The sequence below is a fragment of the Planococcus koreensis genome (assembly GCF_004761975.1).
GTDB classification, from domain to species: Bacteria; Bacillota; Bacilli; order Bacillales_A; family Planococcaceae; genus Planococcus; species Planococcus koreensis.
Window position 1 is genome coordinate 1 of sequence record NZ_RQII01000019.1, and the last position, 57,671, is coordinate 57,671.

General features: G+C 48.7%; 53 protein-coding genes and 1 pseudogene (1 of these 54 running past the window's edge). 33 read left to right on the top strand and 21 right to left on the bottom strand.

Going from position 1 to position 57,671, the window contains the following annotated elements:
* Nucleotides 1-545, top strand: a 545-nt coding sequence (locus EGV91_RS04105) for a LuxR C-terminal-related transcriptional regulator (protein ID WP_135500936.1), incomplete at its 5' end; no start/stop codon positions are given.
* A 39-nt stretch (nt 546-584) separates the two neighbouring features.
* Here EGV91_RS04105 and rsgA read toward each other — a convergent pair.
* Nucleotides 585-1,640: a ribosome small subunit-dependent GTPase A gene (gene rsgA / locus EGV91_RS04110; RefSeq protein WP_135500938.1), complete on the bottom strand. Its 1,056-nt coding sequence runs from the start codon at nt 1,638-1,640 to the stop codon at nt 585-587.
* Between the two features lie 358 nt (nt 1,641-1,998).
* On the opposite strand from rsgA, the gene EGV91_RS04115 reads away from it, so the two are divergent.
* On the top strand, nt 1,999-3,306 hold the full coding sequence (locus EGV91_RS04115) for a DUF2254 domain-containing protein (RefSeq protein ID WP_135500940.1): 1,308 nt from the start codon (nt 1,999-2,001) through the stop codon (nt 3,304-3,306).
* A 77-nt stretch (nt 3,307-3,383) separates the two neighbouring features.
* On the opposite strand, the gene EGV91_RS04120 is transcribed toward EGV91_RS04115, so the two are convergent.
* Nucleotides 3,384-4,265 (bottom strand): cation diffusion facilitator family transporter, encoded by an 882-nt coding sequence (locus EGV91_RS04120; protein WP_135500942.1) that lies wholly within the window; start codon nt 4,263-4,265, stop codon nt 3,384-3,386.
* Nucleotides 4,266-4,584: 319 nt separating this feature from the next.
* Between EGV91_RS04120 and chrA the strand changes: the two genes are divergently transcribed.
* The 3 genes from chrA to kynB are packed head-to-tail and all read left to right on the top strand — an operon-like array spanning nt 4,585 to nt 7,641.
* Complete coding sequence (gene chrA, locus EGV91_RS04125) at nt 4,585-5,754, top strand: chromate efflux transporter (protein ID WP_175580266.1); 1,170 nt, start codon at nt 4,585-4,587, stop codon at nt 5,752-5,754.
* 12 nt (nt 5,755-5,766) lie between these two features.
* Complete coding sequence (gene kynU, locus EGV91_RS04130; RefSeq protein ID WP_135500946.1) at nt 5,767-7,020, top strand: kynureninase; 1,254 nt, start codon at nt 5,767-5,769, stop codon at nt 7,018-7,020.
* On the top strand, nt 7,021-7,641 hold the full coding sequence (gene kynB, locus EGV91_RS04135) for an arylformamidase (RefSeq protein ID WP_135500948.1): 621 nt from the start codon (nt 7,021-7,023) through the stop codon (nt 7,639-7,641).
* A 150-nt stretch (nt 7,642-7,791) separates the two neighbouring features.
* Here the strand turns inward: kynB and EGV91_RS04140 are convergent, their stop codons facing one another.
* Both EGV91_RS04140 and EGV91_RS04145 read right to left on the bottom strand, forming a co-directional pair.
* Nucleotides 7,792-8,226: a phosphatase gene (locus EGV91_RS04140; protein WP_135500950.1), complete on the bottom strand. Its 435-nt coding sequence runs from the start codon at nt 8,224-8,226 to the stop codon at nt 7,792-7,794.
* 179 nt (nt 8,227-8,405) lie between these two features.
* Complete coding sequence (locus tag EGV91_RS04145; protein ID WP_135500953.1) at nt 8,406-8,942, bottom strand: universal stress protein; 537 nt, start codon at nt 8,940-8,942, stop codon at nt 8,406-8,408.
* 577 nt (nt 8,943-9,519) lie between these two features.
* On the opposite strand from EGV91_RS04145, the gene EGV91_RS04150 reads away from it, so the two are divergent.
* Complete coding sequence (locus EGV91_RS04150) at nt 9,520-11,256, top strand: ABC transporter ATP-binding protein (protein WP_135500955.1); 1,737 nt, start codon at nt 9,520-9,522, stop codon at nt 11,254-11,256.
* 2 nt (nt 11,257-11,258) lie between these two features.
* Nucleotides 11,259-13,016, top strand: a complete 1,758-nt coding sequence (locus tag EGV91_RS04155) for an ABC transporter ATP-binding protein (RefSeq protein WP_135500957.1) — start codon at nt 11,259-11,261, stop codon at nt 13,014-13,016.
* A gap of 108 nt (nt 13,017-13,124) precedes the next feature.
* Here EGV91_RS04155 and EGV91_RS04160 read toward each other — a convergent pair whose 3' ends face one another.
* Nucleotides 13,125-13,328 (bottom strand): YheE family protein, encoded by a 204-nt coding sequence (locus EGV91_RS04160; protein ID WP_135500959.1) that lies wholly within the window; start codon nt 13,326-13,328, stop codon nt 13,125-13,127.
* 73 nt (nt 13,329-13,401) lie between these two features.
* Here EGV91_RS04160 and EGV91_RS04165 point away from each other — a divergent pair, with 73 nt between their 5' ends.
* The 3 genes from EGV91_RS04165 to EGV91_RS04175 all read left to right on the top strand — a co-directional run bounded on the left by EGV91_RS04165 (nt 13,402) and on the right by EGV91_RS04175 (nt 15,819).
* On the top strand, nt 13,402-14,556 hold the full coding sequence (locus EGV91_RS04165) for a DUF445 domain-containing protein (RefSeq protein WP_338325015.1): 1,155 nt from the start codon (nt 13,402-13,404) through the stop codon (nt 14,554-14,556).
* 16 nt (nt 14,557-14,572) lie between these two features.
* Nucleotides 14,573-14,920 (top strand): YlbF family regulator, encoded by a 348-nt coding sequence (locus EGV91_RS04170; protein ID WP_135501188.1) that lies wholly within the window; start codon nt 14,573-14,575, stop codon nt 14,918-14,920.
* 119 nt (nt 14,921-15,039) lie between these two features.
* Nucleotides 15,040-15,819 (top strand): enoyl-CoA hydratase, encoded by a 780-nt coding sequence (locus EGV91_RS04175; protein ID WP_135500962.1) that lies wholly within the window; start codon nt 15,040-15,042, stop codon nt 15,817-15,819.
* 79 nt (nt 15,820-15,898) lie between these two features.
* Here the strand turns inward: EGV91_RS04175 and EGV91_RS04180 are convergent, their stop codons facing one another.
* Complete coding sequence (locus tag EGV91_RS04180; protein WP_135500964.1) at nt 15,899-16,084, bottom strand: YhzD family protein; 186 nt, start codon at nt 16,082-16,084, stop codon at nt 15,899-15,901.
* A gap of 123 nt (nt 16,085-16,207) precedes the next feature.
* On the opposite strand from EGV91_RS04180, the gene EGV91_RS04185 reads away from it, so the two are divergent.
* From EGV91_RS04185 to yhaM, 5 genes are all read left to right on the top strand, one after another.
* Entirely contained in the window at nt 16,208-17,107 is a 900-nt protein-coding gene (locus tag EGV91_RS04185) for an ABC transporter ATP-binding protein (protein ID WP_135500966.1), read from the top strand.
* Complete coding sequence (locus tag EGV91_RS04190; protein ID WP_135500968.1) at nt 17,100-18,350, top strand: ABC transporter permease; 1,251 nt, start codon at nt 17,100-17,102, stop codon at nt 18,348-18,350. The genes EGV91_RS04185 and EGV91_RS04190 overlap by 8 nt, the downstream gene beginning before the upstream one ends.
* 115 nt (nt 18,351-18,465) lie before the next feature.
* Nucleotides 18,466-19,683 (top strand): metallophosphoesterase family protein, encoded by a 1,218-nt coding sequence (locus EGV91_RS04195; RefSeq protein WP_135500970.1) that lies wholly within the window; start codon nt 18,466-18,468, stop codon nt 19,681-19,683.
* A 4-nt stretch (nt 19,684-19,687) separates the two neighbouring features.
* Nucleotides 19,688-22,519 carry an ATP-binding protein gene (locus tag EGV91_RS04200; protein WP_135500972.1) on the top strand — a complete coding sequence of 944 codons (2,832 nt, stop codon included), beginning with the start codon at nt 19,688-19,690 and terminating at the stop codon, nt 22,517-22,519.
* Nucleotides 22,516-23,457 (top strand): 3'-5' exoribonuclease YhaM, encoded by a 942-nt coding sequence (gene yhaM, locus EGV91_RS04205; RefSeq protein ID WP_135500974.1) that lies wholly within the window; start codon nt 22,516-22,518, stop codon nt 23,455-23,457. The genes EGV91_RS04200 and yhaM overlap by 4 nt, the downstream gene beginning before the upstream one ends.
* Before the next feature lie 93 nt (nt 23,458-23,550).
* Here the strand turns inward: yhaM and EGV91_RS04210 are convergent, their stop codons facing one another.
* The 7 genes from EGV91_RS04210 to EGV91_RS04240 form a co-directional block, all read right to left on the bottom strand.
* A complete protein-coding gene (locus tag EGV91_RS04210) occupies nt 23,551-24,444 on the bottom strand; it encodes a peptidylprolyl isomerase (RefSeq protein WP_135500976.1) in 894 nt (297 codons plus the stop codon).
* Nucleotides 24,445-24,558: 114 nt separating this feature from the next.
* Nucleotides 24,559-24,744: a hypothetical protein gene (locus tag EGV91_RS04215; protein WP_135500978.1), complete on the bottom strand. Its 186-nt coding sequence runs from the start codon at nt 24,742-24,744 to the stop codon at nt 24,559-24,561.
* Between the two features lie 58 nt (nt 24,745-24,802).
* A complete protein-coding gene (locus EGV91_RS04220) occupies nt 24,803-25,348 on the bottom strand; it encodes a DUF3267 domain-containing protein (protein ID WP_135500980.1) in 546 nt (181 codons plus the stop codon).
* A 92-nt stretch (nt 25,349-25,440) separates the two neighbouring features.
* Entirely contained in the window at nt 25,441-26,013 is a 573-nt protein-coding gene (locus EGV91_RS04225; RefSeq protein WP_135500982.1) for an HTH-type transcriptional regulator Hpr, read from the bottom strand.
* Nucleotides 26,014-26,147: 134 nt separating this feature from the next.
* A complete protein-coding gene (locus tag EGV91_RS04230) occupies nt 26,148-26,549 on the bottom strand; it encodes a YtxH domain-containing protein (protein WP_135500984.1) in 402 nt (133 codons plus the stop codon).
* 126 nt (nt 26,550-26,675) lie between these two features.
* Entirely contained in the window at nt 26,676-27,206 is a 531-nt protein-coding gene (locus EGV91_RS04235) for a tryptophan transporter (protein ID WP_135500986.1), read from the bottom strand.
* A gap of 121 nt (nt 27,207-27,327) precedes the next feature.
* Complete coding sequence (locus EGV91_RS04240) at nt 27,328-27,744, bottom strand: HIT family protein (protein WP_135500988.1); 417 nt, start codon at nt 27,742-27,744, stop codon at nt 27,328-27,330.
* 179 nt (nt 27,745-27,923) lie between these two features.
* On the opposite strand from EGV91_RS04240, the pseudogene EGV91_RS04245 reads away from it, so the two are divergent.
* Nucleotides 27,924-28,672 (top strand): annotated as a pseudogene (locus EGV91_RS04245) (ABC transporter ATP-binding protein).
* Nucleotides 28,656-29,858, top strand: coding sequence for an ABC transporter permease (locus EGV91_RS04250; protein ID WP_135500990.1), 1,203 nt, complete (start codon nt 28,656-28,658; stop codon nt 29,856-29,858). Before EGV91_RS04245 ends, EGV91_RS04250 begins: the two are co-directional and overlap by 17 nt.
* 38 nt (nt 29,859-29,896) lie before the next feature.
* Here the strand turns inward: EGV91_RS04250 and EGV91_RS04255 are convergent, their stop codons facing one another.
* The 3 genes from EGV91_RS04255 to EGV91_RS04265 form a co-directional block, all read right to left on the bottom strand.
* The gene (locus EGV91_RS04255) at nt 29,897-31,063 is read right to left on the bottom strand and encodes a M20 metallopeptidase family protein (protein ID WP_135500992.1); all 1,167 of its coding nucleotides are present in this window, start codon (nt 31,061-31,063) and stop codon (nt 29,897-29,899) included.
* A 76-nt stretch (nt 31,064-31,139) separates the two neighbouring features.
* Entirely contained in the window at nt 31,140-32,132 is a 993-nt protein-coding gene (locus tag EGV91_RS04260; protein ID WP_135500994.1) for a sodium:calcium antiporter, read from the bottom strand.
* Between the two features lie 62 nt (nt 32,133-32,194).
* On the bottom strand, nt 32,195-32,704 hold the full coding sequence (locus tag EGV91_RS04265) for an antibiotic biosynthesis monooxygenase family protein (RefSeq protein ID WP_135500996.1): 510 nt from the start codon (nt 32,702-32,704) through the stop codon (nt 32,195-32,197).
* Nucleotides 32,705-32,909: 205 nt separating this feature from the next.
* Between EGV91_RS04265 and hemE the strand changes: the two genes are divergently transcribed.
* From hemE to EGV91_RS04285, 4 genes are read left to right on the top strand one after another with little or no spacing between them, the layout of a single operon-like run.
* On the top strand, nt 32,910-33,956 hold the full coding sequence (gene hemE / locus EGV91_RS04270) for a uroporphyrinogen decarboxylase (RefSeq protein WP_135500998.1): 1,047 nt from the start codon (nt 32,910-32,912) through the stop codon (nt 33,954-33,956).
* Nucleotides 33,957-33,985: 29 nt separating this feature from the next.
* Nucleotides 33,986-34,912 carry a ferrochelatase gene (hemH, locus tag EGV91_RS04275; protein WP_135501000.1) on the top strand — a complete coding sequence of 309 codons (927 nt, stop codon included), beginning with the start codon at nt 33,986-33,988 and terminating at the stop codon, nt 34,910-34,912.
* A 36-nt stretch (nt 34,913-34,948) separates the two neighbouring features.
* Complete coding sequence (gene hemY, locus EGV91_RS04280; protein WP_135501002.1) at nt 34,949-36,388, top strand: protoporphyrinogen oxidase; 1,440 nt, start codon at nt 34,949-34,951, stop codon at nt 36,386-36,388.
* Nucleotides 36,385-36,852 carry a FixH family protein gene (locus tag EGV91_RS04285; RefSeq protein ID WP_135501003.1) on the top strand — a complete coding sequence of 156 codons (468 nt, stop codon included), beginning with the start codon at nt 36,385-36,387 and terminating at the stop codon, nt 36,850-36,852. Before hemY ends, EGV91_RS04285 begins: the two co-directional genes overlap by 4 nt.
* A 96-nt stretch (nt 36,853-36,948) precedes the next feature.
* Here EGV91_RS04285 and yhfH read toward each other — a convergent pair whose 3' ends face one another.
* Complete coding sequence (gene yhfH, locus EGV91_RS04290) at nt 36,949-37,074, bottom strand: protein YhfH (RefSeq protein ID WP_135501005.1); 126 nt, start codon at nt 37,072-37,074, stop codon at nt 36,949-36,951.
* A 142-nt stretch (nt 37,075-37,216) separates the two neighbouring features.
* On the opposite strand from yhfH, the gene EGV91_RS04295 reads away from it, so the two are divergent.
* The 7 genes from EGV91_RS04295 to EGV91_RS04325 all read left to right on the top strand — a co-directional run bounded on the left by EGV91_RS04295 (nt 37,217) and on the right by EGV91_RS04325 (nt 46,470).
* Nucleotides 37,217-38,209 carry a lipoate--protein ligase gene (locus EGV91_RS04295; RefSeq protein ID WP_135501007.1) on the top strand — a complete coding sequence of 331 codons (993 nt, stop codon included), beginning with the start codon at nt 37,217-37,219 and terminating at the stop codon, nt 38,207-38,209.
* Nucleotides 38,210-38,281: 72 nt separating this feature from the next.
* Nucleotides 38,282-38,986, top strand: a complete 705-nt coding sequence (locus EGV91_RS04300) for a response regulator transcription factor (protein ID WP_135501009.1) — start codon at nt 38,282-38,284, stop codon at nt 38,984-38,986.
* A complete protein-coding gene (locus tag EGV91_RS04305; RefSeq protein ID WP_135501011.1) occupies nt 38,986-40,074 on the top strand; it encodes a sensor histidine kinase in 1,089 nt (362 codons plus the stop codon). Before EGV91_RS04300 ends, EGV91_RS04305 begins: the two co-directional genes overlap by 1 nt.
* A complete protein-coding gene (locus EGV91_RS04310; RefSeq protein ID WP_135501013.1) occupies nt 39,992-40,765 on the top strand; it encodes an ABC transporter ATP-binding protein in 774 nt (257 codons plus the stop codon). The genes EGV91_RS04305 and EGV91_RS04310 overlap by 83 nt, the downstream gene beginning before the upstream one ends.
* Nucleotides 40,737-42,674, top strand: coding sequence for an FtsX-like permease family protein (locus EGV91_RS04315; RefSeq protein WP_135501015.1), 1,938 nt, complete (start codon nt 40,737-40,739; stop codon nt 42,672-42,674). The genes EGV91_RS04310 and EGV91_RS04315 overlap by 29 nt, the downstream gene beginning before the upstream one ends.
* Nucleotides 42,675-42,773: 99 nt before the next feature.
* Nucleotides 42,774-44,327, top strand: a complete 1,554-nt coding sequence (locus tag EGV91_RS04320) for a fatty acid--CoA ligase family protein (RefSeq protein WP_135501017.1) — start codon at nt 42,774-42,776, stop codon at nt 44,325-44,327.
* A 154-nt stretch (nt 44,328-44,481) separates the two neighbouring features.
* Nucleotides 44,482-46,470 (top strand): S9 family peptidase, encoded by a 1,989-nt coding sequence (locus EGV91_RS04325; RefSeq protein WP_135501019.1) that lies wholly within the window; start codon nt 44,482-44,484, stop codon nt 46,468-46,470.
* Nucleotides 46,471-46,561: 91 nt separating this feature from the next.
* Here EGV91_RS04325 and EGV91_RS04330 read toward each other — a convergent pair whose 3' ends face one another.
* From EGV91_RS04330 to EGV91_RS04340, 3 genes are all read right to left on the bottom strand, one after another.
* Nucleotides 46,562-46,882 (bottom strand): DUF5658 family protein, encoded by a 321-nt coding sequence (locus tag EGV91_RS04330; RefSeq protein ID WP_135501021.1) that lies wholly within the window; start codon nt 46,880-46,882, stop codon nt 46,562-46,564.
* Nucleotides 46,883-47,758: 876 nt separating this feature from the next.
* Nucleotides 47,759-48,307 carry a flavodoxin family protein gene (locus EGV91_RS04335; RefSeq protein ID WP_135501023.1) on the bottom strand — a complete coding sequence of 183 codons (549 nt, stop codon included), beginning with the start codon at nt 48,305-48,307 and terminating at the stop codon, nt 47,759-47,761.
* A 73-nt stretch (nt 48,308-48,380) separates the two neighbouring features.
* Entirely contained in the window at nt 48,381-49,157 is a 777-nt protein-coding gene (locus EGV91_RS04340; protein ID WP_135501025.1) for an enoyl-CoA hydratase-related protein, read from the bottom strand.
* Between the two features lie 104 nt (nt 49,158-49,261).
* Here EGV91_RS04340 and EGV91_RS04345 point away from each other — a divergent pair, with 104 nt between their 5' ends.
* Complete coding sequence (locus tag EGV91_RS04345) at nt 49,262-50,878, top strand: ABC1 kinase family protein (protein WP_135501027.1); 1,617 nt, start codon at nt 49,262-49,264, stop codon at nt 50,876-50,878.
* Nucleotides 50,879-51,485: 607 nt separating this feature from the next.
* Nucleotides 51,486-51,851 carry a YhjD family protein gene (locus EGV91_RS04350; RefSeq protein WP_135501029.1) on the top strand — a complete coding sequence of 122 codons (366 nt, stop codon included), beginning with the start codon at nt 51,486-51,488 and terminating at the stop codon, nt 51,849-51,851.
* A gap of 46 nt (nt 51,852-51,897) precedes the next feature.
* On the opposite strand, the gene EGV91_RS04355 is transcribed toward EGV91_RS04350, so the two are convergent.
* Nucleotides 51,898-52,452, bottom strand: coding sequence for a competence protein ComK (locus EGV91_RS04355; protein ID WP_135501031.1), 555 nt, complete (start codon nt 52,450-52,452; stop codon nt 51,898-51,900).
* Nucleotides 52,453-52,629: 177 nt separating this feature from the next.
* Between EGV91_RS04355 and EGV91_RS04360 the strand changes: the two genes are divergently transcribed.
* The 3 genes from EGV91_RS04360 to uvrA all read left to right on the top strand — a co-directional run.
* Nucleotides 52,630-52,869 carry an IDEAL domain-containing protein gene (locus EGV91_RS04360; protein WP_135501033.1) on the top strand — a complete coding sequence of 80 codons (240 nt, stop codon included), beginning with the start codon at nt 52,630-52,632 and terminating at the stop codon, nt 52,867-52,869.
* A 227-nt stretch (nt 52,870-53,096) separates the two neighbouring features.
* Nucleotides 53,097-55,079, top strand: a complete 1,983-nt coding sequence (gene uvrB / locus EGV91_RS04365; RefSeq protein ID WP_135501035.1) for an excinuclease ABC subunit UvrB — start codon at nt 53,097-53,099, stop codon at nt 55,077-55,079.
* Nucleotides 55,080-55,085: 6 nt separating this feature from the next.
* Nucleotides 55,086-57,671, top strand: partial view of an excinuclease ABC subunit UvrA gene (uvrA, locus tag EGV91_RS04370; protein ID WP_135501037.1) — the 5' portion only. It continues 297 nt past the right edge of the window; 2,586 of the gene's 2,883 nt are visible here — the first part of the coding sequence; it begins with the start codon at nt 55,086-55,088; its stop codon lies beyond the right edge, outside the window.

Sequence of the window (57,671 nt, forward strand, 5' to 3'; positions counted from 1 at the left end):
AGGCGGTGAATGGCCGGGAAGCGGTGGACATGGCAGACAGGCTGCGGCCGGATATCGTGCTGATGGATCTCGTCATGCCAGAGATGGATGGCATTCAGGCAACCCAAAAAATTAAAGAACAGCATCCGGAGATGATTGTCCTGATGCTGACGAGTTTTTCGGATCGTGACCACGTCGTGCCGGCCATGGAAGCAGGGGCAGCCGGCTACCAATTGAAAGACATCGAACCCGATGAATTGGTGGAATCGATCCGGAGCTTGATGCGCGGCGAAAATACGCTGCACCCGAAAGCGACGACCGAGTTGTTGAAAGGGCCCACTGAACCGGCGCCGCATACACTGAACCTTTTGACGCCGCGGGAAAAAGAAGTGCTGGCGGAGTTGACCAAGGGCAAGAGCAACCGGGAAATCGCATCGGCGTTATTTGTCACGGAAAAGACAGTGAAAACACACATATCGAACATATTCAACAAGCTGGAAGTGCAGGATCGTACGCAGGCGGCGCTTTACGCAGTCAAGCACGGACTCACCGGATCAGGGAATTAAATAGAAAAAGAAGCAAGCCGAATGACGGCTTGCTTCTTTTTAACGTTTTTTGACCGGGCGTTTGCGGTTGTCTTTCGTGATTTGTTTCCATTTGCCGCGCTCCACTTTTTGGGCGGCCGCATCGCTTTTGCGTTCGATATGCGCAAGTTCGCGTTTCAGCTTGATGTAGCTGCGGTAGCGGTCATGCTGCAATTCGCCGCTCAGCAAGGCTTCCTGCACGCGGCAGCCGGGTTCATTGCCATGCTGGCAATCGCGGAAGCGGCATTCTTCAGCGAAATGCTCGACATCGGCGAAGCCGCTTTCGACGCCTTCTTCGTAATCGCCGAGCTGAAATTCCCGCATTCCGGGGGTGTCGATCAGCAAGCCGCCAAGCGGCAGGCGAACCAGCTCGCGGTGGGTCGTCGTATGGCGTCCTTTGCTGTCATCTTCACGGATATCCTGCACGGCCATCAATTCACTGCCGGATAAGGCGTTGATCAGCGATGATTTGCCGACGCCGGAAGAGCCGAGCAGGGCGCCGGTATGGTTTGGCAACAGCAATTTCTGCAATTCGCCGATGCCTTCGCCGGTGACGCTCGATACCGCAATCGTGGGAATGCCGAATGCCACTGATTCCAATTCGCGCATATATGGTTCCACGTCTGTGCATTGGTCTTTTTTAGTCAGTACGATGACCGGATTAGCGCCGGAATCCCAGGCGGCGATCAAATAGCGTTCCAAACGCCGGACGTTGAAATCATGGTTCAATGACATGACGAGAAACACATAATCGACATTGACGGCAATCAATTGGATGTCCGAAGTTTCGCCAGCCGCTTTTCTGGAGAACTGCGATGAACGAGGGAGGACATTGTGGATGATCCCTTTTTCCTCGCCGGGCATCTGTTCGACCATAACCCAGTCGCCGACTGCCGGGAATTCGCTGTGCGCGTGTTCATGGCGGTATTTGCCGGATAATGTGCTGAGCCATTCGCCGCGTTCCGTCACCACGCGGTAGATGTTTTTGTGTTCAAGCGTGACACGTCCGGGAATCCCGGAAGGCCCTGTTTTTTCTTGCCATGCTGTATTCCAGCCATATTGTTCGATTAAATTCAATGTAATTTCCTCCTATTATGCAAAATAAAAAACCATGGATGCGAGCAAATCGCAGTCCATGGTCCCCGGGCATAATGGAAGAAGCGTATCGTCAGCGATACACAGAGTGGGGTACTATAGACTGGATTTGCGTATTTACAATGATCATCGCCATAATACCTCACCTCTTTCTTCAAGTTACTTTAAAGATACTGTATCCTTAAAACCAGGTCAAGGACTTTTGTGCAAAAGTTATTGTAAATCAGATTATTAAAAATACCTGCAGCAATCCCGTTTTGCAACGGGGCAGTCTCTGTTTGCCTTCAACCTGTTGAGGGGAAAGCATTAATAGACGATTATTGGAAAGCGAGGAGAAAAGATGAAGTCCACTATATATTTATTCAAAGAAAAATTTTGGTTGACGCCCGCGATTTTCAGCATCTTAGCGATTGCGTTATCGGTCGGCTTTTTTTATGTGGACTTGCTGCTTGTCGAACGGTTCAAAGAATTTATCCCGTCAATTTTGCTGACGAAAGTCGATTTGGCAAAAACGATCATGGGGACTTTGGCAGGTGCACTGCTGACGATGAGCACTTTTACATTTTCAACAATCCTGGTTGTTTTAACGATGTATTCCGCCCAGTTTTCACCGAGGGCATTGAAAAACTTCGTCCACGATCCGGTGACTTGGCGGGTGCTGGGCATTTTCCTTGGCGGCTTTATTTACAACACCCTTTCCTTATTGTTTATGAGGGATGACTTGTATACACATGATGTATTGTCGACGTTTGTCGGAATTGTCATCGCTTTTTTCTGCCTTGGCACGTTCGCCTACTTTATCCATTACATAGCCACGACGGTGCAGGTGAGCAAATTAATCGAAGTGCTTATCAAAGATGCGGAAGATGTGATTTCCTATTACGAGGAGTTCGAGGAAAAATGCGCTGTTTCAGAAATTTCGGATGGCTTGAATCCTATCGGGATCATTGAAACCGTCAACGCTGAAACGAGCGGCTACCTGCAATTCATGTCTTTTGAGAAGCTGCTTGGGCACGCGGATAAAAATGGATTTGAGGTAGACGTCCTTGTCTGCATCGGCGATTACATTTATGAAGGCAAACCGTTGATGAACATCTACAGAAAAGAAGGGCAGGACTATGATGTCAGCGGCTATTATTCCATCGGAGGCGAACGGTCGGCTGAACAAGATTTGCCGTACGCATTGCAGAAGCTGGTGGAAATTGCTCTGCGTGCAATTTCTCCCGGCATCAACGATCCGAATACCGCCAATGACATAATCGTCCGCATCGGCAGGCTGCTTGGGAAAACCGCTCACATCCCGCACGGGGAATTGGCGTTGGCCAATAAAGAAGGGCAGCATATCGTGAAATGTACGCTGCCGGAATTTTCCGGCGTGTTGTATAAAGTTTATTATCAAATGGCCTATTATGGAAAAGAGGATATTTCAGTGATGCATTCCATGGCCGATTCGCTTAAAATAGTCGCTGAGCTGGCCCCTTCCGAGCATCACCAAGCAATTTGGGATATCCAGATATACATTCTGGAATCGCTCGAAGGGCAGCAATTGAAATCGATGGACCAGGACTTCCTGCAGAAGAAAGTCGATGAGCTGGCAGTGGCCACTGGCCAGCGTTCCATCCAGATCGGTGCTTTGGCAGGGGAATGATCTTGCTTGGGCGGCTTCACTAAACAAAAAAAGGACGGCGAAAAGATTTCTTTTCGCCGTCCTTTTTTGAAATTTTTTCAGTCATCCTCATCTTCGTAAACCGGCTCGATATGAACATGGATTACGCAATGGGGCTTAACTTTATGGATTTTTCTTTCGACTTCTTCTGTGATCCAGTGGCTTTGAACGACGTTCAGAGATGGATTGACCGCAATCGTCAAATCGATGAACATGACGTTGCCGTGGTTACGCCCTTTGAAATCGCGAAGTTCTCGGACGCCGGGCACTTTCCGGACAAGCACGGACATTGTTTCCACTTCATCTTCATTAAAGCCGTCGGTCAACGTCCACACAGCTTCTTTGAAAATATCCACAGCTGTTTTGATGATGATCAAGCCAACGATGAAGGCGGTGATGACGTCGAGTATCGGCGCGCCAAAAACCGCACCGATAATGCCGATGCCCGCTCCGATGCTGACTAGGGCATCCGACCGGTTGTCGTAGGCGGCAGCCCGGACTGCTGAGCTTTTGATTTCTTTGCTGAGCTTGATGTTAAAGCGATAAACGAAGTACATGACGATAGCACTGAAAAAAGCGACTCCCGCTGTGAATAGGGAAGGTGTAGCTTCCACCGGGATGAAGAAGTTTTGGACGGCACCCAGCAGCACTTGCAACCCGATGACCGCCATGATGAAAGATGCCAGCAACGAAGCGATCGTCTCCGCCCGCAGGTGTCCGTAATGATGATTTTCATCGGGCGGCTTTTGGGAAATACGCAGCCCGATCAGTACAGCAACCGAAGCGATAATATCCGTCAAATTATTCAGCCCATCCGCTTTTAAAGCTTCAGATGAACCGGCATAGCCGAAGCCGAGTTTGATGGCGCTGAGAAAAACATAGGCGCCGATGCTGATCCAGGCGCCTTTTTCCCCTTTGCGTAAGTTTGTATAGAGTTCCATAAAGTTTCCTGCCTCCAAGTCTCCTGAACAAAGTGAAACGACCCTCGAATGAGAGCCGTTTCAATAGAACATATGATAGTCAGTCCACCTAGGCAGAAAGCCGGATGAACGGTTAGAAGTGCTGTGAAATTATATTTTTAGCTTTATTAGTATAGCAGGAAATGCACAGGAACGCCAATCGGGAAAAGGTGCCGAGTTTACTTTAACCAGATGGTACATGACAACATATAAGCAATCAGTTATGCTTTAATTGAAGAAAAAATACAGGCAAAGCTGAAATTCGTTTTTCAGCAAAGCCGGCGCATTAAAGGAGACGATTATGGCAAAGAAGAATTACATGGAAATTTTGAAAGCTTCCACAAAACTGGGGCTCACTTCATTCGGCGGGCCGACTGCCCATCTCGGGTATTTCCGGGAAGAATATGTAGTCAAACGGAAATGGCTGGATGACAAAGCATACGCTGATCTTGTGGCGTTATGCCAATTCCTGCCTGGACCGGCAAGTTCACAGGTCGGCATTTCAGTAGGAATGCTGAGAGGCGGAATCTTCGGCGGCTTCCTGTCTTGGTTCGGCTTCACGATGCCGTCAGTCATCTTATTGGTGTTGTTCGCAATGCTAGTATCCAATGCGTCGTTCGACAGCGGCTGGATCCACGGTTTGAAAATTGTCGCCGTCGCGGTAGTCGCCCACGCATTGATGGGAATGGGGAAATCGTTGGCGCCGGACTTGCCAAGAATTGCGCTTGCTGTCGCGGCCGCAGCGGCTATTCTGCTTGTGCCTACTGCATGGGCGCAAATAGCGGTCATCGTTTTAGCAGGGATTTTTGGCTATTATATGTACCGCAAAGAAAAGGCGCCGGAAGCGGTGAAGCTGGCACTTACGTTTGGCAGAAAAACAGGGATTGCGGCTTGGACGATTTTCGCCGCGTTGCTGGTCGGGCTTCCGTTGCTGAGGCCGTTCTTTGAATCTGCGCTCTATGCGATTTTCGATATTTATTACCGGGTCGGATCGATTGTGTTTGGTGGAGGCCATGTCGTTCTGCCAATGCTTGAGCGGGAAGTGGTGCCAGGATGGATGGGTCCGGATGTTTTCATCTCGGGTTATGGAGCTGCACAAGCAGTCCCGGGACCGCTGTTCACATTGGCTGGCTATCTTGGCCAGATCATGTCAGGTGGATGGGGAGCGGTCATTGCGGTCATTGCGATGTTCTTGCCCTCCTTCCTGCTGGTCATCGGCACGCTGCCATTTTGGAGTGTCATCCGCACGAAGTCAGGCGTTCAGGCCGCTTTAAAAGGAGTGAATGCGGGTGTTGTCGGCATTCTGCTCGCCGCTTTGTATGATCCGGTCTTTACATCGGGTATTCGTGGGCCGGTTGATTTTGCCATTGCGATTACTGCGTTTGCAATGTTAGTCTATTTTAAACTGGCACCATGGGTTGTTGTGTTGGTCACGGCGATTCTTGGCGCTATGTCTTACGCATTTCTATAAGGGGGAAGAATCATGGCGGCTGAAAAACAGCTTGATGAAATGGATTCGCTTGCGCGTTTTAAAAAAGAATTTTACCAAACTGAAAACCAGATATACATGGACGGCAATTCGTTAGGATTGATGTCGAAACGTGCGGAAGCTAAATTGCTGGAGGTCGTGGAAAGCTGGAAAATCCACGGCATTGACGGCTGGACAGAAGGGAAAGACCCATGGTTTACGATGGCGGAAAACCTGAGTGCCCGCATTGCTCCTTTGGTCGGGGCGAAACCGCATGAAGTGATGGTGACAGGATCGATTACGTCCAATATTCATCAGATGCTGTCCACTATTTTTCAGCCAAGCGGAGACCGCTTTGCAATCATGGTTGATGAGCTGAATTTTCCGTCAGATATTTACGCGGTGGAAAGCCATCTGCGCCTGCGCGGACTAGATCCGGCAACAGCCATGAAAAAAGTGCGGAGCCGCGACGGCTTCACATTGGAATTGCAGGACATTATTGATGAATTGACTGATGAAGTGGCAATCATCATGCTGCCGTCGGTCCTTTACCGCAGCGGACAATTGCTGCCGATCCGGGAAATTGCGGAAGCCGCACATGAAAAAGGGATTTTGGTCGGATTTGATTTGGCCCATTCCATCGGGGCTTTGCCGCACGAACTGCATGATTGCGGTGTGGACTTTGCGGTTTGGTGCCATTATAAATACATGAATTCAGGACCTGGCGGAACGGGCGGATTGTACATCCATGAACGCCACCACGACTTGCTGCCAGGCAACGCCGGCTGGTTCGGATCAGACAAAGCGAAGCAATTCGATATGGACCATTCGTTTTCGAAAGCGGAAGGGGCCGGCGCTTATCAAATCGGCACGCCGAATATTTTCAGCATGGCGCCATTGCTTGGGAGCATTGAAATTTTCGAAGAAGCAGGCATTGAGGCCGTGCGTGAAAAATCACTTCAACTGACAAGCATGCTGCGCGAGTTGATCGCCCAGAAAATTCCGGCGCTGAAAGACGTGACGCCTGTTGAAGACGCTGGGCGCGGCGGCCATATCGCGTTGGCTCATGAAGAAGCGGCGCGCATCTGCAAAGCCTTGAAAGAGGCTGGCGTTGTACCCGATTTCCGTGCGCCGAACATTATCCGCTTGGCTCCGGTAGCGCTTTATACGTCTTACAGCGATGTTGAAAAAGTGGTGGAGCGTTTGAAGGCCATCATGGACAATGAAGTCTACAAAAACTTCAGCAACGACAGAAACGTGGTGGCGTAAGTGGCAAAGAAGATTATTGATATTTCCATGGCATTGGATGCGCAGACGCCGGAATGGCCGGGAGACGTGCCATTCAAGTTCCGCCTGTCAGTGACACAAGAACAAAGCGGATCGGTGAATATTGGTGAATTGTCCACGAGCACGCATATGGGCACGCACATTGATGCGCCTTTCCATTACGATGACAATGGTTTAAAAGTGGAAGAATTGCCGCTGGATATCTATTTGACAAAAGCTCAAGTGGTCGATGTAGCGGACGTTGCGAAAGTATTGGTGAAAAATCTGCCTGAAATAGAAGAAGGGGTGGAAGCTGTGCTGCTGCATACAGCGGCATGGCAAGACCGAACAGAATTCCCCGCTTCCTGGCCGGAATTCGACACATCGATTGCCGAATGGATGGTCCGCAAAGGGATCCGCCTCCTTGGCGTCGATGTCCCTTCGGTGGATCCGCAGACCAGCAAAGACTTGCCGATGCACCAGGCGATGAACCGCAATGGGCGCTTTATCCTCGAGGGTATCGTACTGAAAGATGTCCCAGCAGGCGTTTACCAATTGGCAGCATTGCCGCTGAAAATCACAGGTGCGGATGGCAGCCCGGTACGTGCTGTTCTATACACATGAAAAAAAGAGGCTGTCCAATAAGTCGAATATCAGACTTATTGAACAGCCCCTCTTTTCTAACGTAGAGTGAGGGAATATTATTGCTCCTGCATCACTGCGCTAGCTTCGTCGCAAAAGAGGTGCCCCAAATTACTTTTGGGGCACCTCTTTTTACATGTAATTAGACCGGAAATATGGTTCAAGATTTTTTATATTGATGGCAATTTCATCACAAATTTCTTGATAAAGAGCCCATTGTTCATGTTCGTCGGAACTGCGCAGCTCAGGGTTGCGAATATCCCATACTAGTAATTTTTGTAGAGGCAAATCCGCCGGTATATCGGCACCTTCCAAATCGCTGTCGTGCAAAGCGATAATCAGATCGGCTTCGCCAACTTCTTTGGAGTTGTAAGAGCGAGGCTCGACTTTCGGTATTTCAAATACGACTTCTTTCATCACTTGAAAAGGTGTTTCAGTGAATTGCGGCTGGCCCCACGCCGCGCTCCGAATGTCCCAGTCAGGAAGTTCCAGGCGATTCGCCCAGATTTCAGCCATGAGACCGCGGTGCTGGTGTGAGTCCAGAAAATATACGGTATGTTTTGACATAGCTGCTTCCCTTCTTCCTTTACCAATTTTATTGATTTTACTTCTTAGTAATGTTTACCCACCATATATTGCGCTAAACTGATAAATTTATGACAATATAATGTATAAAATATTGTCTTAAAGCGAAAAAAACCACAAAATGAGAGTAAATACCTAACTCGCACTTTGTGGAATCGTAATTATTTGATAACTAGCACCGAACATGGTGAATCTTTCAATAAACGTTTGCTGACTGAACCGATGAAAAATTTCTGAAGTCCGGATTTTCCGCTGTTGCCGACCACCAGCAGATCGACATTCTGTTCATCGATGTAAGCGGGAATCATTTTGCTGGCGCTGCCTTCAAGTGCCAACACATTTGCTTTGACGCCTTTGGCATCCAACTGCTGCTGAATGGCAGTATGCATATGCTTGGAGTATTCTGTAGCTGAATCTTCGTAATCATCAGGGCGTTTCAAATCACTTGGCGCACGGTAATCGTTTTCGCCAATTTCAGGAGGCATATACTGGGCATATGTGCTGTCCACGTTGGCCGAAACCACTCTTGGAGAAACATCGCCGATTCGCGCCGCCCGGAAATTTTCATGATATTCTTCGTTGACGTAAATGACATTCAACTTGGCATCTGGCATCGCTTCCATCAGTTTAAGCGCTTGTTCAAGTGCCATTTTGCTTCCTTCTGAACCATCGTAAGCAACCGCAATGTTGTGAAACATCCTTACCATCTCCGATCAAATGATTTTATTAGTACTAAATTACCCTAAGAGCACTCAATGAAACATTCCGCTTTGTTGTAAAATAGAATTTATTCGAAAAACGTTGACAATTCAAAAATGGCAGTGGTACTCTTGAATTACCAAATCAAAGGAAAAGGAGGTTATGGCAATGAAAAAGTCAATTCGCGTATTTTCAGCTAATTTCATATCGTTGCCAGGCCTCCTTGTTATTAGTCTTTGAATTTATTTCGTGACTAGAATTAGTTAGGGCAGGTCTGCGGACTTGCCTTTTTTCGTGCACGCGCACCTTGAAAATGGGTGCGCGTTTTTTTATAGTCAACGACTGGAAAAATTTTGAATTTACGAGGATGGTTTGGTCAGCCTTAGGCTGTGCAAATAAATAACGCCGTTTTGCCATTCCAGACGGCTAGTGAAAATTCGCTTTGGAACATCGGCAAAACAAATAAAATGAGAAGGGGAGAATGAAGATGAGAAAGCTTCAAACACGGAAAATCATGATCAAGGAATCGCTTGAAGGCGACTAGCGGAAGACAGAAAAAGAAAGTGGGAGTAAACGATGTTTAGTGTTTTATGGAAATTAAGATGGTTTTTTAAAGAAAATTGGATTCGTTACAGCATTGCCGTAGGGCTCCTGATGATCGCCAACGTACTGGAAATCATTCCGCCTTGGCTGATCGGGCTGGCAATCGACGCAATTGCACAGGAAGAAATGACTTCGCTTTTGCTGTGGCAATATGTCGGCGTATTAGCAGCATCAATGGTGCTCGCCTATATAACGAATTTTGTTTGGCAATACCAGTTGTTTGGCGGAGCTTACGTTATCGAACGCCAACTCCGTTCGAGCCTGATGGGCCATTTCATGAAGATGACGCCTACGTTCTATGAGAAAAATCGGACGGGCGACTTGATGGCTCGTGCAACAAATGATTTGCGTGCAATCTCGGAAACCGCCGGCTTCGGCATTTTGACGCTTGTCGATTCGACGCTGTATATGGCTACGATCATTGTCGCAATGGGAATGCTTGTGTCATGGGAGTTGACGTTCTTGGCGTTGATTCCGCTGCCGATCCTGGCGATTATCGTACAAGTGCTGGGCAAGAAAATCCATGCCCGCTACACGGCGGCGCAAGATGCGTTCGGCGATATGAATGACAGCGTCCTCGAATCGATCGGCGGTGTCCGGGTTATCCGTGCGTATGTGCAGGAACGGAAATCTGAAAAAGGTTTTTCCGATATGACTTCTGATGTCTACGAAAAATACATGGCTGTTGAACGGATTGATGCCTTATTCGCTCCGGTTACGAAAGTCCTGACGACGATCAGCTATATGATCGGTCTGGGCTATGGTGCGTTCCTTGTTGCAGAAGGGACCATGACGCTGGGCGACTTGGTCGCGTTCAATGTCTACCTCGGGATGATCGTCTGGCCGATGTTCGCCATCGGGGAAATGATCAATATCCTGCAGCGCGGCAATGCTTCGCTTGACCGGGTGGATGAAACACTCGGCCATAAAGAGGATGTAGCCGAAGCGCTGCATCCGAAAACGCTGGAGACGCCAAGCCGAATCAATTTCAAAGATTTCAGCTTTACGTATCCGCAGTCGAGTTCGATCAATTTGCAAGGCATCAATTTGTCGTTGAACAGCGGACAGACGCTCGGCATTGTCGGCAAAACGGGCAGTGGGAAGACGACGTTCGTCAAACAATTGCTGCGCGAATATCCGGCGGGCGAAGGGGCGGTCCTTATGGACGGCATCGATCTGGCAGATCTGCCGAAAGACCAGCTGCGCAGCTGGATCGGCTATGTCCCGCAGGACCACGTGCTGTTTTCCCGTTCGGTGCGCGACAATATCCTGTTCGGGAAACGGGATGCCACGGATGAAGACATCCAGGAAGCGATCCGCGTCGCCCATTTCGAGTCGGATCTGGCGAAGCTGCCAAACGGCTTGGAGACAATGGTCGGGGAAAAAGGGGTTGCGTTGTCCGGCGGCCAGAAACAGCGCATTTCGATTGCGCGTGCGTTGATCAAAAAGCCGGAAATTCTCATTCTGGACGATTCGCTTTCCGCAGTCGATGCGAAGACGGAAGCGAAAATCATCGAAAATATCCAAAACGAGCGTTCCGGCAAAACGACAATCATCACGACGCACCGGCTTTCTGCCGTGCAGCATGCCGATTGGATCGTGGTGCTTGATGAAGGAAAAATCATTGAAGAAGGAACTCATGAGGATCTGTTGAAAGCGGGCGGTTGGTTCCACGAACAATTTCTTCGCCAACAGATCGAGGAGGTGTAATCATGGGGACAGGAAAAAGATTAGTCCATTACGCCCTGAATTTTAAAGGGATGTTGATATGGGGGCTTGTGCTCCTGGCGATTGCGGTAGCGGCAGATCTCGCTGCTCCGCTGATCGCCAAAGAAATAATAGATGAGCACATCGCGCCTATGCAGGGCGGTGCTGTGAATTTCGAACCAATTGCGTATTTATTGGTGATTTTCCTGGCATTCGGCATCGTAGCGGCAATATTCCGCTACCTTCAGTTCATCTTCCTGCAAAAAGGGGCGAACAGCATCATCAAAAAAATGCGCAACGACGTTTATGGCCATGTCCAGACATTGCCAATTCGTTATTTCGACAATTTGCCAGCCGGCAAAGTCGTGTCGCGCATCACCAACGATACAGAAGCAATCCGCGAATTATTCTTTACGGTATTCTCTCAATTCGCAACGAGCTTTATGTATATGGCAGGAATCTATGCGGCGTTGTTCTACCTCGATTGGAAACTCGCGGCGATCATGCTGGTGCTCATTCCAATGCTTTACGGCTGGATGCTCATCTACCGCAAATTCGCGGCTCGATACAATCATGTTGTCCGCGAAAAATTGAGCGATATGAATGCCATGATCAACGAGTCGATTCAAGGAATGACGATCATCCAGGCTTTCCGCAATGAAAAGAACATGAAAGCCGAATTCGAAGAAATGAACAATACCCATTACCAGTTCCAGCAGAAGCTGCTCGTACTTGAGGCAGCGGCTTCGCATAATATGGTGGGCGTCTTGCGCGCATTGATATTCATCTTGTTCATCGCATATTTCGGAAGCGGCGCGATCAGCGGGGAAGGCATGGTGACAGTCGGTGTCCTGTACGCATTCATCGATTACATCATCCGCTTATTCAATCCGATCAGCGGCATCGTCAACCAGTTTTCACGCCTGGAACAAGCACTTGTTGCAGCAGAACGGGTCTTCCGTCTGCTCGACTTGCAGGGAGAACCGGTCAGCGACGCGAAAGTGGCACGCTATAGAGGCAATGTCCGCTTTGAGGATGTCTGGTTTGCGTATGACGCAGAAGAATATGTCTTGAAGAACATTGATTTTGAAGCGAAGCAAGGGGAGACGGTGGCGCTTGTCGGCCATACCGGTTCCGGCAAAAGCTCGATCATGAACTTGCTGCTGCGGTTCTACGATGTCTCCAAAGGCCAGATTACGATCGATGGCATCAACATCAACGACATGACACGCCAATCGGTCCGCGAGCACATGGGAATCGTACTCCAGGATCCGTATTTGTTTACAGGCACGATTGAATCGAATGTGTCGCTTGGCGACGAACGCATCACGCGCAAAATGGTGGAAGACGCACTTGAAGCGGTTGGCGGCGAACGCGTCCTCAAGCATTTGCCGAACGGCATTGACGAGCCGGTTGTCGAAAAAGGCAGCACTTTGTCATCCGGACAGCGCCAATTGGTGTCTTTCGCCCGGGCCTTGGCTTTCGATCCGGCAATCTTGATTTTAGATGAAGCCACATCGAACATCGATACAGAAACTGAAGAAATCATTCAGCACGCGATGAACGTGTTGAAGAAAGGGCGCACGACGTTCATCATCGCCCATCGGCTGTCGACGATTAAAAATGCCGACCGCATTCTGGTCCTCGACCACGGTGAAATCGCCGAAATGGGCTCTCACGAAGAATTGATGAAACTTGGCGGCCAGTATCATCAGATGTACAAAATCCAATCGGGAATGTCTCCTGCCCAGCAAGTCGGGTAGAAGGGGCATTCCCCTTTTTTCGTTGAATTGCTATTGCTGTTAAAAAACGGCGGCGTTACCTATAATGAAAAAGCGGGAAGAAAAAAACGCCGGAACTTTTCCGGCGTTTCAATCGTATACATGGAATAGCATCAGTTCATGGATCATCGTTTTCACGGACTCCTCGTCCTGCGGCGGATCCGTCAGCCAAGCGATTTTTCCGTCAGGATGGTATTCGCCCGCGATGCGTTCACTTTTATAGAAGAAGGAAATGTTCCAGCCAGGAAGCTGGGCATTTTCGAACATTGGCTTGAATTTAAAATGCTGAAGCATAGATATCCCCCTTTGCGTCTCTTCTATAGTATAAAGGGATGGAATCAGATTGACAAAGAAGAAAAAGAAAAGAGTGAAGAGATTGAACATAATATTAACGCTGGTCTTCATGGCCATCATCGGGGCTTTAATCGGGGGTGTCACGAACTTTATCGCCATCAAAATGCTTTTCCGCCCGTATAAAGCGATATACATCGGCTCGTGGCGGGTGCCGCTGACGCCAGGGCTGATCCCGAAAAGGCGCGATGAATTATCCACTCAATTAGGGCGTACGATTGTCGATCACTTGTTGACGCCGGAAACGTTCAAAAAACGGTTTTTAAATGAAGAAATGCAGATTCGGACAGAAGGATGGATCCAGCGGCAGCTTAAAACCCACGCTTTCCAATCTTCCCGTTCATTGAAAGATTGGCTGGAAGTCGCAAATCAGCAAGACATCGATGTGAAAATCGAGTCGAAACTGGATGAATTGGTGGACCGCCAAGCGGATTCGGTCCGGTCGTATATCGAAGGAAAAACGATTCGTGAGCTGATGCCTGAAAATTGGAAAGCGGAAGCCGAAGTGAAAATTATCCACGGCGTCAAATACGGCATCGATCGGGCAACCGATTATTTTGTGTCGTTCCAAGGACGCCAGACCATAAAAACGTTCTTTGAGGAATTTCTGGCTTCCCGGGGGCGCTTTGGCAATATGCTGCAATCGCTGCTCGGTGAATCACGGCCGATTGTCGACCGCATCCAGCCCGAAATTGTGAAATTCCTGAACTCTCCGAAGACCTTTGAACTGGTGACTTCGCTGGCTCACGGCGAATGGGAGAAGCTTCAAGACAAAAAAGCAGAGGACCTGCTGAAAGAATTCGATTTCAGCCCGACACTCGATTCAGTAAAGCAATATGTACGTGAAACAGCCAATATCAACGGGCGTCTGGGTGCAACGCTTGCACAGACTTGGCCAACCGGGTTAGAATGGACAGGGAAACACCTCACACCGCTTGTTGCTGAATTTATTTTTCAGCAAGGGGAAGTGAGATTGGAAGAAGCCTTGCGCAAAATCAACATCGAGAGCATGGTGAAAGAGCAAGTCGATTCATTTGAACTCAGCCGGTTGGAAGAGCTTGTACTGGGCATTTCACGGCGCGAGTTGAAAATGATCACGGTTCTGGGTGCATTCCTTGGTGGACTGATCGGTTTAGTCCAGGGGCTTGTGGCCATAGGGCTGAATATTTAAGCAGAGGAGAATGATGATGACAGTTAACATCTATGACGATATCAACAAATTGGAAAGCACGTTCCGCAGCACAGAGGAATACGTAAAATTGCAGCAAGCGGTTGAAGCCGTATCTTCAGATAGCGAATCGAACGAATTGTTCAAGAGCTTCCGCGACTTGCAGATCACACTTCAGCAAAAGCAGGCTCAAGGCGAAGAAATCACAGAGCAGGAAATGATGGACGCACAAGCTACAGCAGTGGCTGCACAGGAAAACCCGAAAATCTTGGCAATGCTTGAAGCAGAAATGGGCCTTAGCCAGATTATCGACGAAGTTAACCGCGTTTTGATCAAACCAGTTCAATCCCTATACGAATCCATGTAATTTCTTTCAACTGGCGGCAATTTCCACGAACATCGCCATAAAAAAAGGGATTTCACAAGAAGACACCGAATACGTAAAGATGAATCACAATTCATTTTTGCGAAAGGGTGTCTTTTTGTATGTTTGAAACAATAGAATTGACGAAACAAGGGCGTACCGGTTATTTAAAACTGAACCGGCCACAAGCAATGAATGCGATGAACGGAACGATGATGAAAGAACTTGCGGAATGCTTTGAATCCCTTCATCACGACACTGAGCTTCAAGTATTGGTGATCCACGGCGAAGGCAAGGCATTTTCAGCCGGCGGCGATATCAAGGAAATGATGGATCCGGAAAATCCGATGGATATCGACAGTGTCATGGTGGACGTCAGCCGTTTGGCGAAAGCGCTTTATACGCTGCCGCAGGTTACCATTGCCGCTATCCACGGCGCTTCAGCCGGCCTTGCTTTTAGCATCGCTTTGGCATGCGACCACATCATTGCTGAAGAAAACAGCAAACTGGCGATGAACTTCATCGGCATCGGGCTGGTGCCGGACGGCGGCGGACATTTCTTTATGAAAGAGCGTGTCGGTTCACCGAAAGCTCAGCAAATGATCTGGGCTGGCCAAATCCTGAAAGCGCATGATGCGTTGGCGAAAGGTATCATTGATGAAGTGACCGCTGAAGGCCGCTCGATGGAATACGCCAATGCTTACGTTGAGCAAACATTGGCTTCACCTGTTAAAGCGAAACTGGCAACAAAACATATCCTGCACCAATTGAAAGTCGGAGAACTGGAAAAAGTGCTCGAGCTGGAAGCAGCTGCCCAGTCGGCAATGCGCAAGAGCACCGACCATCTCGAAGGCATCCAGGCATTCGTCGAAAAACGGAAACCGGAGTTCCAAGGGAAATAAGCGGAATGAATTTCTTTAAATAACTTCTCAACAAAAGACAAAAGGTGCAACGGGGAAAGCCCCGTTGCACCTTTTGGTCTTAAGAATGGAACAATAATAATTTGCCTGCTGGAGAAGCAAGGCGATGCGTTTTTTCCAGAAGTGATTTCTCTTCCAGAAGCGCTTGGCCTTGTTCTTTTGCCTGGCTGTCGTTTTCAGCAGTGAATGTTTCCTCGGTAATCAATTCACCGTTTTTTTCATAGGCGGTCAATTTATAAGTTCGCATGAATCGACAACTCCTTCTGAATGGTTGTTCATTTTTCAGTATATCGGTTTTTACGGAAAATGTCCCTGTTTTTGAAACATTTCAACAAGAGCTTCGTATAGAAAAGAGAAGGGGGAATGAGCGATGGGTTTAAAAGTGGAGAATGCCACAAAGAAATTCGGGGATTTTACAGCGGTGGACAATTTGTCGCTAGTGGTTGAAAGAGGGCAAATGTACGGATTCCTTGGCGCGAACGGCGCAGGGAAGACGACCACTTTCCGAATGATTTTAGGGCTGCTGAACCAGACGCACGGAACGGTGACGTGGAACGGCAAGCCGATTACATACGCGAACAGCCCTGAAATCGGTTATTTGCCGGAAGAGCGGGGGCTGTATCCGAAAATGCGGGTGGAAGAACAGCTTGTTTATTTGGCACAGCTGCGCAAGATGCCCGTCGCGGAAGCAAAACGCGAAGTACATAAATGGCTTGAGCGCTTTGAAGTGCCGCATTACGCATCGAAAAAAGTGGAAGAGCTGTCAAAGGGCAATCAGCAAAAAATTCAATTGATAGCTTCGTTGATCCATAAACCGTCGCTGCTGATACTGGATGAACCTTTTTCCGGTTTGGACCCGGTCAATGTCGGCATGTTGAAGTCCGCGATCCTGGATTTTCAAAAGCAAGGGGCGACAATCGTGTTCTCCAGCCACCGTATGGACCATGTAGAGGAATTATGCGATGACATGAGCATACTCGATCGTGGGAAAGTCATCCTCAGCGGATCGATCCGCGATGCAAAACGTTCATTCGGCAAGCATAACGTCCGCATTAAAATGGATCAGGATTTAACAGGCTTGAAAGAAATTGCCGGGGTGGAGGCATTCACAAAGACGCATGACGGGGCAGTGTTCAGAATCGGCAACGAATCGATAGCGCAAACGCTGCTTGCTGCATCAATGAAGCTTGGAGACCTGCGCCATTTTTCCATTGAGGAACCGACTTTGGAAGAAATTTTCGTGGCGAAAGTAGGGAAAGCACATGCATAGTTTCTGGATTATCTTCAAACAAGCTTTTTTGACAAAGGCAAGGACGAAATCGTTCATTGCGACCACAGTGATCGTTGCAGCTTCATTTTTCCTGGTAGCGAATTTATCAAATATCATTGCTCTTTTTGATGGCGGCAGTGAAGACGCGGATGTGCTCCATGTTTTAGATGAATCAGGGCAATTAACGCCTCTGCTACAGGAGCAATTGGCAGCTGTCGACAGTCCCGTGCAGGCGATGCCGACCGAAATGTCGGAGACGGAATTGAGAGAAGGCATCTCGGAAGGGACCATTGAAGCGTATATCGAACTCACGCAAGCGCAAGGTTTGGCCGCTCGCTACGTAACCGAATCAGCTAATGGCATGGGCAGCGGAGCGGATGTAGAACAGGCTGTGCAATCGATGCAGACCGTTTTGGCTGCCGATGAAATCGGCCTTAGCCAGGCGGAAGTCAGCCAATTGTTTTCACCGGCATCATTTGAGCGTGAAGCCGTCGCCGTTTCTTCCAAGTCGGAAGAAGAATTGAACCAGGCGCGCGGGCTCGTTTATGTCCTGATTTTGCTTATTTATGTCGCAGTCATCTATTACCCGAACATGATTGCCATGGAAGTGGCGAACGAGAAATCATCCCGTGTCATGGAAATCCTGATTTCGAGCGTCTCGCCGGTCAAGCATATGTTTGCGAAAATCGCGGGCATCGGCATGCTTGGCATCTTGCAAATGCTCATTTTCGGAACGGCCGGCTATTTTGCCATCAAATCTGCCGGCACGGATCTGGCAGGCGGCATTACAGGCGTCTTCGGCTTTTCAGACTTGAAAATCAGCACATTCCTGTTCGCGTTCCTGTTTTTCCTGCTTGGCTATTTTTTATATGCCGTGCTTGCGGCATTGCTTGGCTCACTTGTCAGTCGGACGGAAGACGTGCAGCAATTGATGCTGCCGATGATGTTTCTGGTCATCATTGCTTCTTTCATCGCTTTTTCCGGCATCGCGATGCCGGAAGCGACGTACGTCACGGTGGCATCGTACATCCCGTTTTTTGCGCCGCTTGTCATGTTCCTGCGAGTCGGAATGCTTGATATCCCATTATGGGAGCCGTTGCTGTCGATCGCCATTATGCTTGTGACAATCGGCGTATTGGGCACGATCGGCGCACGCGTTTACAGAGGCGGCGTCCTTATGTACGGCCCGTCGCAATCGTTGAAAGACATCCGCAAAGCGATTCGTTTAGGGGACAATAAATAACGTGGCGCAGTCCGTGTGCCGACCGCCAGCCGATCTTTTCGGCTGGCGGTTTTTTTTTTATTCGCCAACATGGTAAAATAAGAACAAATATTCGGTTTTCGAAGGAGCTTGATTTATGAAAGGGATTCGTTTCATCCACGCGGCAGATTTGCATCTTGGCAGCCCATTCACCGGGGTGAAAGGGCTGCAGAAAGAACAATGGCAAAAGCTGAAGGACAGTACGCTGGAGGCATTTGACCGGCTGATCTCTTATGCGCTCGGGCAGCAGCCCGATTTCGTGCTGATTGCAGGTGATATCTATGACGGGGAAGACCGGAGCCTGCGTGCGCAGCACCGTTTCCAGCAAGGCATGGAAAGGCTCAGCAAAGCGGGAATTCCTGTCATCTTATGCCATGGCAACCACGATCACTTGAGCGGCAGCTGGACGCGTTTCGAATTGCCGGATAATGTCCATTCGTTCGGTGCGGAAGTATCGCAAATCAAATTGAATATCCGCGGCATCGAAGTTGCTGTTGCGGGATTCAGCTATGGTGAACGCCACATTAAAGAGTCAATGGTAAACGCGTATCCTGCTGCAAGCGGAGGGGATGCATTCCATATCGGCATGCTTCATGGCAGCCTCGAAGGCGAGAAAGCACATGCCGTCTACGCACCTTTTACGAAACAGCAGCTCCTTGAGAAAAATTACGATTACTGGGCGCTCGGCCATATCCATTTGCGGCAGCAGCTCCACGATGATCCGCCGATCGTCTACCCTGGCAACATTCAAGGGCGGCACCGGGGAGAAGCTGGCGCAAAAGGCTTTTATGATGTCGAGCTGTCGAAAACTGCGGCACAGCTGACATTTGTCCAAACCTCGGTTCTGCAATTTGACGAACTCATCGTGGACTGCAGCGGTGTGATGCACATGAACGAGCTGTTGGATGCCTGTGCCAACGGTGCACGGGATTTCGCGGAACGCTTCGGGCCGGGTGCGGTAAAACTGAAATTCGTAAATTTGGATGCGGAGGCGCGGGAACTGGTTCTTGGCATTCCGGAAGAAGAGCTGCTCGAAGCCGTGCGGGAATCGCTGGAAACAATGGATGCATTCATGCTGGTGCAAGGGATATCGGCTGAAAAAGAAAGTGTGGAAGCAGAACTGTCGCCGCTTGCTGAAGAAATCATTTCCATGATGGATTCCTGGCAATTGCAGGACTGGAAGGAAGTATTGAAGGATTTATACCGCCATCCGAAAGGCAGCCGCTATTTGGAGCCGCTTGGAGAATCAGCAACAGGCGATATCAAGGCAGCCGCCGCTGAAAAAATTCGCCGCGGCATTGGAATCGGAGGATGAACGGATGAAAATCGAAAAATTGGTCATCTACGGTTTCGGCAAACACCAGGATCGCGAAATCATTTTGGACCCCGAACTGTCAATCATCTACGGCACGAACGAAGCGGGCAAAACCACCATCCAGCAATTCATCATCCAGACCTTATTCGGCTATCCATCCAAAAATCAAAACCTGCGGCGCTATGAACCGAAAAACGGCGGCAAATATGGCGGGCAATTGCATATTGTGGATCCGGATTTCGGGCGGGTAATTATTGAACGTGTGAAAGGGAAATCGGCTGGAGATGTAACGCTTTATTTCGAAGATGGCAGCGGCGGTTCTGAAACTGACCTGAAAATGATTTTACGGGATTACGACAGGGCTTCTTTTGAGTCTGTATTCTCGTTTTCCATACATGAGCTGCAAGGGCTTGAAAATATGAATGAAGAAGAATTGAGCCGGACATTGCTGGCATCCGGAACGACTGGCATGGACGCCATCGCCCGGATGGAGAGCCGCCTGGAAAAAGAAATGGCCGTTGTCTTCAAAAAAAGCGGACGCAACCCCGAAATCAACTTGAGGGTCGATGAACTCAAATTACTTGATAATGATTTGAAAGAGTACCGCCGCCGAATCGAATTATATGAACCTTATGTTGCACGGGTTCGTGAAATCGAGAGCCGGCTGGATGAGATGGGCGATGAAGAAGCTGAACTTGATGGAGCATTGAAAGCTGCTGAACGCTGGCTGCAGGCTAGGCCGCTTCTGGAAAAGCGGCAAGCGCTGGAGTTGGAGGCAAGCACATTGCAGGCAACCGCTTTTCCTCCGGATGGCCGCCGCCGGATGGACAGGCTGTCAGACAGGCTGTCGGAAGCAACAGCCAAAATCGGCTCTTTGGAACAACAATACAACCGGACGGCTGATCAGCCCGAAACGCCGAAACGAATAGAAGAATTGGAAGGCCTTTTGGCAAAGGAATCCGGATGGCACCGCCTGAGTTCGGAACTATCCAATAAACAGCAGGAAATAGGCAAAATTGCAGATGAACAAGGACGTTTGCTTTCATTGGTTGGAATGGATTTGGAGCAGGCGCTGCGGGCGGATGTTTCGCTAAACAATGAGGAGCGGCTCTTGTCCTTTGTTGAACAAGCGGATCAAGAAGAAGAAGAGCAGCGGTATCATAGCCGGAAAGTTGCGGAAGAGAAAACGAAGTTGGAAGAAGCGTCGAAGGAATTGAAATTCTTTCTGTCTGGCGAACCATCTGAAAAAGAGCGCAAGGAAGCAGAAGAGTGGCTGGCTGCTGCGCCGAAATTAGCCGAGGCAAAAGCAGCGGGGCAGCTTCAAGGATCCAGCAACCCAAAGAATCTGATGTATATATTGATGGGACTCGGGGTTTTAGGTTTCCTGATCGGAATTTTCCAAGAAAATTATCCATTAGCCGTTATTTCTGTTCTGGCAGCTATTGCAGGGGCTTGGATGGCCTTTAAAGGCAGAAAGACCGAAACACTCCCAGCGGAATATCAACAGGTTCTAGCGGCTTACGGCGGCAGGGAAACGGAGCTTAATGCGTTAATCGACAAATTAGCGCAATACGACAGAAAATTGGACAGCTTACTGGACAATTTGGAAGCAACGAAGCGCCAAATTGCAACTTTGGCACAAGCACCACAAGGGCAAGGGGCAAAAGAGGCATACCGGGAGTTTCTTCAGGAGCTGGGCATCAATCCTGAAACCGGAAGAAAAACGGTCGTGGAATTATTCGGCGCGCTGCGTGAAATACAAGCATTGCAAACGGCTTCGGAACGGCTTAGCAGAGACATTGCAAAACATACCGCCGAAGCTGAGGAATGGCTTGCTGAAGCGTCTGCCGCCTGCAACAGAGTTTTGGCGCAGGATGGCCTGTACGAAGCAATCCGCGCGGAATTTTCCGCACGCAAAGACCATAACGCAAGTGTGGCGAAATCGCTGGCGCAAAAGAGGGAGCTTCAGGCAGAACTGGCACAAGCCCAATCCCTCGCTTTGCAGATTGAGCAGGAGCAAGGCGCCCTGTTGCAGGATGCCGGAGCTTTGAACTTGGAGCAATTTTACAGCCTTTGCGACGGCTGGGAACGCCTTCAGGAAATCGGCAAGCAGCAGGCATTTCTGGCAGCGCAATTGGATAGCCTAGGCGATGTCGATGAGATGAATGGCGACAGCACAGCAGACGGCGGCATTGAAAGCTTAGAAGATAAGCTTGGAGCACTGAAAAAAGAGCGTCATGCATTGCTGGCCGAAAAAGCTGATAAGCTGCAGGCGGCAAAAACGCTGTTGTCAGATGGTGAGTATGAAGAAAAACTTCAGCAATTCGAAGAAAAGAAAGAGGAGCTCGCTGAGCTTGCGATGCGCTGGTCGATAGACAAAGCCATAACTGCCGCAATCCGGAGGACGATGGACGAATTGAAGGATAAAAAACTGCCGGCGGTCATCGGAGCAGCACAAGCCTATTTCAGCAAACTGACGGGCAATGCTTACAGCAACCTGGAAATGAATCCAGATGGTTTTTTTGAAGCGGTCAGGGAAGACGGCATGCGTTTTCATATAGCTGAGCTTAGCCAAGCGACAAAAGAGCAGGCCTATATTTCTTTGCGCTTGTCGCTGGCCGTTTCGATGCGAGAAAGCCATGCGTTTCCCGTGATCATGGATGACCCGTTTGTTCATTTTGATCGCCGGCGGCTTCAGCACATGATAAACTTAATAACGGAGTTGCAGCTAAACCATCAATTCATTTATTTTACTTGCCACGAGACGATGAAAGAAAGTTGGCCGAAAGCATCGATTATTGATGTGGCTGATATTGGAAGGAGTGTCCATTCATGACAAAAGGAATTACACAGCGTGCTGTCGGAGAGACAATCGATGAATTTTTGCTGATCAAACAATCGGTGAAGGGCGTCACCACTACCGGCAATCCGTTTATGTCGCTCGTCCTGCAAGATAAGAGCGGCGATATAGAAGCAAAGCTTTGGGACACAAAAGATGAACATGAGAAGGTCTTCGCTGCGGAGACGATTGTCCGCGTTGGTGGAGAAATCCATAATTACCGCGGCAAAAATCAATTGCGCATCAAGAGCATCCGGCCTGCGAAGCCGGAAGAGAACCAGTCGATTGCAGATCTTATGCCGTCTTCGTCGAAAACAACGGAAGAGCTATTGGAGGATGTGATGCAGTATCTTTTCAAGATGGAGAATCCCCATATTCAGCGGATCACCCGCCATATCTTGAAGAAATACCAGCAGCAATTCCTGACATTCCCGGCAGCAACACGGAACCATCACGATTACGTGTCAGGGCTGGCGGACCATGTCGTCTCGATGCTGAAGCTGGGAGATGCCATTGCAGGGATCTACCCAAGCTTAAACAAGGATCTGCTGTATTCAGGCATCATCCTCCACGACATCGGGAAAGTTTTCGAATTGTCAGGGCCGATTGCAACAACGTATACCTTGAAAGGGAATTTGCTTGGCCATATTTCAATCATGGTGACGGAAATCGAGAAAGCTGCGGAAGAGCTCGATATTGACAGCGAAGAAGTTTTGCTGCTGCAGCATATGGTATTGTCACACCATGGCAAAGAAGAGTGGGGAAGCCCGAAAAAGCCGATGATCAAAGAAGCGGAAATGCTCCATTATATCGATAACATCGATGCGAAAATGATGATGCTTGACCGCGCGCTTGAAAAAACGAAGCAAGGTGAATTTACCGAGCGGCTGTTTCCGCTGGATAACCGTTCTTTCTACAAGCCGACAATCGATTAGGGAAGAGCAGGCCAATTAAATAATCGCATACAAAAAAGGCGGCGCTTAAATTCACAAAGAATTTAGCACCGCCTTTTTTAATGGCTGTTTCAATTATTGAGCTGGTTGAGCTGGTTGAGCTTCAGCGTTAATGATTTCATCCAAAGCGGATTTTAAATCTTCATCTTTGATCTCGACTTTAGCGTCTTCAAGCATTTTGCCGATTTTCGGCACTAAAGCAGCTTGGTCGGCTTTAGCCATCGCCAATTCTGTGCGAATTTGCTCTTTTTGTTCGTCCAATGCAGGCTGGTCTTCGACTTCACGCTTGTCCGTAACTTGGATAATGTGGAAGCCGTGCTGAGATTGAACAGGTTCGCTGATTTCATCTACTTCCAATGCGTAAGCAGCTTCTTCGAACTCAGGCACCATCGCGCCTGTGCCGAACCAGTCCAATGATCCGCCATTGGCTGCAGAGCCAGTGTCCGTTGAATACTCTTCAGCAAGTGCCGCGAAATCTCCGCCGCCGTCCAATTCAGTTTTGACTTTGTTTGCTGTTTCTTCATCGGCAACCAGGATGTGGCGTGCATTCAATTCAGTTGCTTGGCGGTCATATTGCTGTTGAATTTCTTCATCAGTAACTTCGACGCCGTCAGTCAACGCTTTTTCCTGAAGCAGGTTCAAGCGCAAAACTTTTTTATAGCTTTCTTCTGTCTGATTGTTTTGTGTCAGGAATTGCTCGAAGTTTTCGCCCATCTCTTCTTTAGATGATTCGAATTCCGCGTCTACTTCTTCGTCCGTCACTTCGTATTTTTCAGAAAGGACTTTTTCAATCATCAAGATCTGGATTGCCTGTTCGCCGACAGAAGTTTTCATCTCTTCATACAGTTCTTCTTTTGAGATGTCGCCAACTTCAGATTCAACGATTACTTCACTGTCAGCACCGTCGCTGCAAGCACTCAAAGCAAGTACTGATGCCGCTAAGGACAAGGTTAAAATGGATTTTTTCATAATAGATTCGCTCCCAACTTTCTATCTAGATGCAGTAGTTACTATAACATAAACGTTTAAAAAATCAAAAAGTTTCCTAAAAAAAAAGTCCACATGCCCAAGGGGCAAATAGACTTATGGAGTGAATTCTACGCCTACATACAAAGATACAAGCAAAATTGTTACCAATATATTAATGGTCCGGAAAATCTTCTGGTGATTTTCTTCCGGAATTTCTCTTGAAGTGACGAGTGCCAATGTCATTCGGTTGATCTGGAACAAGTAAAGCACAGAGAACATAACTACAAAAGCGATAATCATGGATTTCCTCCCCTCGACTTAGCTTCTAGTATATCAAAGAAGGGCGAAAAATACAGGATTAGACCACCGCTTCAGGTACAAGAATCTCAAAACCGTTATCCGTTTCTTCAATCAACGCATCTTTTGGCGAGTGCGCTAAGTTGCGGATGTAAATCAAATCAGTGAGGCACAAGCCGCAATGATAAGCCAAAAGCATCGCAAAATAATGGCTGTAAGCTGGCATCATCATACTTGAAATGATAATCGCTGTATTGATTGCAAGGAATGGTGAAAGCAAGGTCAAGATGAATCGGATCTTTGCAACCGGCTCTGTAATATGAAGCGAAATCATCGGAACAACCTTAAGCTGTTTTTTGATGATGACACGGATGCTTCTCCGGCAGCCGATAAGCGGCAGAAAATGGAACAGCTTATGGAGCGGATAGATTGCGAGTATTGCGCCTATGAATAGCAAAAAGTTTTTATCGGACAAAGGATTGGAATACAGGATATTCAGCACGATATAGAAAGTCATAAAGACGCCAAGGGCGATAAGTGCTGACATCAGATAAAGCCGATCGAGGCCGTATTGTTTTTTAACGTTAATGGATTTCCAGCAATGCATGGATGCATCTCCTAAAAGGTGTTTTGTCATGTGAGTCGATACATACAATACAACGATTTTGGAGGAAATGCAATAGTATTGGGCATTAAATTTTAGAGAGCGTTTTCAGTTTTTCCTTTCGACTCGAGAATGTGATTTTCTTCACTGAATTTACTTTCAATGTTCTTGAAAGACGCTTCGAAGATTTCCATGAAGTCGTTTCCGTAGATATTGCGGATTACGGCCATGACGTCCATGAATTCAGGGAATTTGCCGTATAATTCTCTAAGCGGCAGGGAGCCGTCAATTACAGTATGTGGAGTGTCATGGTATTTCTCGATCATTTCTTGGATCAAGTCCGCGCCTTTGTCGGTTAATTCCACATATGTATTGCGCTTATCTGTATCCCGCTTTGAAAAAGACAGCAATCCGCGTTCTTCCAGCTTTTTCGAAAAATTGAAAGCAGTGGAGACATGCATAACGCCGAATTTGGCCACATCGGAAATAGATGCGCCTTTTAAATGGTACGATATCCAAAGAATATGGTGTTCGTTAATATTCAAATCATAAGGTTTGATCCATAGCTGCCAATCCTTTTCGACAGCCTTCCACAAAGCTTTTGACAATTGGCCAATCCGCTGGCTGAACATCATGGCTTCTTTCAAAGTGTAATCTCTTTCACTCATTTAAGCACCAACCTTTCCTGTGAAAATGTTTTCTCTTATTATAGCAATAAAACAAACAGGAATGTAGTGTGAATAATAAAAAAATTTAGGAAATCGTAAAATAAATAAAAGGGACTGCCCATGGGCAGTCCCTTTTATTTATTGTCCGAATCGTCGTCTGAATCAGCATGATCATCCTTTTTATCTTTGCTGATGGAATTTTGCAAGGCTTCTATAGCATTTTGGATTGCCAATATTTCAAGCTGTAAATGTTCTTTGGCTGGGCCTGTGCTTTCTTTCCACGTTTCCAGTGAAGCTTTCAGGCCGTCAGTCGCCTCCGGTACAGCGGTTTTGCTTTGTTCTTTCAAATGATTGACCGATTCTTTTAAGTTATTCACTTTTTCTTTTACATCCGTCAATTTTTCTTTCCAATCGGAAGAGCTTGTCTTCATGGAACTTCTAAGTTCTTGTCCGGATTGAGGTGTTGAAAATAATGTCGCTGCTGCTCCAGCTGCAAGGCCAGTTGCCAGCCCTAAAAAAAATGTCGATGCTTTCATAGATAAAGCGCCCCTTTCGTCCTATAACGTTCTTTTCCTTTATTTCACTTAATTAAAACATAATAATGAATAGCTATTCAACGAAAAAAAGCTTTTCGATGGATTTGCCATCAAAAAGCTTTAGAATCATGCTGATTGCGTCACTGCTGTTTCAAACTTGGAACGTTTGACAAGAGTGATGATGATTGGGTAAATGAACGCAAAAGCAATAGCGTTCATTAACGCTGCCGGCAAAACAACGGTCATGAATAACGGACCGAACGGAATTTCCACGCCGATGATGAAAATCGCAGCGGACAGGAAGACCGCGCCTGACAACATTGTGCCCATCGCTGATAATGCGACAGCAGCAGGAAGTTTGACCAAAAATTTCTTTAGAACAAGAACGGCTGCAAAGAACACGAATGCCGTTACGAACTTATCGATAATATTCGGGAAGAAGCCTCCCGGAAAAGTGGAAAACAGGCCAGAAATCACACCCGTTGTCACGGCCAGTAAAAATACATTTTTAGATTGTGGGAACAATAAGATCCCGATAAACATCATCGTCAGCATAAAGTCAGGTTTCATCCCGCCGTTAAATCCCGGGATCATGACGTACAATGCTGCACCTACACTGACCAATAAAGCCATTAACACTAAATTCTTCGTATTCACTTCTCATCTCTCCTCAGCTCAAAGCTATTTTTGTTTTTCCCGGACATGCCCTCATGGCTGCCGGCGAAAAAACTTATTCTGATTCTATCCTGTATAAACCATTAAATCAAGCATGCAGCTTTTATTTTACTGTTATTTGCCCGGCAAGTTCCTGCAGTCGTTCTGTTGTGAACTCTTTTTCTTTCGTCATCCATTTGGCTCCAAAGCCGTCGCCAGCACCATAGCGGGGAATGAAATGCAGATGGAAATGGCCGACGCTCTGCCCGGCTTTTGCACCGTTATTGTTTAACAGGTTCATGCCTTCCGGTTCAAATGCTTCATTCAGAGCAGCAGCGATTTTCGGAGCGGCACTGAAAAGATTGGCTGCTTCATCGGCAGACAAGTCGTAGACGAATTCCCGGTGTGTTTTCGGCACCAGCAAAGTATGGCCTTTCGAAAGCGGCATGACGTCCATGAAAGCATAGCAATACTCGTCTTCATAAATTTTAATGCTTGGGATGTCGCCAGCAATGATCTTGCAGAAAATACAATTTGTCATCGTCATCTTCCTTTCCATTTTTTCCAGTTTATCATATTTTGATTTTTGGAAAAGCGAGCGTAAGAATCAAATATAGATTTCTTGCAGTACACAAAAAAATACGCCGCTGAGGCTCGACACGAAAAAAGAAATCCCGCGGCGGTTTTGATACAATGGAAAAAGAGAAAGAGGTGTTGAAAGTGGCCATTTTAGAAGTTCAGTCACTGACAGGGGGATATACACGAAAACCTGTTTTGCAAGACGTGACATTTTCAATTGAAAAGGGGAGCTGATCGGCTTGATCGGGCTGAACGGCGCCGGCAAAAGTACGACGATCAAGCACATCATCGGCCTTATGCAGCCGCAATCCGGCGAGATCCGGTTGAACGGCAAGACGTTTGCAGAGGATATGGATGCGTACCGCTCGGCATTTTCTTATATTCCGGAAACGCCTATATTATATGAAGAATTGACGCTGCGTGAACATCTGGAATTGACCGCAATGGCTTATAATATTGAGCCAGCTGCATTTGAAAAACGTTCTGCGGAATTATTGAAGGAATTTCGAATGGAAAAGCGGCTGAAGTGGTTTCCTTCGCAATTTTCCAAGGGCATGCGGCAAAAGGTTATGATCATGAGCGCGTTCCTGGTGAAGCCTTCGCTGTACATCATCGATGAACCGTTCGTCGGGCTTGATCCGCTCGGCATCAAATCGCTGCTGGACCAGATGGAATCGCAAAAGAAAAAAGGGGCATCGGTGCTGATGTCGACCCATATTCTGTCGACAGCGGAACGGTATTGTGACCGCATCATCCTGCTCCATAACGGCCGCGTCCGGGCGATGGGCACAATGAATGATTTGCGCCGTACATTCGGCATGCCGGATGCTTCACTGGATGATTTATACATTGCGATGACTGAGGATGCTGCAAATGAAGAACTTGCATGAAGTGTGGTCGAAGCGCCTCCAGAAATATACAATAGAAGTCCAGAATTACATGAAATACATCGTTACTGGCCATATCGCAGTCGTCATGCTGTTCGCAATCGGCGCCGCTGGCTATGCTTACAGCGAATGGGTGCAGGACATTCCGGAAGGCTTTCCAGGAGCTTGGCTGCTGGCTTTCGTATTCGCCGTGCTGTTGGCCTATAGTCCGCCTTCTACGCTGCTGAAAGAAGCGGATATGGTGTATTTCTTACCGCTTGAAAGCAAATTGGACAGTTATTTGAAGCCGGCTTTGAAATGGTCGTTCCTATCGCAGATCTATCTGCCCGTCATTGCTTTTATCGTTTCACTGCCGATGGTCAATGCGCTTTACGGCTTGCCGTCGGCGCTGCTTATCGGATTGCCAATCATGCTCCTTCTTTTGAAGTGGTGGAGCATCAATACGGAATTTTCGCTGCGCAAGGCAAATGCAGGGCGTAACGCCTGGCTGGACAGGCTGGTCCGTTTTTCCCTGGTTTTGTTCTTCGTCTATTTCTATGTGATCGGCCAAATGCTCATTGCCATCTTTTTGTTGTTCGGCATAATACTATACGGACGCTGGGCAAAGCAGCAGGCAAGCGGCAAGCCGTTTCCCTACGAGCATTTCATCGCGCTCGAAGAAAACCGCATGCTGCGCTTTTACCAGTTTGCCAATCTCTTCACGGATGTGCCGCATTTGAAAGGCAAGATCAAAGAGCGGCGCTGGCTGGACTGGCTTTACGGCTTCATCAAATCTGGACCGGAAAATGCCCATTATTATTTGGTGTGGCGGACGTTCATCCGTTCGGATGAATTGTTTTACCTGTGGGTCCGGCTGACCGCCATTTCAATGGCGGGAGCTTGGCTGATTCCGTTTCCGGTTGCGGCCGGTATTTTTTCAGCCGCGCTGGCATTTGCTTCAGCCATCCAGATTTGGCAAGGCTTGAACCAAACCCATTATTTCCGGATGGACAACTTGTTCCCGCTGAGCAAGTTCAGCCGTGTGCAAGCGGTTCGAAAACTTGTCTTTAGAGTTCAAGCAGTGCAGGCGCTTTTGGTCGCTGCAACGGTAGCCGTGTCGGGCCAAGTGCTCTTCGCTGCGATCATGCTGGCCATTGTCTTCGGTGTTTCGGCCGTGACCTTGCTGTCGGTGAAAACCAAAAAAAGATAAAACAATCCCCGCATCTTACTGATGCGGGGATTGTTTTATTATGGCTGGTAATTGATTGCCGCTGCAGCTAAGGTCTTCGCTGCAATGAGCATGGCTTCTTCTTTGAAATCGAATTTCGGATGGTGGTGCGGGAACACTTCGCCATCCGGCATTGCGCCAGTGAAGAAGAACGTGCCAGGCACTTTTTGCAGGTAATAGGAGAAATCTTCGCCGCCCATTTGCGCGGGTGCGTCATAGACTTCAGTGACGCCAGGCACAGTCGCCGCAACGTCTTTCAAGTACATCGTTTCTTCCAGGTGGTTGATGACTGCCGGATAGCCGCGCATGAAATTGAATTCTGCGGTGCTGTCTGTTGCAATGCTCGTGCCTTCAACCACACGCTGCATTTCACGCTCCATCAGCTGGCGGGTTTCTTCCGTGAATGTCCGCACCGTACCTGATAATTCTGCATGGTCGGCAATGATATTGTACGGGTTTTGCGCCACAAATGAAGTGACGGACAGCACAGCGGATTCGAGCGGGTCAACGCGCCGCGCAACCAGCTGCTGCAAATTCGTGACCAGCTGCGAGCCGATGACGACGGCGTCTTTCGTTTCATGAGGGTTTGCGCCGTGCCCTCCGCTTCCCTGAATTTTAATCTTGAAAGCGTCCGCTGCTGCCATGAATGGCCCGACGCGGTAATCGATTCTGCCAAGCGGGGAAGTGGACCATAAATGGGTTCCAAAAATGACATCGACGCCGTCCAAGACGCCGGCTTCAATCATCGCTTGGGCTCCGCCCGGCGCTAATTCCTCCGCGTGTTGATGAATCAGCACATACGTGCCGCTCAGTTCATGGCGCATCATATGAAGGATCTTCCCGAGTACGAGCAATGTGGCAGTATGGCCATCATGTCCGCAAGCGTGCATGACGCCAGGCACTGTCGATTTATAGGGAACATTTTTCTGGTCGTCGATCGGCAATGCGTCAAAATCTGCGCGCAAAGCGACAGTTTTTCCGGGGCGTTCGCCATGGATTGTCGCCACAACGCCGTTCCCGCCGACACCATGTTTTACATCAACACCAAGCTGTTCATAATAATGGCGGATATAATGTGCTGTTTTCGTTTCTTCGAAAGAAGGTTCCGGATGCATGTGAAGATGCCTGCGGATGTCCACCATTTCTTCGTAGGCTGTGTCCAATTCTGCATAGATCTTTTCTAACATTCAATTAGCTCCCTTCATTTATCAAAATAATGATAATTAAATGATAGCATAAAAAAAGAGCCCAAAGGCTCTTTTGTCAATAAGTGAAGTTCAGGTAAGACGCGACAAAGTAGATGGCAATGATTGCCAGTGAAGGCAAGGCGTATACCAAAGGCGATATCGTCTTTTTCTGGACCAAAGAAATCAGGACGAGGATGCTCATGAAAAAGACGCCAATCGCGATGATCATGTGCGAACCGGAAACAGCTGACAAAATTGGGCCGGCGGTAAAGACCGGATCCGACAATGCCAAAATGATCATGTTAAAGACATTGCTGCCTAAAATTGCGCCGACTGCCATATTGACGTTGCCGAGGCGCAAAGCGACGAAAACAGCAATAGCTTCAGGAAGGGAAGTCGTAGCAGCAATCAGGAAACTGCCGATAAAACTGGAGCCGATCCCTGTGATGATGGCAATTTGATCGCCAAGAATGGACAATGCCGTACCTGCACCAAGAATGATGAGCGCAGCAACAACAAAGCGGAAAATGGCCGCTTTTGCTGAAAGCCCGGCCGTCGGATTCACCGGCTGCACATCCGGCAGCTCGACGTTGGCTGACGGTTCGGCCTTTGGCAATTTGTTGATGATGACCATACCCGCGATATAGCTGATCCCGATGATCAAGGCGTCGATGCCGATGCCAAATAGGGAAGCGTCAATCCGCAGCCACAACGCTGCGATGACGAGTGTCGTCAGGAAAAGGCCTAAAATGGCGGTATAGAAATGTTCGCGTTCCGCGATCGCCAGCATGCGTCTGCGGCGAAGCAGGAAATCGAAAACTGCTAAGATGAACAAATTGAACAAATTCGAGCCGATCATATTTCCGACCGCAATGTCCGCATTGCCGATGGCGGCTGCTGAGAAACTTGTGGAAACTTCCGGCAGCGATGTCGCGCCGGCAAGCAGCAATGTACCGACCATCATGCCGCCCATCGCCGTTTTATCGCTGATGACGTCTGCGTATTGCGATAATTTAATCGCAGCGAACACCGTCACAGCTGCGGCCAGGATAAAGTAAATGAAAACCAATGCAATGCCCCCAATCGAAACGCTTAGCTTCTATATATAAAAGCTAAGCGTTCATCATCTATTTATGCTTCTTCAGGTTTTGCTTTATAAGTCGTAACGTAAGAAGCTCCAGAGAAAATATTCGGCCGTTTTTCAGCGGGAGCGCCTTCCGGTTTCGCATGTGCTTTCGAGAATGCCTGGGATTCTTTCCACTTTTCAAAGAAAGCAGGGGATTCCCATTCAGTCAATACAACGTACGTATCTGAATCCAGCGGGCGCAGTACGCGGAACGCAACATAGCCCGGTTCGTTTTCGATGGCGCCGGCGCGGTTTTTGAAACGGTGCTCGAAAATCGGCCGTCCTTCATCAGTCACCGGAATATTATTGAAGACAAAAAAACCTTTTTCTTGGAATGTTCCTGTGCCATCTACCACTTCATAGCGGCGCGGCGTCTGGAAAAGCGATTTGCCCTCCGTCTCGTGCAGCAGCAATGTCGTGTTTTCGCCCTGCATCAACACCATCGTCTCGTCAGCATGTTTTGCACGCATCGATTTCATAAAGTCATACGTACCTGTCGTCATGAATAAATTCATCTGAATTCCTCCTTTAACTTATATCTACATTATACAGCGTTCCCTCAACAAAATGCTGTAAAACCAAAATGGCAATCCGGTGAAAGCATAAGCGTCTAATTTATGACATTTGCATAAGTAATCTATACAATAGGATACGGAGCGTCTATAGTATATACGGATATAGGATGCAAAGGACGAAAAGAACCGAAGGGATGAAAATTACATGACACAATTTAACGATACTTTTTTGAAGGCGGCGCGCGGCGAAAAAACCGATCATGTGCCAGTCTGGTACATGCGCCAAGCAGGGCGTTCGCAGCCAGAATACCGCAAAATCAAAGAGAAATACTCGTTGGAAGAAATCACACACCAGCCGGAATTATGCGCTTACGTCACGAAGCTGCCGGTTGACCAATACAATGTGGATGCAGCTGTTTTGTACAAAGACATCGTAACGCCATTGCCAGCGATTGGTGTGGACGTTGAGATCAAATCAGGCATTGGCCCGGTGATCGATAACCCGATCCGCACGATGGCAGACATCGAACGTTTAGGCGAAATCAACCCGGAGCAGGACGTGCCGTATGTTCTTGAAACCATCCGCATCTTGACGCAAGAGCAATTGAATGTGCCGTTGATCGGCTTTTCCGGTGCGCCGTTCACGCTTGCAAGTTACATGATCGAAGGCGGGCCGTCCCGCAATTACAACAAAACCAAAGCGATGATGGTGTCCCAGCCGCAAATGTGGTTCGCCTTGATGGACAAGCTGGCGGATACGATCATCCCTTACGTAAAAGCACAAATCAAAGCAGGCGTAAAAGCGATCCAGATTTTCGATTCATGGGTCGGCGCATTGAATGTAGAAGATTACCGCATTTTCATCAAGCCGGTTATGGACCGCATTTTTGCAGAACTTCGCACTGAAGGCGTTCCGTTGATTATCTTCGGCGTCGGCGCAAGCCACTTAGCGAAAGAATGGCATGACCTGCCGGTTGATGTGGTCGGACTGGATTGGCGGTTGCCGATTACAGAAGCACGCGAAATGGGTTTGACAAAAACCTTGCAGGGCAATTTCGATCCTTCTTATTTGCTGGCGGACTGGCCAGTTATCGAAAAACGCGCAAAAGCGATTTTGGATATGGGCATGCAGCAAGACGGCTACATCTTCAATCTGGGACATGGTGTATTCCCGGAAGTGCAGCCTGATACATTGAAAAGATTGACTTCATTGGTACACGAATACAGTGCTGCCCACAAAGCAGGCAACTGAAACACAAAATTCTTATGAGGTGATTGACGATGAAAAAGACAATGGGATTATTGGTGATGGCGTATGGAACGCCATACGAAGAAAGCGATATTGAACGCTATTACACGCATATTCGCCGCGGACGCAAGCCGAGCGAAGAAAGCTTGGAAGATCTGAAAGACCGTTACAAAGCAATCGGCGGCTTGTCGCCTTTGGCAAAAATCACGCAGGACCAAGCCAATGCGCTATGTGCCCGTTTGAATGAAGCCCAGGACGATATCGAATTTAAAATGTACCTTGGTTTGAAGCATATTGAACCGTTTGTTGAAGACGGCGTAGAAGCGATGCACCGCGATGGCATCAAAGAAGCGATTTCGATTGTATTGGCTCCGCATTTCTCGACGTTCTCTGTTAAGTCATACAATGGCCGCGCAGCAGAAGCTGCTGAAAAAGCCGGCATCCAATTGACTTCAGTTGAAAGCTGGTACAAAGAACCGAAGTTCATCCAATACTGGAGCGAAAAAGTCAGCGCAGCGTTTGCGGAGATGTCCGAAGAAGAACGCGCTAAATCTTGCCTGATTGTTTCTGCGCATTCATTGCCGGAAAAAATCATTGCAAACGGCGATCCTTACCCGGATCAATTGAAAGAAACAGCCGATTTGATCGCCCAAGCAGCAGGCGTGGAGCATTACGAAGTTGGTTGGCAAAGTGCCGGACAAACTCCGGAGCCATGGATCGGACCAGACGTCCAGGACTTGACGCGCGAATTATATGATGTAAAAGGATATCGCTCGTTCGTTTACACGCCGGTTGGCTTTGTTGCCGATCACCTGGAAGTGCTATTCGACAACGACTACGAATGTAAAGTCGTCTGCGACGAACTCGGAGCGGCTTACAGACGCCCGGAAATGCCGAACGTACAGCCATTGTTCATCGATGCAATGGTTGACACGGTCATGAAGAAATTGGCTGAGTAATCAGCCCTGTTAAAACGAAGGAAAGGGGGAGAGAACGTGGCCGAAGGAGCGCGTAAAGTAGCAGTTGTAGGCGGAGGGATTGCTGGTCTGTCTGCAGCTTACTATTTGCAAAAACAAGCAAGAGCTGAAGGGGTTTTACTGGATATTACGTTGATAGAAGCTGCGCACCGATTGGGCGGCAAAATCCAGACACTTCGCAAAGATGGGTTTGTGATTGAGCGCGGACCGGACTCGTTCCTCTCCCGAAAAGAGAACATGTTGGAGTTGGCCGAAGAATTGGGCATTGGCGGGCAATTGTTGGAAAGTTCATCAGGCCGCGGATGTGTCATGGTGGAAGACCGCCTGCATCCGATTCCAGATGGCTCAGTGATGGGAGTGCCGACCGAAATCGGACCTTTCCTTGTGTCGGATCTTTATTCCTGGAGCGGCAAAATCCGTGCAGCGGGGGATTTGGTGCTGCCCAAATCGGACACATCAAAAGACCAGCCGCTTGGCCGGTTTGTCCGCAGGCGCTTCGGCAACGAAGTGGTGGACAATCTGATTGAACCGCTATTCACGGCAATTTATGGCGGCGATATCGATAAGCTGAGCCTCCATGCGACTTTTCCGGCATTCAGTGACATCGAACAGCGGTACGGCAGCGTCATCTGCGGCATGAAAAAAAGCGGCGAGTTCGATGCCGAAGAGTTCAGCGCCAACGGGCTTGGCTCATCGCAGAACTTCAAGCAAGGCATGGGAACGATCATTGAGGCCCTTGAAAGCCATTTGGGCACTTGCACCGTTTTGAAAGGCGTAAAAGTGGAAAAGCTTGAAAAGCAGAACGGGCAGACTCTTTTGTCCTTGAATAACGATTCAGCCATTGTAGTGGATGAAGTGATTCTGGCGTTGCCGCATACGCGCATTTCCCCGCTGTTCGAGCGATATGGCTTGTTGAAGCAGCTGAAAGAAATGCCGGCTGCTTCAGTTGCCACTGTGTCAATGGCGTTTGCTGTAGAACCCCATAATTGCCTTACTGAAAATGCCGCAGGCTTTGTTGTCGCGCGCAACAGCGACGTTGCCATTACATCTTGCGCTGCGGCTCATTCGAAATGGCCTGGCCATGCGCCGGAAGGCAAAATGCTGTTCAAGGCCTTTATCGGCAAAGTCGGCGACGAAACGGTCGTTGATCTATCCGATAATGAGATCGAGAAAACGGTATTGGCCGATTTGCGGAAATCGTTGAATCTGAAAGGCGACCCTGAATTCACTGTTGTGTCGCGCTGGAAAGAAGCACTTCCCCAATTTCTCGTTGGCCATCATGAACGCATTGAACAAGCGAAGCAAGAACTGAACACCGCTTTTCCTGCCATTCAGATGATCGGCAGTTCGTTTGAAGGCTTCGGACTTCCCGGCTGCATCGAACAAGGCAAGCTGGCGGCGCAGCAAGTAATCGCCCGCTGCCCGTTAAAGCATTTTAAAGCGGAGGAAGCCATATGAAAAAACTGTTTATGATTGTTTTGCTTTCGGCGCTGCTTGCAGCGTGCGGCACGGATGATGCCAATTCCAGCGACACTGATTTCGTTGTCGAAGAGATAGTGGTTGAAATTCAAACGCCTGAACAAGTGGAAGCCGGACAAAAAGTTCCTCTTCTTGCGAAAGTCACCCAAGGCGGCGAAGCGGTTGAAGACGCAGATGAAGTGGTTTTCGAAGTTTGGCAGTCCGGCAGCCGCGACGACAGCGAAATGCTTGAAGCCAAGCATGTCGGCGATGGTGTTTATCAAGCTGAAACCAAGCTCGAAGAAGGTTTGTATTTCACCTATGCCCACACTACAGCCCGCCAGCTTCATGTCATGCCGAAGCACGAGATCACCGCTGGCAATCCGGATCCGGCATCAATCGTTCCGGATGACAGCGATGAAGCGGACAGCATGGAGAATATGGAAAAACATTCAGGGCATTGACCCTTTCAACAGCCGCTGGCACCTTGCCGGCGGCTGTTTATTTTTGCACAAAAAAAGAGCGATCGAGAAATTCTCGATCGCTCTTTTCAAACCGTTTTATAAATTATTGCAGGAATCGCATTTGCTGCCGTAGCATTCGTGCTGCTCATCAATTTTTTCTCCACAAGTTGTACATTGTTTAGGGGGCAGATTCTTGAAAAATTCGACTACGTTTTCAATCATTATCTCCAGCTCCTTTTGTTATAGTACTGTTGTTGTTAAATGAATTGTATTATAACAGTTTAGATACGTCAACCCTAAACAGTGAATTATTTTCAAAAATCCGTTAAAATAGAAGAAGCATAGCATTTAAAGGAGAGAAATCATGTATTTCGTAGACAATAAAGGCATTACAGATCCCCGAATCAACTTAGCGATTGAAGAATATTTATTGAAAACAATGGATGTTGAACAAGATCCGTTCTTGCTGTTCTATATCAACGAGCCATCCATCATCATCGGTAAAAACCAGAACACTGCAGAAGAAATCAATACCGATTATGTCGATTCCAATGGCATCCATGTCGTGCGCCGGCTTTCAGGCGGCGGGGCAGTGTACCATGACCACGGCAATTTGAATTATAGCTTCATCACGGTTGATGACGGCGAAAGCTTCCGCAATTTCCGCAAATTCACTGAGCCGGTGGTACAGGCGCTGCAAGGATTGGGCGTCAATGCGGAATTATCGGGACGCAACGATTTGATGGCGGAAGGCCGCAAGATTTCCGGCAATGCGCAGTTTTCCACAAAAGGCAGAATGTACAGCCACGGCACGCTGCTGTTTGATACAGAGGTGGAAGCAGTCGTTTCCGCGTTGAAAGTCAGCAAAGAGAAAATCGAGTCGAAAGGCATCAAATCCATCCGCAGCCGCGTTGCGAATATTTCCGAGTTCCTGGAAACGCCGATGTCCGTAACGGAATTCCGTTCAGCGATTCTGCATTCGATTTTTGATGGCGAAGAAAATGTCCGCTATTACGAATTGACGGAGCAGGATTGGGTCGGCATCCATGAAATTTCGAAAGCACGCTACGGCAACTGGGATTGGAATTACGGCAAATCGCCGAAGTTCAACATCAAGCATTCCCATCGCTTTCCGGTCGGCGGCATCGACGTCCGGCTGCAAGTCGAGAACGGAGTTGTGCAGGACGCCAGCATTTTTGGCGATTTTTTCGGTGTCGGCGATGTTTCGGAGATCGAAAACGCAATCACGGGCATCAAATACGAGCGCGCTTCGCTTGATGAAGCCATCAATGGTTTTGATATTCCAAAATACCTTGGGGGCATCACAAAAGAAGAGTTCCTGAAATTAATTTATTAAGAATTGATGAAGAGCCTGCTATTGAGCAGGCTCTTTTGTTAAAATTGAAAGAAAACGAAAGGGGGAATCATTATGGCAGCACAACGGATTTTTATAGTGGAAGACGATTTGAAAATCGCGGCATTGCTGGCGGAAACGCTGCGCAAATACCATTACGAAGTGGAAACTGCGCAGGATTTCGATCGGATTCTTGAAGAATTCGAAGCTTTTGATCCCCATATGGTCTTGCTGGATATCAACTTGCCTTCCTATGACGGCTATTATTGGTGCAGGCAGCTGCGCCAGCAGTCTACTTGCCCAATCCTGTTCATATCGGCGAGGTCTGGGGAAATGGATCAGGTTTTTGCACTTGAAAATGGCGGCGATGATTTCATCACGAAACCTTTTCATTACGAAATCGTCCTTGCAAAAATAAAGAGCCATTTGCGGAGAGCTTACGGCGAATACGCTCCGAAACAGGAAGAACGTTCGGTAAAAGCCGGACGCATCGTTTTGTTTCTTGAGCGCATGGAGCTTCATGTCAAAAACGATATCATTCCGCTGCAGAAAAAAGAATGCACCATCATGGAGCTGCTGCTCGCGCAATATCCAAAAGTGGTGACGCGCGAACAGCTGCTGGAAGAATTATGGGATGACCAGGCGTTTGTCGATGAAAATACCTTAAACGTCAATATGACCCGCGTACGGAAAAAATTGGCGGATTATGGCGTCAAGTCAATGATCGAAACCGTCCGTGGATCGGGCTACCGTTTGCTGATCGACGAGGAGGAATTGTAATGCTGCGGCTGTTCTTTAAAGAGCATGCGGCGTTTATCGTCTTCCAAGCCGCTTTGGTCGCGTTCATCATGGCGCTTTATTGGCTCGACGGATTCCGCAACGTCGATACGGCGATTTACTCATTCGTGATCAGCACGCTGCTCGTGGCCGTTTTCCTGGCAACCCGCTTTTCGAAACGCTACCGCTTTTACCAAAAGATTTTAGCGGTGCCAGACCGGATGGAACACGCGCTGCAGCGCGACGGGAAATCGCCGGAGCAGCTGCAAAGCGAGAAATACATGCAGGAAATCTACCGCCTTTACCAAAACGAGGCGCAGGCGCTTTATGCTTCGCAAAAACGCCATCTGCAATTCATGAACCAATGGGTGCACCAGATGAAAACGCCGTTGTCGGTGATGCAATTATTGCTGCAAGAGCCGGAGGAATTGGACAAGAACAGCGTCCGTGAAGAAGTGGACCGGCTAAAGGCCGGGCTGGATACGGTATTGATGAATGCACGCCTCGATACATTCGAGGAAGATATGCAGATTGAGCAAGTGCAGCTGCGCAGCATCGTTGCCGAAATCGTCAATGAAAACAAGCGGCTGTTCATTTCGAAACGGGTCTACCCGGAAATTGATGTCGACGACAAGTACATCGTGGCGACCGACCGCAAATGGATGAAGTTCATCTTGGGCCAGCTGCTGACGAACGCCTTGAAATACACGTTCGAAAAGGACAAAAAAGTGTATATCAAAGCGGATTGCGTCGATGAAAGCGCGTTGTTGACGATACGCGATGAAGGGATCGGAATTCCCGCGTCGGATTTGCCGCGCGTCACGAAAGCCTTTTTTACAGGCGAAAATGGGCGCAAGACAGGTGAATCGACGGGCATGGGTTTGTATTTGGCAAACGAAGTATGCAAAAAACTAGGGCATCAGCTGATGATCGATTCATCCATCGGCGAAGGAACGGCGGTGTCCATATTATTCCGCAACCAGGATTCCGCAACAGGGGGAAATGACAATGCCGTTATTGAAAATCGAAGAAGTGACGAAAGTGTACGAAGGGAAAGTGACGCACCGCGCGCTCAATCAACTGAGCTTTGAAGTGGAAAAAGGTGAGTTTCTGGCCGTCATGGGACCTTCGGGGAGCGGCAAGACGACGCTGCTGAACTTGATTTCGACAATTGATACGCTGACTGCGGGGGAAATCCTCATCGACGGGGTCGATCCGCACGGTTTGGACAAAAATGAGCTTGCGCTTTTCAGGCGCCATAAACTGGGCTTTATCTTCCAGGATTTCAATTTGCTGCAGATGCTGACCGTCGAAGAGAATATGGTGCTGCCGCTGACGCTCGACTATGTGCCGACCGATGAAATGGCTCGGCGCGTCTTGGAGTTGGCGCGGAAACTCGGCCTTGAATCGCTTCTCCACAAGCGCCCGAACGAAATTTCCGGCGGCGAAGCGCAGCGGACCGCCATCGGCAGGGCGCTCATCCATCATCCTTCGCTTATTCTGGCCGATGAACCGACCGGCAACCTCGATTCGAAAGCGTCGCGTGACGTGCTGGAATTATTGAAAAGCGTCAGCGAAGAAAGCGGTGCGACCATCGTTATGGTCACCCACGATCCGATCGCGGCGAGTTATTGCGACCGCGTGCTGTTCATCAAAGATGGCGAGTTTTTCAATGAAATCTACAGCGACGAGCGCCGCCAAACATTCTATCAGAAAATCCTTAATGTCTTATCCTTGCTGGGAGGGAACGTGAATGACCTTTCGGCAGCTCGCCTACCGTAATGTATTCCGCAACCGCCGAAGCTACGCTGCGTTTTTCTTAGCAAGCGTCTTTTCGGTCATGGTGTTTTTCGTCTATTCCATGTTCATCTTCCATCCGCTGTTCGCAGAAGATGGCCTGCAGCAGCTCGCGGTGCGCGGCATGTTCATCGCGGAAGTGGTGCTTTACATCTTTACGCTGTTTTTCCTGTTTTATTCGATGAGCGCATTTTTGCAGGCGCGTTCAAAAGAGTTCGGTATCCTGATGCACCTGGGAATGACAAAAAAGCAGCTCAATAAATTGATCTTTTTTGAAACGATGATTCTCGGCACGGTTTCAACCGTTGCGGGAATCGCATTGGGCTTCGCATTTTCCAAGTTCTTCTTTATGATTGGCCGTGAAATCATGGAACTTGAAGCGCTGCCTCTTTATGTGTCGTGGAAGCCGTTCGCTTTGACGATCGGTGCATTTGCCAGCCTGTTCATCATCATTTCTTTCGTCAGTGTCGCTTTTGTGCGCACGAAAGGCATATTGGATCTGCTGCAGGGCTATTGGAAAACGGAGGAAATCACGCAAAGTTCCAAATGGCTGTCAGCGCTTGGTTTTGTTTTGCTGGCCATCGCCTACGCTCTTGCTGCGATGGTATCGGACAGCACAGTCTACACGATGGCGTTCATCATCCCGCCGATTGCGACGCTCGGAACCTATCTTTTCTTCACGCATTCCATCCATTCGCTGCTGCAGCTTTATAAGCGCCGGCGAGGCGTGTATTGGCATAAGACCCGGCTGGTGGCGATTGCTGAAGCCTCGGTTAAGCTGAAAGACAGTGCCCAGATGTTCTTTATCGTGACAATCGTTTCGACCGTCGCTTTCCTGACTGTTGGAACGCTTGCTTCGTTCATGTCTTATACAGGCGATTTCCGCGAATCAAATCCGCTCGGCCTCATCTACATTTCATTTAATGGCAATAGCGAGGAGAGGGAGCACGTCGACCGGCTCATTTCCCAATTGGAAGGCAAAGAGTTGGAGTACGATATGGTGCCGCTGATTGTGAAGCGCCAAACTTCGACGCTGTCAGGCAATGATGTCGATATCGTTCGGACATCCGATTTTAACCGCTTGGCGTTGACGCTCGGTTTTAATCCAGTCTATCCACAGAGTGGAGAAGGGATTTTCATCCCTTATTCGCAAGAATCGCTGGAGGAATTGGGCGAAGTCAGCGTGGAAACAAGGCTGATGGAAAGCGACATCGATTTATCAATTGATGAAGTTTATCCCCATGTCATGTTTCCGGTCAATACTGTGAACTTTAACAGCATTGTCGTCAACGACTCTGATTATGCCGCAATCGATGAACCGCTGGCCGGTTTCGGCGACGGGGAATCGACGTTCACGTATTATGCGTTTGATATCCCGGACTGGGAGGAAACGGTCAGCGTGGGCAAAGAATTGACCGGCATCATGCAGCAAGCAGTTGTGCAGGAGGATTTCCGTGATTTGAATTTCTTCTTCGTCAATCCAGGGGAAGATTACCGCCTGTTTAAATCGTCATTCGCCATCCTGCTGTTCATCGGCGTGATGGTAGCTGCAGTCTTCTTGCTGGCTGCGGGCAGTTTCATTTATTTTAAATTGTACACTGGGCTGGAGCGGGACCGCAGGCAGTATTCGCTGTTGGTGAGGCTTGGTATGACGGAAAAAGAGCTGGGTAAAATCGTCAACCGGCAGCTTATGCCGCAATTTTTCCTGCCGTGGGGTGTTGCGCTGCTGCATAGCACGTTCGCCTTCATTTCGCTGCAGGTGGTATGGGATGAATTTGCGGAATTGTCGATTCTCGGTGAAATGGTGTTTGTGCTGAGCGGTTTCACGATTGCCCAAATTCTCTATTTTTTCTTGATCCGCTGGCGTTATATCGAACATCTTCGAGCATCGTAAATTTTACGATGCTTGTTGTATTGTCTGAAGATTTCTTTTATAATGAAAACAGCGTCAATAATGAATGAGGATTCATTCAACATGAAAGAGGGATGGGAAATGAATTTAGTGAAGAGCGTCCATGAAATCTCACTGCAAAATCCGGGTAAAACCGCGTATCACTTTATGGGGAAAGATACATCGTACCAAGAATTTGACGGGTCGGTCGCGAAATTCGCAGGCGCGCTCCAATCGCTTGGGATCCGAAAAGGGGACCATGTAGGATTCTTGCTGAGCAATACACCGCATTTCATGATTGCCTTATACGCAACGATGCGCGTAGGCGCTACAGCTGTGCCGATCAACCCTATCTACACGCCAGATGAAATCGCTTACATCGTGAAAGACAGTGATGCCAAGGCAGTCATTGCACTTGATGCATTGTTGCCGCTGGTTGAAAAAGCGCATGGAGCGCTGCCGTCGGTTGAAGCGTATATCATCTGCGAAACCGACCCATCCGCGGCCGAGAAAATGGCTCAATTGCCGGATGCGATCAAACCGAAAGTACATTCGTTCACCCAGCTCTTGATGGCCTCTCCGGCATTCGAAGGTTCCGCCGAGTTGCAAGGCGATGATGTAGCCGTCATCCTTTATACATCCGGCACGACTGGGAAACCGAAAGGCGCAATGCTGACGCACGAAAACCTTTACTCGAATGCGCGTGATATCGGCGATTACCTGCAAATGAATACTGACGACCGCATCGTTGCGACATTGCCGGTATTCCATGTTTTTGCGTTAACGGTTGTCGTCAACGCACCGCTATTGATCGGCGCCACCATTATCCTGGTGCCGCGCTTCAATCCCGCGGAAGTATTCGAAACGATCAAATCGCAGCGCGCGACTGTATTTGCCGGCGTGCCGACTATGTACAATTTCATGTACCAATACCCGCAAGCGAAAACCGAAGACTTTGCGACGGTGCGCTTAGCGATTTCCGGCGGTTCTGCCTTGCCGGTAGCGCTGCTGCATAATTTCGAGGACAAATTCCAAGTGCGCGTGTCCGAAGGCTACGGCTTGTCGGAAGCTTCACCAGTCACGTGTTTCAATCCGATTGACCGCGACCGCAAAGCAGGCTCGATCGGCACATCGATCGTCAACGTCGAAAACAAAGTGGTCAATGAACTTGGCGAAGAAGTGCCTGTAGGAGAAGTGGGGGAATTGATCGTCCGCGGCCCGAACGTTATGAAAGGCTATTACAAGCTGCCGGAAGAAACGGCTGCCGCGCTGCGCGATGGCTGGCTTTACACTGGTGATCTAGCAAAAGTGGACGAAGAAGGTTATTTTTATATTGTCGACCGCAAAAAAGACATGATTATTGTCGGCGGCTTTAACGTCTATCCGCGCGAAGTTGAAGAAGTGCTGTTCGCGCATCCGGGCATTGTAGAAGCGGCAGTTGTCGGTTTGCCGGATCCGAATTTCGGCGAAAGCGTCAACGCTTATGTTGTACTGAAAGACGCTTCACTGACGCCAGCGGACCTTGAAGCTTATTGCGCCGAGCATTTGGCGAAATACAAAGTGCCGCGCCATTTTGAAATCCTTGAAGAGTTGCCGAAAAACACGACCGGCAAAATTCTTCGCCGTTCGCTGAAAGACCAAGCAATGAGCAAATAACGATTCAAGCGGTCCGGGCCAATTCAGCCCGAGCCGCTTTTTTATTGTCCAGCACACAGCGGTATCGGTTTGATTGAAAAGACTGACATTTTTACTTATAGTAGAAGAGCAACTATTACGTTTTTCGAAATAAATCGACAGGGGGATTTTACATATGAAAAAGGCAGTCGAAATAAAAGACTTAACGAAATTAGCATCGGTGACCGACCCGCATATCTCGCCGGATGGCACGCAGCTGTTATTTGTCCGTACGGAGATGGATGAGGAAAACAATACGTACGTGGCGCATCTTTTTCATGGTGACCTGGCAAGCGGGAAAATCACGCAATGGACGCACGGCAACGAACGCGTGTCATCGCCCGCTTGGTCGGAAAACGGAGAAATGCTTGCTTTTTTATCAACAAGAGACGATAAAAACCAGCTTTATGTAATGCCAGCGACAGGCGGAGAGGCGCGTGCGTTGACCGAATTTGAAAAAGGCGTCAATTCATTCCGCTGGTCGCCTTGCGGCAATAAAATCTGGTTTGATGCGATGGTGAAAGACGGCAAGTCATTTGCCGATAAAGAGGACAAGGAAGACGGCAAAGACGGCAAGAAGCATCCTGAGCCGGTATTTGTCAGCAACATGAAATACAAGATGGATGGCATGGGTTTGGTGCCGCAGGATGAGCATCGCCAAATCGGTTCGATCGATGTTGAATCGAAAAGAGTTGTGCAATTAACTTCTGGCAAGTTCCATTATAATTTGGAAGCTGTTTCGCATGACGGCTCGAAATTGGCGTATGGCGTGGTGCGGGAAGAGAATCTCGATTTCGTGTTCCGCCAGCCGCTTTATTTATATGACATCGAATCTGAGGTGGAAACGGCAGTGGCTGATGGAGACGGCTCTTTCGATGGAGCCGCTTTCTCGTTCGACGACGCAAAGCTTGCTTATATCAGCAGCACACGCCAGTTCGAAAACGCGACACACACGGAGGTGTCCGTCTACGACATCGCCTCGAAGACCAGCATGTGCCTGACAGAAGGCATCGACGCACCGGTCGGCGATTACGTCGTGGCCGACCATCAACAAGGCGCTGCAGCACCCGCAGTTGTCTGGACGAAAGATGATCATTTATATTTCCAGGTGTCGACGATGGGGGATGTCCGGCTATATTTCGCATCTCTTGACGGAGCGGTCTATCCGGCATCTCCTGAAATGGAACATGTATATGGCTTTGATGTGGACCGCAGCGGCGAGTTCGCAGTTGCAGCAATCAGCAATCCGGTCAATCCAGGGGAATTGTATAAGCTGACGATCGCCACCGGTGAACGTGAAGCTTTGACCGCTTTCAATAACTCTTATTTAGAGGACACGGAATTGATCATGCCCGAATCAATCGTTGCGGAAGGGGCAGATGGATGGCCTGTCCACGGCTGGCTGATGAAACCGCGCGGCTTTGCCGAAGGCGAAAAATATCCGCTTGTCGTCAATATCCACGGCGGCCCACATGCGATGTACGCCAATACGTTTGTCCACGAAATGCAGCTGCTCGCAGCCCGCGGATTCGGCGTGCTGTATGTCAACCCGCGCGGCAGCCATGGCTATAACCAGCACTTTGTCGACGCGGTGCGCGGCGACTACGGCGGCGGCGACTACGAAGATATCATGAAATCGCTTGAATCCGTCATTGCGGAAAACCCGTGGATTGACACCGAGCGCTTGGGCGTGACAGGCGGAAGCTACGGCGGATTTATGACAAATTGGATTGTCAGCCGGACAAACCGTTTTAAAGCGGCTGTCACACAGCGCTCGATTTCGAACTGGGTCTCATTTTTCGGTGTTTCGGATATCGGCTATTATTTCAGCCCTTGGCAGATCGGTGCGGATGTGGGCGATGTCAATAAATTATGGGACCATTCTCCGTTGAAATACGCGGCGGATGTGGAGACGCCATTATTGATTTTGCATTCGGAAAATGACTACCGCTGCCCGATTGAACAATCGGAACAATTGTATGTCACGCTTAAAAGCCTGGGCAAAGAAACCGAGTTTATCCGTTTCCCGGAAGCCGACCATAATTTGTCGCGCACTGGCAAACCGAACCTGCGCTTTGTGCGCCTCGAGCAAATTGCCGGTTGGATGGAAAAGCATTTAGTCTGACAGAACTTAATACGAGAAAAGAAAGAGCCGGAAAACACCCGAACTTCTGTGGGTGTTTCCGGCTTTTTTCGTTTTCCGATTAGCCTGATTTTTATAAGGCAAGAAGGGAGAGCCAAAAAATATGAAGCAGCAAAATGAGCGAGTACAGCGTATTTGCAGAAATGAAGAAGTACCGCCAGAGGCGCGATTGGATGGCAACGAATGGCGTGAATAGAAACCCGGAAAGGCATAGCGAAAGCAGGACCTTGATTGCCAAAATAACACCAGGGGAGAACGAGCTCAATAATGGATTGGCTTCGGTGATAAAGCCCGATGTGATTCCAAAGAACGTCAGCAATCCATCTGCGGCATTTAAAATGGCGAGTGCGCAGACGTGATTTTTTAATGGCGTGCTGTGTTTAGCCGCAATCATATTTCACCTCCATTTTCTGCATGCATCATGTTGTCCGGATGTTCTGTTGTTAATAAGAAATACCCGTTTTCCTATCATCTACACTTACATTTGAACTATTGTTATTTAATTATTCAAAAAATATAAATTAAGAGTAGTTCTTTTTACTCTATTTTGATAAAAGAGCCGTATAAAAAAGCATTCCGCAGTAGCGGAATGCTTCATACTGGAGACAAAATCTAATCAAGATGAATAACTGTGTATACCTCAACCGTTCTGGCCACTTCGCTTTCCGTGGGCTCAGCTTCAGTCTCCTCGTCACTGGAAAACCTTGCTCCTGCATCGCTGCGCTAGCTTCGTCGCAAAGACTTGGGCGAAGACCTTTCGCCCAAGTCTTGTCTGCGGGGTCTTCAGCCTTCGCTGTCCCACAGGAGTCTTCGTGGCCAGACCGGCTGTTAGTATGTGGCTCTCATTAAAGAGAGTAACCAACTACTCCGCTTTTCGTAAGCAATTCTCTCAAGGGTTCGGAGCGCAATGCGGCGAAGGGCAAATATGTGCTCCTGTCTCTGCATCGCTGCGCTAGCTTCGAGACATTGAAGTTCGTTGCATCGCTGCGCTAGCTTCGTCGCAAAGACCCTGTCCGAACTTCTTTCGGACACGATCTTTCCTGCGAAAGAACGGAGTGATGAGACCCGCAGGAAACGAGGTTTGAAGAACCTCGTTTAACCGGCATTAAATCTGAGTTGACATGAAGTGGGAAAGAATCAACATGTACTAGAGATAAATCAACATGCATTGCTTGGAATTTAACCGCCACCAGCAAAAGGAGGGATCGGCATAAAAAAAGACTGCAGGCAAATTCGATTTTCTCGAATTTGCCTGCAGTCTGGAAACGCCTCAGAGTGGGGCATTTTGTTTTTTAGTGTGCAGCGCCATCTCGATGAAAAATTTTATTTCTTCATCGAATTCTTGTATGTGCTGCCGTTCGGCTTTGAAGCCTGTTGCATACTTGATTTTATTGCGCTGTTCTTCCGGCAGCAAATTATTGATCCACAGCTCGGCTACAGCGGCCGGTTTCTGCGGTGTCAGCGCTGCCAGCTCCGCAGCCAGTTTTTCCCGCTGCCCCGTTGCTCCGCTGCAAATTGTGATGAAGGAATAATCCGTCAGGTTCGCTTTTTCCTTTTTAATGAAAGTACGCATCGGCGCGGCGATTTTTCCTGCCCATACTGGGGCAAGTAAAATGACCGGCCCGTAGTCTTTGACATCGAAATCGACAGGGGCGAGCCGCGAATCGCGTTTTACCAGAAAATCGATGAAAATGGAAAAGCTTTTGCGTTTTTTCCGTTCGGTGATTTCGTACATTGGGCATCCGATCCTGTCGCGCAATTCAGCAGCCAGCTTTGCATTGTTTCCGGAATGGGAGTAATAGACAATCAATGGTTTCATGGCTTTCCCTCCTGTGCTATGGCTAATGGCGTGTAGCGGTATGGAAAGGCGGCAGCAGCGTCCAATCGATCTATTATTTTCCTTTGAAAACAGGTTTGCGTTTTTCGCCGAATGCCAGCAGCGCTTCGACACGGTCTTCGGTCGGGATCGTCATTTCGTACGCTTTGCGTTCGATGTGGAGACCGGTCTGCAAGTCGGCGTTCATGCCGTTCTTGATGGCGAACTTCGCTTGCTGAAGGGCAATTGGCCCATTCGCCAGCATCATGTCAGCGAACTCGCCAGTCACTTGGATCAACTCACTGCGCGGCGCCACTTTCGTTGCAATGCCGTAAGCGAGCGCTTCATCGGCTTTCAGGCGCCGTGCCGTCAAAATCAATTCCAATGCTTTCGCTTCGCCGATCAAACGAGGCAGGCGTTGTGTGCCGCCGGCTCCGGGGATGATGGCCAAGCTCGTTTCGGTCAGGCCGAGCAATGTATCATCCGCGACAATGCGGAAATCACACGCCAGCGCAAGTTCCATGCCGCCGCCGAACGCGAAGCCGTTGATCATGGCAATCGTTGGCTGGGGCAAATTCTCGATTGCCGAAAAGACTTCACCGATTTTGTAGATGTTGCGTTTTACATGCTGTTCGGTCAGCGTCTTCCGTTCTTTTAAATCAGCGCCTACACTGAATGCTTTTTCTCCTGCGCCTGTAAATACCACAAGGCGGATGTCCGGATTGATGCGGATGGCTTCGACCACTTGGCCAAGCTCCGCGAGCATATCGTAATTGAAAGCGTTCATGGAATCAGGGCGGTTCAGCGTGATGAACGCCAGGTTCCCTTGTTGTTCGTAATGAATTGTGTCCATTTTTCTCCCCCTTAAAGTGTTTCCTTCTGCTAAAAACATACCATTTTTTGGACTATTGCGCTATCCCGCTCTATAATTAAGCGCAGAGAGGGGGACGCGCATTAATGAATCAGTTTTCATTCATTCGCATATATCGCATTGTCTTCATGGCCGTTAAATTTTATACACAAGCTACGTTGTTCCAACGGCGCCACCGAGGCGCCTGGAATCCTCTCGTGGAGGAGAAATGGAACACCCTGGTAACGAAACAAGCGAAACAATACAAAACTTTGGCGCTGAAACTTGGCGGTCTAATGATCAAGATGGGGCAATTCCTGTCAACTCGGGCCGATATCATGCCAAAGTCTTTCCTCGAAGAACTGGAGGGATTGACGGATCGTGTGCCGTCAGTGGAACGTGAGAAAATCATTTCTGTCTTGGAGACAGAATGGAATTCGCCTTATTCCAGCTATTTGGCGGAACTGTCCGAAGGGGCTGTCGCTTCCGCATCTATTGGAGAAGTCTATAAAGGAACGTTGAAAGACGGCACAGTCGTGGCCGTGAAAATCCAGCGGCCCGGAACCGAGAAATTGCTGCGGGCAGACTTCCAGGCGATGCGCATCGTCATCTGGTTTATGAAGACTTTTACGCCGCTTTCCAAGCAAATCAATTTTACGCAGCTTTTCGGGGAAATGACCGAAACGATTGGTGCGGAATTGAACTTCCTTCAGGAACTGCAAAGCGGCCGTGCGTTTGCGGACCGTTTTTCGGAAATGGACGGCATCCGTTTCCCCGTCTATTTTGATGATTTGTCGACGCGCCGCGTCCTTGTCATGGAATGGATCGAAGGGGCACGCATTACCGACTTGGCGTTTATTGAAAAACACGGGCTTGACCGCCATGAAATCGCGGAGCGGCTGTTCATCCTGTTTCTCGAACAGATTTTGTACGGCGGCCAATTCCACGCCGATCCGCATGGTGGAAACATTTTGCTGAAGCCTGACGGCACGATTGTGCTGATCGATTTCGGCATGACGGGCACAATCACGGCCGCTGATTCCCAAGCCGTTTTGCGGATTGCAGAAGGCATCATCTTCAAAAACTACGAATTGGTCCTTGATGCGCTTGAAGAGCTGCGGTTCCTATTGCCGCAAGCGAACCGCGAGCTTTTGGCCGATACGATTTCCCGATTGGTCGCTGCTTATGAATCAGACGAGCTGATGCAGATGGACAGCTTTGTCGTGGAGCGGCTGTTCAAGGACATGCAAAACATCGTCCGGACACAGCCTGTACAGCTGCCAGCTGAGTTTGCATTCTTCGGGCGCGCGGCTTCAATCTTTGTCGGCGTGCTCAACGTCCTGGATCCCGGGATTGACCTATTGGCATTGGCGCGGCCTCGTGTTCTGGAATGGGCATCGACCCAAAAAGAAGGCAAGCCTGTCTTCGGCAAAAGCGATGTACTGCGCTGGGTGCTCAACGCATCGGGTCCATTCCGGGTGCTGCCGCAGAAAGTCATCAGTTATTTGGAAGAGCCGGAGCGCATGCGCCATTACATCGAAAATCGCGACGGACGCAATCGCCAGCATGAGCGCGATTTGCAAAGCCGCATGTTTGCCGGCATCTTCACCATCCTGTCGTTCACCGGCATCTCGGTGTCGGTGTGGTTCTGGCATGAGCCGTTCATGTGGGTGTCTTCCGGATTTTTCGTCGGTTCATTATGGATTTATCGTTCAATTAAATGAAAAGAGCTGTCCGGAATTCTGCAAAACAGAATTCCGGACAGCTCTTTTTTTTCATGGCAAGACCGTATGTATAAGTTGAACTAAAGAAGTATCATATTGAAAATCGCTTCGGACGCTTTGGGAAGGGCAAAGACGATTGCTCCTGCGCAAGCTCGTCGCAAAGAAGTTGCCAAAAGTATTTGGCACTCCTTGGCTCTCGCAATGAGACGACATGAACACTCGTCTCATTGCTTCGCCTAGCCCCTTGACGCGCCTCCGCTAAGATATCTCTCGATATGGAGCAAAACAGCGAAGAAAACCGTACTGCTCCTGCAGTACTGCGCACTTCGTCGCAAAGACTTGGCCTCGCTAGTTCGGCCAATGTCTTGCCTGCGGGAAAGCGAGATAGCCGAGACCCCGCAAGGAGCAAAGCGACTGAGGAGGCTTGGTGCTCGCCCGCGGCAAGCGTAGCTGTTTTGCGGAATATCGATTATGAATATTCATTAGTTCAACTTATATAGGTGAATATCGTAGAAAGGATTATTTAACACAGGCTATTGCAATTTCCTGAAATGGCGCTAAAATTAAAAATAAGAACAAACGTTCCCTTTTTGAGGAGGTGCTAAGAATGCCGTTAATCTCACAAGAGGAAATCGTCTATTTTGAAAAAGCGATGTATTTGCCGATGGTGCTGATCATTTTGGAGCGCGACCGTGCATTATTCGAACAGGGTTCTTTTAAATTGAAGAGGCCATACGTTGAATTGGTGGATGGAGCGATTCGGAAAGTTCAGAAGGAGCTGAAGGAAACGAACATCCATATGCGCAAGCAGCATATGAAAATGCTGAAGGGGACAGGCGATGACACCTTTACTGAATATGTCTTTTACCATGGGGGCTACGAAGATCACAGGCGCTATTTGAATTTGCGCCTACGCAATCAAGTGGAGGAGCTGCTGCGAATCTATTTGGCGATGGCCCACCGGGAGATTTAACCAGGGCCGCCAGCCGCAAAATGGACGATAACTGAAGTTTCGGCGGTCAATCCATCGGATGCTGAGCGCGGGGCGGATATCGCCGCTTCGTCAAATAGACCATCTGCTGTTTATGGATTTGCTGGGAATTCCTGAAAAAGCGGCGCAGCGAACCGGCAAACGAATGCTGGTTTCTGAGGGCGATGGGCGAGACGTCAAGCGGTACGCTGATGCCGTTGCTCAAGTGCACAAGGCTTCCTTTAATCGTGTCTTCACTGTCGATCAACTCGACCGCATCAAAATTGAACCAAACAGAATCGCGGTTCTTCGGTGAATGGGTAGGAAAGAAAATGAGCGGGCTGCCGTAATATTCCCCGATGATGACAGGTGGCTTATGTTTGACCCGGATCGCTTTCTGGGAATAGAGGGTGGCGCTTTCGAGGGATCCCCTGTAAAATCTGCACGAAGAGCTGATGATTTTATAGACGGATTCCTCTACGATGAATTCGCTGCGGTCTTCAATGACCCGCGTCCAGTTTCTATGGCCGTCAATATACGGCAAAAGTGCATAGGTATTGCTGCACACCGTATATGATAAGAGCTGATGATTCTTTTTGCTCATGTATTATACACCCCTCAAATTTACTATACATATAACATTATAAGGAAAAAATGCAAATTAGCAAAGGCTTTGCGGAGTAAAATAAAATATATTCTATTTCATTAGAATTTTCAAAAAACGATTGTTCTTTGCAAAATTATATTGTATACTAATGAAAAGCATTCGGGGTGATGAAGAATGGAAAACTATTATTCTTACGCTGATTTCATGAAAGCGATGGCTCAAACAAAGAAAGCGACTGAAGCGGAAAAACTTCTGAACGATATCTACCTGGATTTATTCCTGAAGCATGTTCACCGCTCTCAGCAAGAAGAACAGCTGATGAACCTCATCGACGAAGCCCTGGACAATAACGACCGTGAAGCATTCAACACGTATAGCGAACAATTGAAGACATTAAAACACGAAGAAGAATGAGCAAGCAGCTTTCTAATAGAATAAGATTCAAAAATGCATCGGACTCAGTCCGATGCATTTTTTTGCGTTTTAGGGCAACGAAGGTGCTCTGCAAAGGAGAATAGATTCTTCTATGCACCATTGAAGATTCAAAAGAAATAGCGAAAAAACATATGTTCGCTTTTTGTTAGGGGATTTTTAGGGCATATGATAAAATAGAGACAATGAACGAACGGAGGGCATCAACCATGAAACAGGAATTCAATCTTCAGGCACCCTATGAGCCTGCAGGCGATCAGCCGGCTGCAATTGCCGAACTGACGCAAGGAATCATCAACGGCAAGAAATGCCAGACGCTGCTCGGGGCGACAGGGACAGGGAAGACGTATACAATGTCGAACGTCATCCAGCAAGTGAAAAAGCCGACGCTCGTGATGGCGCATAATAAAACTTTGGCAGGGCAGCTCTACAGCGAATTCAAGGAATTTTTCCCGGATAATGCGGTTGAGTATTTTGTCAGCTACTACGATTATTACCAGCCGGAAGCCTATGTGCCTCAATCGGATACGTTCATCGAAAAAGATGCCAGCATCAATGATGAAATCGATAAACTGCGCCACTCGGCGACGAGTTCGTTGTTCGAGCGCGATGACGTCATCGTCATTGCCTCCGTCTCTTGCATCTATGGCCTCGGATCCCCGAAAGAATATCGGGAGCTCGTGGTTTCGTTGCGCAAAGGGATGGAAATCGAGCGCAACCAGCTGTTGCGAAAACTGGTCGATGTGCAATACGAGCGCAATGACATCAACTTTATCCGCGGAACGTTCCGCGTACGGGGCGATGTGGTGGAAATTTTCCCGGCATCGCGCGATGAACGCTGCCTGCGCGTAGAATTTTTCGGCGATGAAATCGACCGCATCCGTGAAGTGGATGCATTGACGGGCGAAATCATCGGTGAACGTGAACACGTCGCGATTTTCCCAGCATCCCACTTTGTTACGCGTGAAGATAAGATGGTCAAGGCAATCGCCAACATCGAAGAAGAGTTGGAAGAGCGCCTGAAAGAGATGCGCGCTGAAGACAAGCTGTTGGAAGCACAGCGCTTGGAGCAGCGTACGCGCTACGATTTGGAAATGATGCGCGAAATGGGCTTCTGCTCAGGCATCGAGAACTATTCAAGGCATTTGACGCTGCGGCCAGCTGGCGCGCAGCCTTATACGCTCATCGATTATTTCCCGGAAGATTTCCTGTTGGTTGTCGATGAAAGCCACGTGACGCTGCCGCAGGTGCGCGGCATGTTCAATGGTGACCAAGCGCGCAAGAAAGTGCTTGTCGACCATGGTTTCCGCCTGCCTTCGGCAATGGACAATCGCCCGTTGACCTTCACGGAATTTGAAGAGCATATCCATCAAGCGGTATTCGTATCGGCAACGCCGGGGCCATATGAGCTTGAACACACGCCGGAAATGGTCGAGCAGATCATCCGGCCGACAGGGCTCTTGGATCCGACCATCGAAGTGCGGCCTATCGAAGGGCAAATCGATGATTTAATGGACGAAATCCGCCAGCGCACCGAGCGCAACGAGCGGGTTCTGGTGACGACGCTGACGAAGAAAATGTCGGAAGACCTCACCGCTTATCTGAAAGAAGCGGGCATCAAAGTCAATTACCTGCATTCCGAAATCAAAACACTCGAACGCATCGAAATCATCCGGGAACTGCGGATGGGCGTCTACGATGTCCTTGTCGGCATCAACTTGCTGCGTGAAGGGCTGGATATTCCAGAGGTGTCGCTAGTGACGATTCTGGATGCGGACAAAGAAGGGTTCCTGCGTTCTGAGCGTTCATTGATCCAAACGATGGGCCGCGCTGCGCGGAACTCGAATGGGCACGTTATCATGTACGCCGACAGAATGACGGATTCGATGACGAAAGCGATCGATGAAACGACGCGCCGGCGCACGATCCAGGCGGCTTATAATGAAGAACACGGCATCACGCCGATTACGATACAAAAGAAAATCCGCGACGTCATCCGCGCTACAGAGGCTGCGGAAGAAGGCGAAGAATATGTATCAAAAGCAGTATCGGGCAAAAAGCTCAAAAAAGAAGACCGCGTAAAACTCATTTCCCTGCTCGAAAAAGAAATGAAGGAAGCGGCCAAAGCGCTTGATTTTGAACGCGCAGCTGAATTGCGCGATACAGTGCTCGAATTGAAAGCGGAAGGATGATTAGACTTGAAAAACCAAGAGATACGCATACAAGGCGCACGCGCCCATAATTTAAAAAATATAGATGTAGTCATCCCGCGTGACCAGCTCGTTGTCATGACGGGTTTATCCGGTTCCGGAAAATCTTCATTGGCGTTTGATACGATTTATGCAGAAGGGCAGCGCAGATATGTTGAATCGCTGTCTTCTTATGCGCGCCAATTTTTAGGGCAAATGGATAAGCCGGACGTGGATTTAATTGAAGGGCTGTCCCCGGCTATTTCGATCGACCAGAAAACCACAAGCAAAAATCCGCGTTCCACAGTTGCGACTGTGACAGAAATCTACGATTATATGCGCTTGATGTACGCGCGGGTCGGGAAACCGATTTGCCCGAACCACGGCATCGAGATTTCGTCACAGACCATCGAGCAGATGGTTGACCGGATCGTGGATTATCCGGAACGCACAAAAATGCAGATTCTGGCTCCAATCGTCTCCGGGCGTAAAGGAACACACGCGAAGCTTTTGGAAGACATCAAGAAACAGGGGTATGTCAGAGTACGCATCAACGGCGAATTGATTGACCTGGATGATGACATCAATTTGGATAAGAACAAAAAGCATAATATTGAAGTGGTCATTGACCGGATTGTCATGAAAGACAATATTGCGCCGCGCCTCAGCGACTCGCTGGAATCCGCATTGCGGCTGGCAGAAGGGCGCGTATTGGTCGATGTCATGGAAAAAGAAGAATTGCTGTTCAGCGAACACCACGCTTGCCCAATTTGCGGATTTTCAATCGGCGAACTGGAGCCGCGCATGTTTTCGTTCAACTCGCCGTTTGGCGCATGTCCGGAATGCGACGGCCTCGGCCATAAACTGGAAGTGGATCCTGAACTCGTGATACCCGATTGGAATTTGTCTTTGAAGCAAGGGGCCATTGTTCCTTGGCAGCCGACAAGCTCCCAATATTATCCGCAGCTCCTGCAGGCGGTTTGCAAACATTATAAAATCGACATGGATATCGCAGTAAGCGATTTGCCGGAAGAACACATCAATATTTTGATGCGGGGTTCTGGCTCGGACAAAATCCGTTTCCGCTACGAGAATGATTACGGGCAGATCCGTGATAACCACATCAATTTTGAAGGCGTGCTGTCGAACGTTGACCGCCGCTACCGTGAAACATCATCGGATTATATCCGGGAACAAATGGAGAAATTCATGGGCCAACAGCCGTGCCCGACTTGCGAAGGGTACCGCTTGAAACCCGAATCGCTGTCTGTAAAAGTGAACGGTTTGCATATCGGAACCGTGTCGGAATTCTCCATTATTGAAGCGGACGAGTTCTTCAAAAATCTGGAACTGTCCGAAAAAGATATGGCAATCGCCAAACTTATTTTGCGGGAAATCCGCGAACGGGTCGGCTTTTTGATCAATGTCGGCTTGGATTATTTGACGCTGAACCGTGCATCCGGCACATTGTCCGGCGGTGAAGCCCAGCGGATCCGCTTGGCGACGCAAATCGGCTCACGGCTCACCGGCGTACTTTATATCTTGGATGAGCCATCAATCGGCTTGCACCAGCGCGATAATGACCGGCTCATCAGTACATTGAAAAATATGCGGGATATCGGCAATACGCTCATTGTGGTCGAACACGATGAAGATACGATGCTTGCGGCGGATTACTTGATCGACGTCGGACCGGGCGCAGGCGTCCATGGCGGCGAAATCATTGCAGCCGGTACGCCGCAAAAAGTCATGAAGAACCGGAAGTCATTGACTGGCCAGTACTTGAGCGGCAAGAAGTTCATTCCGCTGCCAGCCGAGCGCCGCACCTCTGATGGGCGCAAGATTTCAATCCGCGGAGCGAGCCAGAACAATTTGAAGAATGTCGATATCGATATTCCGCTTGGGCTGTTTACTGCGGTGACGGGGGTTTCAGGTTCGGGTAAAAGTACCTTGATCAACGAAATCCTGTATAAATCATTGGCCCATAAATTAAACCGGGCAAAAGCGAAGCCAGGGCATCACGTATCGGTTGAAGGCATCGAAGAGCTCGAAAAAGTCATCGACATCGACCAGTCGCCAATCGGACGGACGCCTAGATCGAATCCGGCGACATACACCGGGGTTTTCGATGATATCCGCGATGTTTTCGCCATGACGAACGAAGCGAAAGTGCGCGGCTATAAAAAAGGCCGTTTCAGCTTCAATGTCAAGGGCGGACGCTGTGAAGCATGCCGTGGAGATGGTATCATTAAAATAGAAATGCATTTCCTGCCGGATGTCTACGTGCCATGTGAAGTCTGCCATGGCAAACGGTACAACCGGGAAACGCTGGAAGTGAAATACAAAGACACGAACATTGCAGATGTTCTGGCAATGACCGTGGAAGACGCGTACGCATTCTTTGAGAACGTTCCGAAAATCAACCGCAAACTGAAGACCATCGTCGATGTAGGCTTGGGCTATATTACACTGGGCCAACCGGCGACGACTTTGTCCGGTGGTGAAGCACAGCGAGTGAAGCTGGCTTCAGAGCTGCACAAACGCTCGAACGGCAAGTCGTTCTATATCCTGGATGAACCGACGACCGGCCTTCAC

What these genes read in the sequence shown, in the direction of transcription:
- EGV91_RS04115 (WP_135500940.1), top strand. Translation starts at nt 1,999, where the DNA reads ATGAAGTCCACTATATATTTATTCAAAGAAAAATTTTGGTTGACGCCC.
- EGV91_RS04120 (WP_135500942.1), bottom strand. Translation starts at nt 4,265, where the DNA reads ATGGAACTCTATACAAACTTACGCAAAGGGGAAAAAGGCGCCTGGATC.
- chrA (WP_175580266.1), top strand. Translation starts at nt 4,585, where the DNA reads ATGGCAAAGAAGAATTACATGGAAATTTTGAAAGCTTCCACAAAACTG.
- kynU (WP_135500946.1), top strand. Translation starts at nt 5,767, where the DNA reads ATGGCGGCTGAAAAACAGCTTGATGAAATGGATTCGCTTGCGCGTTTT.
- EGV91_RS04140 (WP_135500950.1), bottom strand. Translation starts at nt 8,226, where the DNA reads ATGTCAAAACATACCGTATATTTTCTGGACTCACACCAGCACCGCGGT.
- EGV91_RS04145 (WP_135500953.1), bottom strand. Translation starts at nt 8,942, where the DNA reads ATGTTTCACAACATTGCGGTTGCTTACGATGGTTCAGAAGGAAGCAAA.
- EGV91_RS04150 (WP_135500955.1), top strand. Translation starts at nt 9,520, where the DNA reads ATGTTTAGTGTTTTATGGAAATTAAGATGGTTTTTTAAAGAAAATTGG.
- EGV91_RS04155 (WP_135500957.1), top strand. Translation starts at nt 11,259, where the DNA reads ATGGGGACAGGAAAAAGATTAGTCCATTACGCCCTGAATTTTAAAGGG.
- EGV91_RS04160 (WP_135500959.1), bottom strand. Translation starts at nt 13,328, where the DNA reads ATGCTTCAGCATTTTAAATTCAAGCCAATGTTCGAAAATGCCCAGCTT.
- EGV91_RS04170 (WP_135501188.1), top strand. Translation starts at nt 14,573, where the DNA reads ATGACAGTTAACATCTATGACGATATCAACAAATTGGAAAGCACGTTC.
- EGV91_RS04175 (WP_135500962.1), top strand. Translation starts at nt 15,040, where the DNA reads ATGTTTGAAACAATAGAATTGACGAAACAAGGGCGTACCGGTTATTTA.
- EGV91_RS04180 (WP_135500964.1), bottom strand. Translation starts at nt 16,084, where the DNA reads ATGCGAACTTATAAATTGACCGCCTATGAAAAAAACGGTGAATTGATT.
- EGV91_RS04185 (WP_135500966.1), top strand. Translation starts at nt 16,208, where the DNA reads ATGGGTTTAAAAGTGGAGAATGCCACAAAGAAATTCGGGGATTTTACA.
- EGV91_RS04190 (WP_135500968.1), top strand. Translation starts at nt 17,100, where the DNA reads ATGCATAGTTTCTGGATTATCTTCAAACAAGCTTTTTTGACAAAGGCA.
- EGV91_RS04195 (WP_135500970.1), top strand. Translation starts at nt 18,466, where the DNA reads ATGAAAGGGATTCGTTTCATCCACGCGGCAGATTTGCATCTTGGCAGC.
- EGV91_RS04200 (WP_135500972.1), top strand. Translation starts at nt 19,688, where the DNA reads ATGAAAATCGAAAAATTGGTCATCTACGGTTTCGGCAAACACCAGGAT.
- yhaM (WP_135500974.1), top strand. Translation starts at nt 22,516, where the DNA reads ATGACAAAAGGAATTACACAGCGTGCTGTCGGAGAGACAATCGATGAA.
- EGV91_RS04210 (WP_135500976.1), bottom strand. Translation starts at nt 24,444, where the DNA reads ATGAAAAAATCCATTTTAACCTTGTCCTTAGCGGCATCAGTACTTGCT.
- EGV91_RS04215 (WP_135500978.1), bottom strand. Translation starts at nt 24,744, where the DNA reads ATGATTATCGCTTTTGTAGTTATGTTCTCTGTGCTTTACTTGTTCCAG.
- EGV91_RS04220 (WP_135500980.1), bottom strand. Translation starts at nt 25,348, where the DNA reads ATGCATTGCTGGAAATCCATTAACGTTAAAAAACAATACGGCCTCGAT.
- EGV91_RS04225 (WP_135500982.1), bottom strand. Translation starts at nt 26,013, where the DNA reads ATGAGTGAAAGAGATTACACTTTGAAAGAAGCCATGATGTTCAGCCAG.
- EGV91_RS04230 (WP_135500984.1), bottom strand. Translation starts at nt 26,549, where the DNA reads ATGAAAGCATCGACATTTTTTTTAGGGCTGGCAACTGGCCTTGCAGCT.
- EGV91_RS04240 (WP_135500988.1), bottom strand. Translation starts at nt 27,744, where the DNA reads ATGACAAATTGTATTTTCTGCAAGATCATTGCTGGCGACATCCCAAGC.
- EGV91_RS04250 (WP_135500990.1), top strand. Translation starts at nt 28,656, where the DNA reads ATGAAGAACTTGCATGAAGTGTGGTCGAAGCGCCTCCAGAAATATACA.
- EGV91_RS04255 (WP_135500992.1), bottom strand. Translation starts at nt 31,063, where the DNA reads ATGTTAGAAAAGATCTATGCAGAATTGGACACAGCCTACGAAGAAATG.
- EGV91_RS04265 (WP_135500996.1), bottom strand. Translation starts at nt 32,704, where the DNA reads ATGAATTTATTCATGACGACAGGTACGTATGACTTTATGAAATCGATG.
- hemE (WP_135500998.1), top strand. Translation starts at nt 32,910, where the DNA reads ATGACACAATTTAACGATACTTTTTTGAAGGCGGCGCGCGGCGAAAAA.
- hemH (WP_135501000.1), top strand. Translation starts at nt 33,986, where the DNA reads ATGAAAAAGACAATGGGATTATTGGTGATGGCGTATGGAACGCCATAC.
- EGV91_RS04285 (WP_135501003.1), top strand. Translation starts at nt 36,385, where the DNA reads ATGAAAAAACTGTTTATGATTGTTTTGCTTTCGGCGCTGCTTGCAGCG.
- yhfH (WP_135501005.1), bottom strand. Translation starts at nt 37,074, where the DNA reads ATGATTGAAAACGTAGTCGAATTTTTCAAGAATCTGCCCCCTAAACAA.
- EGV91_RS04295 (WP_135501007.1), top strand. Translation starts at nt 37,217, where the DNA reads ATGTATTTCGTAGACAATAAAGGCATTACAGATCCCCGAATCAACTTA.
- EGV91_RS04300 (WP_135501009.1), top strand. Translation starts at nt 38,282, where the DNA reads ATGGCAGCACAACGGATTTTTATAGTGGAAGACGATTTGAAAATCGCG.
- EGV91_RS04305 (WP_135501011.1), top strand. Translation starts at nt 38,986, where the DNA reads ATGCTGCGGCTGTTCTTTAAAGAGCATGCGGCGTTTATCGTCTTCCAA.
- EGV91_RS04310 (WP_135501013.1), top strand. Translation starts at nt 39,992, where the DNA reads ATGCCGTTATTGAAAATCGAAGAAGTGACGAAAGTGTACGAAGGGAAA.
- EGV91_RS04315 (WP_135501015.1), top strand. Translation starts at nt 40,737, where the DNA reads ATGACCTTTCGGCAGCTCGCCTACCGTAATGTATTCCGCAACCGCCGA.
- EGV91_RS04320 (WP_135501017.1), top strand. Translation starts at nt 42,774, where the DNA reads ATGAATTTAGTGAAGAGCGTCCATGAAATCTCACTGCAAAATCCGGGT.
- EGV91_RS04325 (WP_135501019.1), top strand. Translation starts at nt 44,482, where the DNA reads ATGAAAAAGGCAGTCGAAATAAAAGACTTAACGAAATTAGCATCGGTG.
- EGV91_RS04330 (WP_135501021.1), bottom strand. Translation starts at nt 46,882, where the DNA reads ATGATTGCGGCTAAACACAGCACGCCATTAAAAAATCACGTCTGCGCA.
- EGV91_RS04335 (WP_135501023.1), bottom strand. Translation starts at nt 48,307, where the DNA reads ATGAAACCATTGATTGTCTATTACTCCCATTCCGGAAACAATGCAAAG.
- EGV91_RS04340 (WP_135501025.1), bottom strand. Translation starts at nt 49,157, where the DNA reads ATGGACACAATTCATTACGAACAACAAGGGAACCTGGCGTTCATCACG.
- EGV91_RS04345 (WP_135501027.1), top strand. Translation starts at nt 49,262, where the DNA reads ATGAATCAGTTTTCATTCATTCGCATATATCGCATTGTCTTCATGGCC.
- EGV91_RS04350 (WP_135501029.1), top strand. Translation starts at nt 51,486, where the DNA reads ATGCCGTTAATCTCACAAGAGGAAATCGTCTATTTTGAAAAAGCGATG.
- EGV91_RS04355 (WP_135501031.1), bottom strand. Translation starts at nt 52,452, where the DNA reads ATGAGCAAAAAGAATCATCAGCTCTTATCATATACGGTGTGCAGCAAT.
- EGV91_RS04360 (WP_135501033.1), top strand. Translation starts at nt 52,630, where the DNA reads ATGGAAAACTATTATTCTTACGCTGATTTCATGAAAGCGATGGCTCAA.
- uvrB (WP_135501035.1), top strand. Translation starts at nt 53,097, where the DNA reads ATGAAACAGGAATTCAATCTTCAGGCACCCTATGAGCCTGCAGGCGAT.